Here is a 55,210-nt window from a genome sequence, read left to right as displayed (position 1 = left end):
ACGGGGCGGGCAGGTACTTCTGCGCGATGACGGTGCATTCGATGTGCCAGCCGGGCCGGCCCTCCCCCAGCCCGGCGCCGGGCCAGCTCGGCTCGCCCTCGCGGGCTACCCGCCAGAGCAGCGGGTCCAGCGCCTGGCGTTTGCCGGCCCGGCCGGGATCGCCGCCGCGTTCGGCAAAAAGCTCGAGCATCTCGGCGTCGGACAGTCCGGAGACGGCGCCGAGGGTCCAGGCGTCGGTGGCCTCCGCGGAGTGCTTCCCCGCCGCTTCGACGTCGTAATAGACGTCCCCGTCAGGCTCGCCGGCGCTGCCGGCCACCCGGTAGGCCAGACCCCGCTCCATCAGGCGCTCGATCGCGGGAACGATCAGCGGAATGGCCTCCACGGCACCCACATAGTGGTCCGGGGCCAGCACGTTGAGGGCTTCCATGTCGGTCTGGAAGAGCTCGATCTGGCTGGCCGCGAGATCGCGCCAGTCCACGCCGGTGGCGGTCGCGCGCTCCAGCAGCGGGTCGTCGACGTCGGTGACGTTCTGGACGTAGGAAACCTGCTGGCCGCCGTCACGCCAGGCGCGGTTGAGCAGGTCGAACGCGACGTAGCTGGCCGCGTGGCCCATGTGCGTGGCGTCATACGGGGTGATCCCGCAGACATACATCGACTGTTCGCCTGCTGCCCCGAGCGGAACGACGCCGCCCTTGGCGGTGTCGAAGAGGCGGAGGGCTGGCATGCGGCCCGGGAGCTGGGGAACGGGGCGGGAGATCCAAGACTTCACAGCCCAAGCCTAGTGCTAGGCGCTGATGACGTTGAAACCGAGCAGCAGGTACAGGGCCAGGCCCAGGAGGATCCGGTACCAGACGAAGAGCCGGTAGCCGTGGGTCGAGACGTACTTCAGGAACCAGCCGATGATGATGTAGCCCACCACAAAGGCGACGGCGGTGGCCAGCGCGGTTTCCGGGAGGCTGTAGGGGCCGGTGAGGCCTTCCTTGGAGACGACCTTGTAGAGCTGGTACAGGCCGCTGCCGAACACGGCCGGGATGGCCAGCAGGAAAGAATAGCGGGCCGCCGCTTCGCGGGTGTAGCCCATCAGCAGTCCGGCGGTGATCGTGCCGCCGGAGCGGGAGACCCCGGGGATCAGGGCCATGGCCTGGGCCAGGCCGTAGAGGATGCCGTGCTTATAGGTCAGCTGCGTCAGCTCGCGTTCCTGGCGTCCAACGGCGTCGGCGACGGCGAGGATCATGCCAAAGACAATCAGCATGGTGGCCACAAGCCAGAGGCTGCGGAGCACAGACTCGATCTGGTCCTGGAACAGCAGGCCAAGGACGATGATCGGCAGGCTGCCCAGGATCACCAGCCAGCCCATCCGGGCGTCAGGGTTCTGGCGCGAGACTTTCCCGGTCAGCGACCCGGCCCACGCCGTGATGATCCGCACAATGTCGCGCCAGAAGTAGACGATGACCGCGGTTTCCGTGCCCAGCTGGGTGATTGCCGTGAAGGCGGCCCCGGGATCGGCGGCGTTGGGGAGGAAGGAGCCAACGATCCGCAGATGGGCGCTTGAGGAAATCGGGAGGAATTCAGTCAGTCCCTGCACAAGGCCCAAAAAGGCCGCTTCAAACCAGTTCACGTAGATAGACCCTACGTCATGAGGGCGTGCGAACCCCCTAAGCTTGCAGACATGCAGCAGCGTTATGTCGGCAACAGTGGGTTGCGTGTGTCCGCCCTTTCCCTCGGCACCATGTCCTGGGCCCGGGAAACCGATGAGCAGGATGCCTCGGCCCTGCTCCGCACGTTTGTGGACGGCGGCGGAACCCTGATCGACACGGCCGCGTCCTACAGCGACGGCCAGGCCGAGGCGATGCTGGGCGGAATGCTGGGCGACGTTGTTGCCCGCTCCGAAGTGGTGATCTCCACGAAAGCCGGCCTGTCGACGTCGGACGGCCGCCGCAGCGTCGACACGTCCCGGAACGGGATGCTGTCCGGCCTGGACGCGAGCCTCGCCCGGCTGGGCACGGACTACGTGGACCTCTGGTTCGCCCAGGCCTGGGACCCCAACGTTCCGCTGGAGGAGACCCTGTCCGCGCTCGAGTTCGCTGTCCGCTCGGGCCGTGCCCGCTATGCGGGGGTCTCCAACTTCAACGGCTGGCAGACGGCCAAGGCCGCAGCCGTCGCGGGGTTCCCGCTGGTCGCGAACCAGTCGGAGTACTCCCTGCTGCACCGCTCCCCCGAAGCTGAACTCATTCCTGCCATCGAGGACGCCGGCCTGGGCCTGATGGCCTGGGGCCCGGTGGGGCGCGGGGTGCTGAGCGGCAAGTACCGCGGGCACATACCCGGGGATTCACGGGCAGCCCATGCGCGGCTCGCCGGCTATGTGGAGCCTTACCTTGAAGGGGCCTCGTCCAGCGTGGTGGAGGCCGTTGCGATGGCGGCGAAGGGCCTGGGCCGGACAGCCCTCGACGTCTCACTGAGCTGGCTGCTCTCGCAGCACGGTGTGGCGACGGCGATTGTGGGACCCCGCACGCCGGTGCAGCTCAAGGAGATCCTGGATTCAACGCTGGCACCGCTTCCGCCGCAGATCGCCCAGGCCCTGGAGGACGTGTCGAGTCCCGCCTGAGCGGCGTCCCGGCCTGACTCTCTCACTGGAGGATTTCGAGGTCTTCCTCGTCGTCGACGTCTTCTTCCTCGTCGTCGCCGTCGTCATCAAGGACCCCAAGTCCCGTCACTTCGCCGTACGCTTCATAGAGGGAGTCGTCGTAGACTTCAAAGGCATCAGCAACGGCAAAAAACGCTGCTTCGACCGCGGGGTCCCCGGGCGCCCGGCGTGCTGACGCAGCGGCGAGGTGTTCTTCCAGGGCAGCCGTGAGGGCTTCAAGCGCGACACGCGGATCGATGCTCATGACTTCACGTTAGCCGGAAATGGAAGAAAATGGAGAGCAATGAAGGAACATTTTCTCAGCAGTTCAGTCCAGCGGGAACGGGACTATGTGAGGCAGTACGAGTACCTCGTACTGACGGTAAGTCCTGAAGATTCCCTGCCGGAAGCGCGCCGCCGCCTGGTGGAACACTCCGAGTACGGCAAGTGGGAACTGGAGCGCAGCGTGCTGTATTTGGGTGGCGGCCGCCGCTTCTGGCTCCGCCGCCGGGTCACCCAGGTCCAGCGGACCGTTTAAGGTCCTGCAGTCCAGCGGACCGTTTAGGGCGACTCGAGCGGCCCGAGCCACGCGTTGGCCACCGTGTTGTGCGCCGATTCGTCGTCGGAGGGGTGGAACATTCCCGCCAGCACGTCCCGGTACAGCCGTTCCAGCTCGGAGCCACGGAAGTAGCTGGATCCCCCGGACACCCTGATGGCCAGGTCCACAACCGTGCGGGCCGTCTCCGTCGCACTGACTTTCAGCCCGACCAGTTTCGGGAACCACTGGCTGCCGTGGTCGGCCAGAGCGTCGACGTCCGCGGCGACGCTCGAGAGCTGGGGGTACAGCGCGTCCATCGCCATGGCCGCGTCCGCCACTTTCCAGCGGATGTCGGGATCCTGGGCGTAACTGCGCCCGCCGTTCTTGAAGGATGTCCGCCGCTTGACGGCCTCCACGCCCAGCGCGAGGGCCCGTTCGCCGATGCCCGTGTAGACCGCGGCCAGCAGCGTCTCGAAGCAGGCGAAGATGGCGAAGATCAGCGGGTCCGCGTTCGGGCCGGCCGGCAGCTTGCGGAAGATCCGCTCCGCCGGCACCACCGCGCCATCCAGGACCGTCGTGTTCGACTGGCTGGCCCGCATGCCCAGTGTGTCCCAGTCGGGCAGGATCTGGTACCCGGGGGTCTCCCGGGTGAGGAAGCCGTGGACCAGCTGCCCGGCGCCGTCCGCGGCCGAGGCGTCCTTGCCGAAGATCCCCAGCCGGGTCCACGCCGGCGAGAGGCTCGTGAAGATCTTGCGGCCGGTGAAGGCGTACCCGCCGCCGGCCTGCGGGACGGCCGTGGTGAGGGAGTCGAAGAGCACCGAGTCGTTGCCCGCCTCCGAGTTGCCGAAGGCGAAGATCTCACCCTGCCCGGCTTCCCGGAGGACAAAGTGGAGGGACGAGTCGCCCCGGGCGGCCAGGACGTGCGCGACGCCGGTCCAGACGAGGTGCATGTTGATCGCCAGCGCGGTGGCCGGCGCCGCCGTCGCCAGCCGCCGCTGCAGCTGCGCCGCAGCCAGGAGCCCGAGTCCCAGCCCGCCGTCGGACGCCGGAACGAAGATCTTCAGGTAGCCGGCCTCCGCCAGTTCCGCGAGGTCCTCGTGGAAAAAGGCATTGTCCCGGTCGTAGCCGGCGGCGCGCCCGCGTATCCGTTCCAGCAAGGCATCGGGCAGGACGTCGGACAGGACATCGGGCAGGGGATCCTCAGGGCTCATGGGCGGGGTCTTCCAGGCGTCAGTAATTGGTGAGCAGGGTATCCAGCACCCGGGCGCCGAATTTCAGGGACTCGGTGGGGACGCGTTCGTCCACGCCGTGGAACATCCCGGTGAAGTCCAGTTCGTCCGGGAGCTGCAGCGGCGCGAAGCCGTACCCGGTGATGCCCAGTCGGCTCAGGGACTTGTTGTCCGTGCCGCCGGACAGTGTGTAGGGCAGGACCTTGGCTCCAGGGTCCTCGGCGTGCAGCGCGTCGATCATGGAGTCCACGAGGTTCCCGGCGAACGGAACCTCCAGGGAGACGTCGTTATGGACGTAACTTACGTCCACGCCCTTGCCGGCGAGTTCGCGGACGATTTCGAGGACGTGCTCCTCCTGGCCGGGCAGGGTCCGGCAGTCGATGAGGGCCTCCGCCGATTCCGGGATCACATTGTGCTTGTAGCCGCCCTTGAGCAGCGTGGGGTTGGTGGTGTTCTGCAGGGTGGCGCCGACGAAGCGGGCCACGGTGCCGAGCTCCTTGAGAATTTTCTCCGGGTCGTCGGGATCGAACTCCACGCCCGTGAGTTCCGTCACGCCGTCAAGGAACTGCCGCGTGGTGGGCGTAAGTTCCACCGGCCAGCGGTATTCCCCGATCCGGGACACTGCACTGGCCAGCCGCGTGACGGCGTTGTCGGTGTTGATCTGGGAGCCGTGGCCGGCGCGGCCGTGGGCGACGAGGCGCAGCCACGACAGGCCCTTTTCGGCGGTTTGGAGAAGGTAGGTGCGCTGGCCGCCAATGGTGGCCGAGAAGCCGCCGACTTCGGAAATGGCCTCGGTGGCGCCGTCAAAGAGTTCGGGCCGCTTCTCGATCGCGTAGCGGGCGCCGTAGGTGCCGCCGGCTTCCTCATCGGCGAAGAATGCGAAGATCAGGTCCCGCTTGGGCTTGCGTCCGGTGCGGGCGAAATTCCGCAGGACGGAGAGGATCATGGCGTCCATGTCTTTCATGTCCACAGCGCCACGGCCCCAGATCATGCCGTCCTTGAGTTCCGCGCCGAAGGGATCCACCGACCACTGCTCACGGAGTGCGGGAACTACGTCCAGGTGCCCGTGGACCACCAGGGCGCTGGCGGAGGGGTCCTCCCCGGCCAGCCTCGTCACCACGCTGGCGCGGCCCGGGGCGGCCTCGAAGATTTCGGCGTCCAGCCCCACTTCGGTCATCAGTCCCGCGGTGTATTCGGCGGCCGCCCGCTCCCCCGGTCCGGAGCCGTCGCCGTAGTTGGAGGTGTCGATCCGGATCAGTTCCTGGCAGATTCTGACGACCTCGTCCTCGGGCCTGATATCAGTCATGGTTCACTCCTCGTGGCGGGGCTCTGTTGCTGGCTTCAGCCTACCCACATGCCCGTTCAGGCCCCGATTATTTGTTTCGGGAAAGTTCATGCTAGAGTCTTTCTCGCTGCTTCGGAGAAAACCGAAACGCTGAAAGGCGAAAAGGTACACCGAATACCACCTGCGCGGGTGGCGGAATGGCAGACGCGCTAGCTTGAGGTGCTAGTCCTCGAAAGGGGGTGGGGGTTCAAGTCCCCCTCCGCGCACAACAGGAAAAGGCCCTGGAATCCAACGGATTTCGGGGCCTTTTTGTGTCCCTTCAAAGAGCCGGCCCGGAACCGCCGACCCCGCACTTGCCGTTCGCCCCGGCCCAAGCTGGTAACACCACCCCGGACTGGGTCACGGCACCTGCCGTGGGGAAGCCTCACCGCGTCTCCTGGAAGGCCCTCCGTGCTGCCGGCCCTGGGGCGTGGACACGGGGTGCGGGCGATCCTATCCTTGTGCCCTGAGGGGGAATCTCACCGAGCCGCGTCGGAACCGGCAGCACCTGTGGTCTCACTAGTCACCTAGGAGTGCCCATGCAACGCCGCCCAGCCGCAGTGTCCGCACTGCTCGTCTCGCTCTTGCTTTTTACCTCGTGCAGTCCCTCACCCGGCGGCCAGGGGGCCGAATCGACGGCGGCCCCGGGCGGAAGTGCCTCCCCCGGCGGCCAGGCCAGCGCTACGCCCTCCCCCGTTCCGGTGACGACGGACGCCACCCTCGCACCCCGGCCGGCGCCCGCCGCGTTGGAGGCAGCCACACCCGTGCCCACCCAGGAACTCGACGCGAGTAGGGGCCGGCTCTACTGCCCCAAGGGGTCACAGGAAGGCTGCCACGGCCCTGCCGATATGCCGAGCTACCTCGGCCACGTGCTCGCGGTGACAGCGCCGATGTTCGACGAGAAGTACGGCGTGGCGAACCGGCCGGCGTCGTTCTTCTTTGTGGCGGCAGGCCTGACCGGCCCGACGGCGTGCGTCAAGGATGACGGCAGCCCGGAAGAGTACACCAGCGAGGATTACTCGTACTGCACGGAGGACAAGGCCGTCTACGCCGGCCAGGACGCCCTGTGGCAGCTGTACAGCGGGGTGGGGGGTGCGGCGCCCGCCGTCGGCTACGCCCACGAATGGGGGCACCACGTCCAGAACATGAAGGGCGTCCCGGCTCCGGAGACCGAAGAGCAGAACATGCTCCTCGAGAACCAGGCGGACTGCATTTCCGGTGCCTGGGTGGCCCACGCGGCACAGTCCGGCAACTTGGTCTATCCCGGCGACCTGGGCGACCTCAATGCCTTGCTGGCGGGCATTGCACCGCCGGGCGAGGGTGAAACGGGGAGCCCGATCGAGGACCGGGTGAACGCTTTTATGCAGGGCTACACGAACGGACTTCCGGGCTGCAATTCGTACTTCCCGGAGACGCCCATTTACGCAGGATGACCCGGGAGCACGGCGCAGTAAACAAACGTGTTGTGCATCTTCGGCTCCTACGCCTCCGGACGCGGGGCGGACCGGATGGTGCCGACGAGCGAGCGGAATCCGGAGTCGGCCTGCAGGGCATCCAGCAGCACGGGTCCGCGCGGACCGGCGAGCGGTATACGCCAGTTGGGGTACTGCGTGCTGGTCCCGGGCTGGTTTTGGGTCCGGGTCTCCCCCACCGCGTCAACCAGCGCGACGCCCAGCAGGGACGAGGGCGTCAGGGTAGTGAACGCGTAGAGCGCCTCGACGGTGCCCTGCACGTCCTGGTGCCCCTGCTCCGGCAGGAGACCGCGTTCGCGCAGGAGCCCGAGCACCGCCTCCTGCTCGGCGGCCGCCTCGGCGCGTTCCTCGTCCACGGGGCGCTGCAGCAGGCCCAGTGATTCGCGGAGGGTGACGTGTTCGCCGGCCAGGTAGCCGGCCGTCGGGGGCAGGTCGTGGGTGTTGACGCTGGTCAGGCACTGCTGGCGGTACCGTTCCGGCGGGATCGGGCCGTCGGCGTCGTGCTCGAACCAGAGGATCGACGTGCCAAAGATCCCGCGTTCCGCCAGGTAGTCCCGGACCCACGGCTCAAACACGCCCAGATCCTCGCCAATCACGATCGCTCCGGCCCGCTGGGCCTCGAGGGCGAGGATACCGATCAGCGCCTCATGGTCGTAGTAGACGTACGTGCCCTGCTCCGGCCCGGCCCCTGCCGGGATCCACCACAGCCGGAACAGGCCCAGGATGTGGTCCACCCGGATCCCGCCGGCATGGCGCAGCACGGTCCGGAGCATGTCCCGGTAGGCGGCGTAGCCCGATTCCGCGAGACGGCCGGGGTGCCAGGGCGGCTGGGTCCAGTTCTGCCCCTGCTGGTTGAACATGTCCGGTGGGGCACCGACCGTGACGTCCCGGGCCAGCACCCCGGCAAGCGACCAGTCGTCCGCGCCGCCGGGCTTCACCCCGACCGCGAGATCGTGGACGACGCCGATCTCCATGCCTGACAGCCGGGCCGAGCGCTGGGCGGCTTCCAGCTGCTGGTCGCAGAGCCACTGCAGCCAGCGGTGGAATTCGATCCGGCCGGCCAGCAGGGCCCGCTGCTCCTTGCAGTAGGCGGTGCCCGGCGATGAGGCTTCCGCCGCCCACTGGGGGGCGCCGGGGGCCAGCTTCTCGGCCAGCGCGCACCACAGGGCGAAGTCCTCGAGCCCCTGCCCCTCCCCGGCACAGAAGTCAGCGAACGCGATCGACCGGGCAGGGTCGCGCGGGACCCCGAAGAGCAGCTCCAGGGCTGCCAGTTTGGCCCCGTAGCTGGAGTTCCGGTCCAGCAGCCCGGTGGAGTGGTTCGCAGCGTGCTGTTGACCGGCCAGCCGCTCCACCTCGGCCCGGCCGGCCGGGTCCAGGTAGCCGTATTCGGGGATCTCCTCCACCCGGAGGTAGAGCGGGTTGAAGTAGCGCCGTGTCGTGGGCAGGTAGGGCGAGTCCTCGACGGGAGGCCGGGGCTCGGCGGCGTGCAGCGGGTTGACCAGCAGGAAGCCGGCGCCCTCCTGCCCCGACATGGCGGCGAGATCGGCGAGGTCGGTGAAGTCGCCGATGCCCCAGGACCGGGAGGACCGCACGGAGTAGAGCTGCGCGGTCAGACCCCAGTTCCGCCGCCCGGCGAGCGCCTCGGTGGTGCGGAGCTTCACCGGCGTGACGATGAGCGTGCATTGGGCCACCGTGCCCTCATTGTCCGCCAGCAGGGTGTGCCACCCGAGGGGCACCCGGCCCGGGACCGCGAAGGTCGCCCGGCCGGTGAGGACGCCGTCGACGTCGACCGGCGCGTCCCAGTTGTCCCGTTGCGTCGCCTCGTAACGGTGGCCGTCTTCGGTGACGATCCAGACGCTGACGGCGCTTCCGTGCGGCACATGGACGTTGACGTTGAGTTCCTGCCTTTCACGGGCGACGGCGACCGGCGGCAGCAGGCGCCGCCACGGTGCCCGGCGGGCCTCGGCCAGGGACCGCTCCATCTCGTCCGGGTCATCGGCCGGGACGCCCAGCGCCGCCAGGACGCCGCGCAGGGTGGTGTCCGCGACGGAGCGTTCGACGCCGTCCCAGCCCCGGTACGAGGTCCCCACCCCGTGGGCGGCCGCGAGTTCCCGCAGCAGCAGGGGTGCGCCGGTCACGTTGTCATGGTGCATGCCATCAGCCATGGGGCAACTCTAAACGCTGCCCCCGTGCCCCGTCCCGTGTTGGTGGACGTGGGTTTCGCCGACCAGTTCCTGCAGGCCCTCGACGGCGCGCGCCAGCGACAACTCCGGGGAGGCAACGATGAACGGCATCAGGAGCCGGTTCTCCTTGTCCAGGTGCAGGGCGAAGATGTTCCGGATGGAGCCGGCGGCCACGGCGGCGTCCACCCCGGTGGATCCCCGCAGGTCCTCCACCAGTCGGCGAGCGCATGCGGGACGAGCTCGGTCTCGCACCACTCCACCAGCACCTCATGGGCGTCGTGCTCCGCGACGGCGTCCCCCGTCCGGACAGCGCGGACCAGTGTCGCCGTCAGCGTGCTGAGGCGCTTGAGCATGCCCGCATGGTGCTGCTCCACCGCTGCGAGGGCCCCGGCGTCGTCGTCGGCGTTCTTATTGCCGGTGCTGGCCGCTGGCTGGTCCATGACGTCTCCTGGAACTGTTGAATAGGGTCATGCGGGCTCTCTCCCCCACTGTACGGCGGAGGCCCGCCGGGGCACCGGGCCTTTCGGCCCAGCCCGGTGAAGCCGGCCCGCCACGGATGTCGATGCCGGCTTTAGGCCCGGCCGCAGCGTCCGCGCTAGCCTTGCAGCCTATGGTCGACGTCGAACGGTTCCGGATCCTCCTCCAGGAGGAGCGCCGCCGGAAACTTGCCCTGCTCCCCGCGCTTCGCCGGGACATCACCTCGGTAAACGCCGCCCGGCAGGACTCCAATGTCGACGACGAACACGATCCCGAGGGTGCCACGATCGCGTTTGAGCTCTCCCAGGCCTCGGCCCTGCTGGAGCAGAGCCGTCAGGGTCTCGAACAGATCGAGGCGGCTCTGGCACGGATCGACGCCGGCACGTACGGCATCTGCGCCGTGTGCGGGGAACACATCGCGGAGGGCCGGCTCGAGGCCCGCCCCTGGACCCCGTACTGCATCCGGCACAGTGCCGGACCGGCAGGCACCGCGGGAACACCGGGCCGGACCTCAGCATGACCAATCCTGCCGAGACCTGGTGGAACCGGATAGTCGCCGGATTCACCCACTCCCCCGTCCCGCACGTCACCGGCACCGAACTGGCACTTGTCATCCTCCTGGCCGTCGCCCTGTCCCTGCCGCAGGCGACCTGGCGGTACTTCGGGCTGCTGGCCACCGTCACCCACGAACTCGGCCATGCGTTCGCCGCGCTGATGACCGGGCAGCGCCTCGGCGGCATCCACCTGCGCCTGGACCACTCGGGAACCACCACCACCTACAGCCGGAGGCCGCTGGCCGCCGTCTGGTCCACGTTCTGGGGATACCCGGTGCCGGCCGTGGTGGGCGCGGCGATGGTCTGGAGCGGCTTCAACGGCTGGGGTCCGGCGGCGATGTCAGTCGGGACCCTCATCCTGCTGGCCTCGTTCCTGTTCATCCGCAACGGCACCGGGCTGCTGATCACCGCTGCCGCGGTCCTGGCCGCCGCCCTGCTCGTGCTGTTCGTCCCGCCCGGATTCAACGGCCATGTCATGATCGTGCTGGGCCTGGCGCTCCTCGTCGCCGCCGTCCGGGACCTCGGCAAGCTCGCCAACGTGCACCTGCAACGCCGGGACCGGCTGGCGACGTCGGACGCATACCTCCTCTCGCGGGCCACCCGCATCCCCGCCGCCGTCTGGATCGTGCTGTTTGCCGCCGTCGTCGGCGCCGCCTGGTGGGTGGCCTGGCAGCCGATGTCGCAGGTGTTCTCTGCAGTGCCGCCGCTCACAGTGCCGGGACAGGGCGGCACCCCGGCATAGGCTGGGACCATGAGCACAACACACACGGACGACCCCGGATTCAGCACCAAGGGTGCCTACGTCACCGGAGGTGCGGAGTTCACCCGGGACACCAACTACATCGAGGACCGGATCACCCGCGACGGCGCCCCCGGCCGGAACGGCGAGCCCGGCTGGCCGGTGGAGCCGGGACGCTACCGGCTGATCGCGGCCCGCGCCTGCCCATGGGCCAACCGGACCGTGATCGTGCGCCGGCTGCTGGGCCTCGAGGACGTCATCTCCCTTGGCCAGCCCGGCCCCACCCACGATGCACGCTCCTGGACCTTTGACCTGGACCCGGATGGCAGGGACCCGGTCCTCGGCGTGGAACGGATCCAGGAGTCCTACTTCCGCCGGTTCCCGGACTACCCCCGGGGCATCACCGTGCCGGCCATCGTCGACGTCGCCAGCGGCCAGGTGGTGACCAACAACTTCCCGCAGATCACCCTCGACTTCGCGACCGAGTGGACCGCGTTCCACCGCCCCGGTGCCCCGGACCTGTACCCGGAGGCACTCCGTGAGGAGATCGACGCGGTCAACAAGAGGGTCTTCACCGAAGTGAACAACGGCGTGTACCGCTGCGGCTTCGCCGGTTCCCAGCCGGCCTATGATGCTGCCTACGACCGGCTCTGGACCGCCCTGGACTGGCTGGAGGAGCGCCTCACCGGCCAGCGGTACCTTGTGGGGGACACGATCACCGAGGCCGACGTCCGGCTCTTCACCACGCTGGTACGGTTCGACGCCGTCTACCACGGGCATTTCAAGTGCAACCGGCAGAAACTCAGCGAGATGCCGGCGCTGTGGGCCTACGCCCGCGACCTGTTCCAGACCCCGGGGTTCGGCGACACCGTCGACTTCGTGCAGATCAAGCAGCACTATTACATCGTCCACGAGGACATCAACCCCACCGGGATCGTTCCGGCCGGGCCTGAGCTCGGCAACTGGCTGACCGCCCACGGCCGGGAAGCACTCGGCGGCCGCCCCTTCGGCGGGGGAACGCCGCCGGGCCCGGTCCGGGCCGGGGAGGAAGTTGCACCGGGGCACGGCGCGGACTAAACCGGGGGCGCCGGAGGGGGTTCGTCCAGTTGTCGCAGCAACGTCCCCGCCCTAGGGTGAACCGGGTGACAACCACAGACGAGGCCACGCACACCGGCGGCCCCTCCCGGCCCCGGCGGCTCTGGCGGATCGCGGCCGGCAACGTCCGCTCGGCGCTGCTGTGGCCCCGGCTGCAGCTGGCCCTCAAGGCAGGACTGGCCGCGGGTATTGCCTTCGCAATCGCCCCGTTCATGCCCGGCTCCGCGGCCGACTACCCCTACTACGCTCCGCTGGGCGCCCTCGTGGCCATGTACGAGAACGTCGCCGGCTCCATGAAGCAGGGGGTGCAGGCGCTCGCGGGGCTGGCCATCGGGGTGGGGCTGGCCTTTGTGCTGTTCGTTCTCGGCAGCCCGACGCCGCTGACGGTCGGTGTTGTGATGGCTTTCGGCGTCGTCCTGGCCGGGCTCCCGAAGATCGGCGCGGGCCGGGACTGGATCCCGACGGCGGCGCTCCTGGTCCTGCTGGTCGGCGGCCACAACCCGGACCAGTTCTCCTTCGGCTACCTCCTGCAGATGGGCGCCGGCGTCACGGTGGGCATCCTCGTGAACCTGCTGGTGTTCCCGCCGCTGCACTTCCGCGCCGCCGAGCTCAGCATCGCCGAACTGCGCCTCGCGCTCGCCCAGCAGCTCTGGGACATGGCCAAGGCGCTGAAGGAGAGCTGGCCGCCGGAACACGAGGACTGGTCCAAGCGGTCCGGCGCCCTCGAGGCGTCCGCGCGCTCCGTCCGCCTGGCCGTGGAGAAGGCGGACGCCAGCCGGCAGGCCAACCCCCGGCGCCGGCTCCATCCGCGGGACATCGAGCTGGACTACCGCAACCTCCGGGACCTGGAACGGGTGACCTTCCACGTCCAGGACGTGACGCAGGTGCTCTCCGACGTCATCTGGGCCAAGGACACCCCCTTTGTGGTGCCGGATGAGTACGCTGCGCCTCTCGCCGACGCCATGGCCGCCGTCGGCGACGTCCTGGAGGCGGTCGAGACGGCGAGCCCGGACCGGCAGTCGGAGCTGAGCCAGGAAGCGGACGCCACCGTCAAGGCCCTGACCGCACGCGTGGGCGCGGAGGAAGCGGCTACCGACGCCCCCAGCGCCGTCGAATCGATCCTCTTGAGCCTGCACCGGATGCTGCGCGTGGTGAAGAACTCCGCGGATAACCAGGGCTAGAGCGCGGCCACCGATCCGCTGAAGTGCTTGCGTCCGGACCGCGAATTCCAGGCGACGTAGTCCGAGCGCCGCCACGCCCCGTCACTGTCCTGGCCGGTGCTGATGCCCAGCGCCACGCGGGCCGGCAGGAACACCGGCGCCTCGAAGGCCACATCCCAGCTGAACGCTTCGCCTTTGGCGGCCCCCACGTCCGCCAGGGCCCTCGACGCCAGATACATGCCATGCGCAATCGACCGCCGCAGGCCCAGCGCCTTGGCCGACAGGACGCTCAGGTGGATCGGATTGAAGTCGCCGGACACGGCGGCGTAGGCCCGCCCCGTGTCGACGCCCAGCTGCCACAGCGCGGTCGGATCCGGCGCCGCGAAATTCGCTGCGGGCGACGCGGCCGTGGGCTTGTCGATCCCGGGCAGGAAGACGCCTTTCGCCAGGTAACTGGAGACACCGCGCCAGCTCACGGCGCCCTCCCCCGCCCGGCGCACCTCCGCGACGACGTCCAGCTGGGTGCCGGCCCGGTGACCGCGCAGGTTCTCCGCCCAGGCCTGGACGTCCAGCGCCTCGGTGAACCGGAGCGGAGCGGACTGCACCACCCGGTTCTCCACATGGATCATGCCCAGCAGCGGCAGCGGAAAATCATCCCGGTTCAGCACGCTCATGGCCAGCGGGAACGCCAGCGCATGGATGAAGCCGGCCGGCAGGACATCGCTCGCGGTCTCACCGATCAGGTGCTGGTACGCCGTGAGGTTTTCCACCGCCGCCTTGACGCCGCGGACCTCATGCCGTGCCTCCGGGAGCCCGTCCCCGGCGTGGGTGCCCAGCACCCGGCGGCGGGCGGCGGTGGCTGCCGCGTTGACGTAGAGCTTGGACAGCGACGGCATCTCCCCCAGGATGACGGGCTGTGGTGGGGTCATGCCCCCACCAGGTTCTGCCCGCAGACGCGCAGCACCTCGCCGGAGATGCCCCCGGCGGCGTCGCTGGCCAGGAATGCGATGGCCTCGGCCACGTCTCCCGGCTGCCCGCCCTGCTGCAGGGAGTTCAGCCGGCGGGCGATCTCGCGGGTGGCGAACGGGATCTTCGCGGTCATCTCCGTCTCGATGAAGCCCGGGGCGACGGCGTTGATGGAGCCGCCGTGCGTGCCGATCAGCGGAGCCGTGGCCCGGACCATGCCCATGACGCCGCCCTTGGAGGCGGCATAGTTGGTCTGTCCGCGGTTGCCGGCGATGCCGCTGGTTGAAGCGACAGAGACGATCCGCGGGGAGCTCCGGAAATGCTCCGAGGCCAGCAGGGCCTCGTTGATCCGGAGCTGCGCGGCAATATTGACCGCGATCACCGAGTTCCAGCGGCCCTGGTCCATGTTGGCGAGCAGCTTGTCCCGGGTGATGCCGGCGTTGTGGATCACGATGTCCAGGCGCCCGTGACGTTCCACGGCGTGGTCGATGATCCGCTGCCCGGCGTCCTCGCGGCTGATGTCCAGCTGCAGGGCCGTGCCGTGCACCTCGTTGGCCACGGCGGCAAGGTGGTCGCCGGCGGCCGGGATGTCGACGACGACGAGCGTGGCACCGTCGCGGTAGAGGGTGCGCGCAATCGCGGCGCCGATTCCGCGCGCGGCGCCGGTCACGACGGCGACTTTCCCCGCCAGCGGCCTCCCGGCGTCGGCCGGCAGCTGCCCTTCGGCGGAGCTGACGGTGAGGAACTGCCCGTCGACGAACGCGGACCGGCCTGAGAGGAAGAAGCGAAGCGCTCCGAGGGTGCTGGGGCTGGTGGTGCCGGCGCCGTCGGCGAGCAGGATGCCGTTGGCGGTGGCGCCGGCGCGCAGCTCCTTGGCCAGCGAGCGGAGGAGCCCGTCCACTCCCTGGCGGGCGGCCGCGGCGGCCGGGTCCGCAGTGTCCGGATTTGCAGCGTCGGCCGCCGTGCGGGAGACGGTGATGACGCGGGCGTTGGCTGCCAGGTCCCGGAGGGACGTGGCGGCGGTGAGCACCGGCTTTTCGAGGTCCTCCGGACGGGCCAGTTCATCCAGTACGAGGATGATGGCGCCGAGCTTCTCCTTGGGCACCGCATGGCGGCGCACATCGAGGTTCCAGGACAGGAGCGTCGAGGCCAGCGCGTCGGCGCCGCTGCCGCCGCCCTGGACCAGGACGGGCCCGCTCACAAGCGGCTGTCCCGGCTGGTGGCGGCGCAGCACCGCCGGCTGCGGCAGCCCGAGTTTCCTGGCAATGTCCCGGCCCGGGCCGTGGCTCACGAATTGGGTGTATTTGTCGGTCATCGGATCCCCCTAGAGTGCTTCAAGAATAGCGACGACGCCCTGGCCGCCGGCCGCGCAGATGGAGATGAGCCCGCGGGCCGGTCGGCCGTCAACGTCGCCCCTGGCGTGCAGCATTTTCGCGAGGGACGCCACAATCCGGCCGCCGGTGGCCGCGAAGGGGTGGCCCGCCGCGAGGGAGGACCCGTTGACGTTGAGCCTGGTCCGGTCGATGCTGCCGAAGGCCCCGTCCAGGCCGAGCCGTGTACGGCCGAACTCCTCGTCCTCCCACGCGGCCAGGGTGCTCAGCACGGTACCGGCGAAGGCCTCATGGATCTCGAAGAAATCAATGTCATCCAGGCTGAGCCCGTTGCGGGCCAGCAGCCGCGGCACGGCGAACGCCGGAGCCATCAGCAGGCCGTCCTTGCCGTGAACGAAGTCGACCGCGGCCGCCTCCCCGTCAACGACGGTGGCCAGCTTGGGCAGGTCATGGGCATCCGCCCACTCCTCGGCCGCGAGCAGCACGGTGGAGGCGCCGTCAGTGAGCGGGGTGGAGTTCCCTGCCGTCATGGTGGCCGCGGATCCCAGGTTCTTGCCGAAGACGGGCTTGAGGGTGGCGAGCTTCTCGAGGCTCGTGTCGGCCCGCAGGTTGGAGTCGCGGGTGAGGCCGCGGTAGGGCGTGAGCAGATCATCGAAGAAGCCGGCGTCGTAGGCAGCGGCGAGGTTGCGGTGGCTGTTGAAGGCCAGTTCGTCCTGCGCCTCCCGGGTGATCTTCCACTGCGCCGTCGTGAGCGCCTGGTGTTCCCCCATGGACAGGCCGGTGCGCGGTTCGCCCGTGTTGGGCGCGTCCGGGGCGAGGTCCTTGGGCCGGAGACGGCTGAGGACCTGCAGCCGCTGCGGCAGCGTCTTGGCCCGGTTCAGGTCCAGGAGCACTTCGCGCAGGCCCTCGCTCACGGCGATGGGGGCGTCCGAGGCGGAGTCGACGCCGCCGGCGATCGCCGAGTCGATCTGGCCGAGTTTGATCTTGTTGGCGAGGCCGAGGACCGTTTCCAGCCCGGTGGCGCAGGCCTGCTGCAGGTCGTAGGCGGGGGTCTCGGCCGACAGTGCGGAGCCGAGCACGGCTTCCCGCGTCAGGTTGAAGTCACGGGAGTGCTTGAGCACCGCGCCGGCGGCAACCTCGCCGATGCGTTCGTCCTGCAGCCCGAACCGGGCGATGAGACCGTCCAGGGCCGCGGTCAGCATGTCCTGGTTGGAGGATTTGGTGTAGGCGCCCCCGGTGCGGGCAAAGGGAATGCGGTTGCCGCCAACGATGACCGCCTTGCGCAGCTGCGGCGCCGTTGCTGCGGAGCGTCCTGCGGGGCTTGCCGCGGAAATGGAAGCTGCTGCTGTGGCGGCGGCTGCCGTGGCCGCGCCGGCCGTTTCCGGGGTGGTTGATTCCTTTGGTCCGGGTGCGGACTGTCCGTGGACGGACATGGGCTGTCTCCTTTGATCAAAGCGGTTACCGATACCCAGCGTACCTGATACGCTGGGTATCGTGAACATCCCCCAGAGTGACCTTCCCGGCGGCAGCGTGGACGGCCGCGCTTCGCGCTGGCAGTCGCACCGTGAAGAGCGCCGCCGGGAACTGATCAAGTCAGCCCGCAAGGCCGTGCACAGACTGGGCAGTGATGCGTCCATGGAGGACATTGCTGCCGCGGCGGGGACCTCCAAGTCCGTGTTCTACCGGTACTTCGGGGACAAGGCCGGGCTCCAGCAGGCCGTGGGCGAAGTCGTGCTGAGCCAGATGCAGCGCCGCATCCAGGAAGCAGCCCAGAGCGCCCAGACGCCCCGCGAGGGGCTGCTGGCGATGGTGTCTGCGTACCTGCAGATGGCGGAAACCAGCCCCAATGTGTACGCCTTTGTCACGCGCTACGCCCCCGGCGACGCCACGAGCGGAACCATCGCCACCGCAGGCGCCCTGGGCCATTTCTTCGCGGCGATCAGCGACATGATCGCCCGGCCGATGCGCAGCCACCTTGGCGACTCGGCCGGGCGCGAGGCCGTGATCGGGTACTGGCCGAACGCGGCCATCGGACTTGTCCGGAACGCCGGCGAACAGTGGCTGGCCAGTCCGGCGTCCCCCGCCAAACCCGACCAGGAGGCCATGGCGCGCCAGATCACCGACTGGCTCTGCCTCGGCATTGCACCCGAACTGCGCACCGCGGCACCGGCTTCACCACCCACTTCACCACCCGCTTCAGCACCGACCTTGTCAGAACCAACGAAGGAATCGACATGACCGAACTAGCCGACCGCTCCGCGGGCTCCCCCGCAACCGTCCCGGCCGCGGTGCCGGGCTCCCCCCGCCCGGCTGCCACGCCCGGCGCGCATGCTGCGGCGGCTCCCGTCGTCGACGTTGCCGCGCTGGGCGAGCTGCTGTTGGGGAAGTGGGCCGACACACGCCGCACCGCGCGGATACTCGCAGGCCAGCCGGAACTGCACAAGACGGAGGGCCTCACCCACACCGAGCACCGCCGCCGCGCCTTCGGCCAGCTCAAGGTCCTGGTGGACAACGGTGCCGTGCACCGGGCCTTCCCCGCGTCCGTCGGAGGCGCCGATGAACACGGCGGCAACGTGGCCGGGTTCCAGGAACTCGTCATCGCCGACCCTTCGCTGCAGATCAAGGCCGGAGTCCAGTGGGGGCTGTTCGGCTCCGCCGTGAACCACCTCGGCACCGGGGAGCACCACCGGAAGTGGCTGCCCGGCATCATGAACCTGGACATTCCGGGCTGTTTCGCCATGACGGAGACCGGGCACGGTTCTGACGTCGCCAGCATCGCCACCACCGCCACCTACGACCCGGCCACCGAGGAATTCGTGGTGCATACGCCGTTCCGGGCAGCGTGGAAGGACTACATCGGCAACGCCGCCGTGGACGGCGTCGCCGCCGTCGTCTTCGCCCAGCTGGTGACGCAGGGCGTGAACCACGGCGTCCACGCCTTCTACATGGACCTCCGCGACCCCGACACGAAGGAGTTCCTGCCCGGCATCGGCGGCGAGGACGACGGCGTCAAGGGCGGACTGAACGGCATCGACAACGGCCGGCTGCACTTCACGCAGGTCAGGATTCCGCGCACCCACCTGCTCAACCGCTACGGCAACGTCGACGCCGACGGAAGCTACAGCTCCCCCATCGCGAGCCCGGGCCGCCGCTTCTTCACCATGCTCGGCACCCTCGTCCAGGGCCGCGTCTCGCTCGACGGCGCCGCAGTCACCGCGTCGAAGCTCGCCCTGAAAACGGCAATCCAGTACGCCACGGAACGGCGCCAGTTCAACGCCTCCTCGCAGACTGACGAGGAAGTGCTGCTGGACTACCAGCGGCACCAGCGCCGGCTCTTCACCCGCCTGGCCACCACGTACGCCGCCGGTTTCGCCAGTGAACAGCTGCTGCAGAAATTCGACGACGTTTTCTCCGGCCGTGCTGACACGGACGAGGACCGCCAGGACCTGGAAACCCTCGCGGCCGCGCTCAAACCGCTCAGCACCTGGCACGCGCTCGACACCCTGCAGGAATGCCGCGAAGCCTGCGGCGGCGCCGGCTTCCTGATCGAGAACCGCTTCGCCTCGCTGCGCGCCGACCTCGACGTCTACGCCACCTTCGAAGGTGACAACACGGTCCTGCTGCAGCTGGTCGCCAAACGGCTGCTGGCCGATTACGCCAAGGAATTCCGCACGGTGAACTTCGGCGTGCTGGCCCGCTACGTGGTCGGCCAGGCCACCGGCGCCGCCATCCACCGGACCGGCCTGCGCGGTGTCGCGCAGTTCATGGCGGATTCCGGTTCGGTGCAGAAGGCCGCCATCGCGATCAAGGACGAGGCAAGCCAGCGCGCACTGCTGACCGACCGGGTGCAGACCATGGTCGCCGACGTCGGCTCCGCCCTCAAGGGCGCGAACAAGCTGCCGCAGCAGCAGGGCGCGGCCTTGTTCAACAGCCACCAGAACGAGCTCATCGAGGCCGCCCAGGCGCACGCCGAGCTGCTGCAGTGGGAGGCCTTCACCGAAGCGCTGGGCACGGTCACGGACCCGGGCACCAGGAAGGTCCTGACCTGGCTGCGCGACCTCTTCGGGCTGTCCCTGATCGAGGACAACCTGGCCTGGTACCTGATGAACGGCCGGCTCTCCATGCACCGCGCCCGGACCGTGGGCGACTACATCAACCGCCTGCTCGTGAAGATCCGCCCGCACGCCCTGGACTTGGTCGACGCCTTCGGGTTCGGCCCCGAACACCTCCGCGCCGAGATTGCCACGGGCGCAGAGAAGCTCCGCCAGGACGAGGCGCGCGGGTACTTCCGCACCCAGCGTGCCAGCGGCGACGCCCCGGTGGACGAGAAGATCCTGCTGGCCCGAAAGAGCCACGGGACGAGGGCGCCCGGCGCCTGACCCGGCCGTCATTCAACGACGGCGTCTACGACGACGGCGCCGCCCCCTGAGCCGGGGCGGCGCCGTCGTCGTCTGTTCTTCCGGGCAGAGGGTCAGGAACCCGCGGGGAGCACCGAACGGTAGACCTCGAGGGTGGTTTCCGTGATGGATTCCCAGGAGAAGTGCTCCTCGGCCCGGCGCCGGCCGGCCTGGCCCATGGCCCGGGCCCGCGCGGGATCGGACACAACCTCGGTCAGTGCGGCGGCGAACTCGGTGACGAACTTCTCCGGATCCAGCGGAGTGCCGGTCCCGTCCGTCACCTGCTCGATGTCCACCAGCAGCCCGGTCTCGCCATGCTGGACAACCTCCGGGATCCCGCCGGTGGCACTGGCCACGACGGCGGCGCCGCAGGCCATGGCCTCCAGGTTGACGATGCCCAGCGGCTCGTAGATGGACGGGCACGCGAACGCTGTGGCGTGGCTGAGGACCTGGATGAGTTCGTTGCGCGGCAGCATCCGCTCCACCAGGATGACACCGCTGCGCTGGGCCTGCAGCTGCTCGATCAGGCGGGCAGTTTCGGCCGCCAGCTCCGGGGTGTCGGCCGCACCGAGGCACAGTACCAGCTGGACGTCGGCGGGCAGCTTGGCGGCAGCGCGCAGCAGGTAGGGCACGCCCTTCTGCCGGGTGTTGCGGCCCACGAAGACCACGCTCGGCCGGGACGGGTCAATCCCGAGGGCGCGCACGACGTCCTCGCCCTCGTCCCGGTTCCACAGGCTCACGTCGATGCCGTTGTGCACCACCTTGACCTTCGCCGGATCCACCTCGGGGTAGCTGCGGAGAATGTCCTGGCGCATGCCCTCAGACACGGCGATGATGGCTGCCGCGGCCTCGTAGGCGGTTTTTTCCACCCAGGAGGACAGGGCGTAACCGCCGCCGAGCTGCTCGGCCTTCCACGGGCGCAGCGGCTCCAGGCTGTGGGCGCTGAGCACATGCGGGATGCCGTGCAGCAGCGAAGCGATGTGTCCGGCCATGTTGGCGTACCAGGTGTGCGAATGCACCACGTCGGCGCCGGCGATGTCCGGAACGATCCGCAGATCCACCCCGAGGGTCTGCAGTGCGGCGTTCGCCCCGCCGAGATCCTCGGGCACGGCGTAGGACGTCACCGTCGCGCCGTGATACCCGGGTTCACGGGGCGCGCCGAAGGCGCGCACCTGCAAATCCACGTGCTGGGCAAGCACCCTGCTGAGTTCGGCCACGTGGACCCCGGCGCCGCCATAGATTTCGGGCGGGAATTCTTTGGTCACAATGTCTATACGCACAAACCCCAAGGTAGTCGTTACGGTGGAACTGATCTAGTGTGAAGACGTTCGGGCGTGCCGGACTGTTTTGGGGAAGTACAAAGGCGTTCAGGAGCGATCACCATGCCGAATAAGAAAGTTTTGGCCATTGTCCTCGCAGGTGGCGAGGGAAACCGGCTCATGCCGCTGACGGCGGACCGGGCTAAACCCGGCGTCCCGTTTGCTGGAAGTTACCGGCTCATTGACTTTGCGTTATCGAACCTGGTCAATTCCCGCTATTTGCAGATCGTTGTCCTGACGCAGTACAAATCGCACAGCCTGGACCGCCACATTTCCGAAACGTGGCGGATGTCTACGCAACTGGGCAATTACATCGCGTCGGTCCCCGCGCAGCAGCGTGTGGGCAAGAGTTGGTTCCTCGGCAGCGCCAACGCCATCTACCAGTCCCTGAACCTCATCCATGACGCCAACCCGGACATCGTCGTCGTCGTGGGCGCGGACCACGTCTACCGGATGGACTTCGCCCAAATGGTTGACCAGCACGTCGCCAGCGGCGCCAAGGCCACTGTCGCGGCAGTCCGCCAGCCGCTGCACATGGCGGACCAGTTCGGTGTGATCGAAGTGGACCAGGACAACCCGGAGAGGATCGCCGCCTTCGTCGAGAAGCCGTCCTCCACCCCGGGGCTGGCCGCGGACCCCACCCAGTTCCTCGCGTCCATGGGCAACTACGTCTTCGACGCAGACGCCCTGGTCGAGGCCCTGCATGTCGACGCCGAGCGCCTGGACACCAAGCACGACATGGGCGGGGATATCATTCCCTACTTCGTCGACAAGGGCGAGGCCGGGGTCTACGATTTCACGCTGAACCAGATCCCCGGCTCCACCGAACGCGACCGCACCTACTGGCGCGACGTCGGGACCATCGACTCGTTCTACGACGCGCACATGGACCTCATCTCGCCCGTGCCGGTCTTCAACCTCTACAACTCGGAATGGCCGATCTACACGCGCCAGAGCATCTCCCCGCCGGCCAAGTTCGTCCGCGGCCAGAAAAACACGGTCGGCACGGCCCTGGATTCGATCGTGGCCAGCGGCACCGTGATCTCCGGCGGCATTGTGGAGGGCTCCGTGCTGTCCAACGACGTCTACGTCGGCACGTCCAGCCGGGTGCTCGACTCCGTCCTGATGGACAAGGTCAACATCGGCGAAGGCGCCGTCGTCAAGCGGGCCATCATCGATAAGAACGTCAAGGTCCCGGCGGGCGCCGCGATCGGACTCGACCCCGAACTGGACCGGGCCCGCGGCTTCAAGGTCACCGACTCGGGCATCACCGTCCTGTCCAAGGGACAGCTCGTCCCGGAGCCCGGCGAGGAGGAGCGCGCCCTGTCGGCCGCCAACCTGATCCTGGTGCCGGACGCGGTCAAGGCCGCCACGGAGCACTGGCCCGCCCTGCGGGAATCAGTGGACAAGGTGGCGGAAGTCCAGGCTGCCGCCGTCGGCGTCTCGGCTCCGCGGTCAAGCAACGCCCCCTGAGCCTGAACAGCTGCAGCGGGAGCCCGGACCCGGCGTCGGGCCGGGCTCCCCGCAGGCTGTAAAATTGGGGCAATGAGCTCCCCCGATCTGCCCTCCGATCTGACCCCCGAGGAAATCCAGGCCTGCCTGAAGGTCCTGAACAGCATCCACGCCTACGACGAGGAGCACCCGGACTACGTTTCGGTGCGCCGTGCCACCGGCAAGATGTTCAAGGCCGTCAAGCGCCACCGCCGGGTCAGCAAGCGGGATCTGATCGCCGAAGCCGACCGCGCCGTGATCGCCCAGACGGCGACGGCGGCCCCGGACCGGATAGACGACGAAACCCGCGGCAACAAGCTCGCCCCCTCCACGACAGGGAGCATCGCCGGGCACCTGATCAAGTCCAGGCCCTGCTACATCTGCAAGCAGCACTTCACCCAGGTGGATGCCTTCTACCACCAGCTGTGCCCGGAATGCGCCGCGTTCAGCCACAGCAAGCGGGACGCCCGGACGGACCTGAGCGGACGCCGCGCCCTCCTGACCGGCGGCCGGGCCAAGATCGGCATGTACATCGCGCTGCGGCTGCTCCGCGACGGCGCCCACACCACCATCACCACCCGCTTCCCCAAGGACGCCGCGCGGCGCTTCGCCGCGATGGAAGACAGCGGCGAGTGGCTGCACCGGCTGCGGATCGTCGGCATTGACCTGCGGGATCCCTCGCAGGTGATGGCGCTGACCGACTCGCTCAACGCCGCCGGCCCGCTCGACATCATCATCAACAACGCCGCCCAGACCGTGCGCCGCTCCGGCAACGCCTACAAGCCGCTGGTCGACGCCGAGGACGAGCCCCTCCCCGCGGCCCTCCAGGCGGCCAACGGCGGCCCGGAACTCGTGACCTTCGGCCACGCCCACGACAAGCACCCGCTGGCCCTGGCCAGCACCGTCCTGGAGCACCCGGTGCTGGCCGGGGACGCGATCACCTCGCTGGCGCTGTCCACCGGTTCCGCCTCGCTGGAGCGCATCGCCTCCGGCACTGCCATCGACGCCGGCGGCCTGGTTCCCGACCTGGCCAGCATCAACAGCTGGACCCAGGTGGTGGACGAGGTGGATCCCCTCGAAATGCTCGAAGTCCAGCTGTGCAACGTCACCGCACCGTTCCTGCTCGTCAGCCGGCTCCGCGGGGCGATGAAGCGCTCCGACGCCCGGCGTAAGTACATCGTGAACGTCAGCGCCATGGAGGGCCAGTTCTCCCGCGCCTACAAGGGTCCCGGCCACCCGCACACGAACATGGCCAAAGCGGCGCTGAACATGATGACCCGGACCAGCGCCCAGGAGATGCTGGACGAGGACGGCATCCTGATGACCGCCGTGGACACCGGCTGGATAACGGACGAGCGCCCGCACTACACCAAGGTCCGGCTCATGGAGGAGGGCTTCCACGCTCCCCTGGACCTCGTCGACGGGGCCGCCCGGGTCTACGACCCGATCGTTATGGGCGAGTCGGGCGAGGACCAGTTCGGCGTCTTCCTGAAGGACTACAAGCCGAGCCCCTGGTAGGCCGCCGCCTTTATCAGGGCCGGCCGGTGGGGGCTACGGGCCTAATGGCCCTAATGGGGGCCCGGCACAGTACGTAACGTGGGTCCACATGAACACAGAGACGACGCCTGCGCCCGATTTCGGAATCTCCATGGACCAGTGCTGGGTGCTGCTGGACACCGAGGTCGTGGGGCGGATCGCCCTCATTGTGGACGGCCATCCGGAGATCTTCCCGGTGAACTTCGCGCTTGAACGCCGCTCGATTGTGTTCCGCACCGCCGGGGGCACCAAACTGTGGGCGGCGATGACGGCCAAGCCCATCGCCTTCGAAATCGACGGTTACGACTCCCACGAACAGCAGGCCTGGAGCGTGGTTGCCCGCGGCGAGGCAGAACTGATTGAAAACCAGCAGGAGAAGGAAGCCGTCGACGCCCTGATGCTGGAACCGTGGCAGCCCGGCGACAAGGACTATTACATCCGGCTCTCCCCGAAGGCCCTGACCGGGCGCCGGTTCAAGGTCAACCGTCCGGACCTGTGGAGCACGCGGCTCTCCGATCCACGCCGGACCTCGTTCGAATAGGGCCCCCGTCGATCGGCAAAGCCCCAGCCGGCCAGCCCTGATCGACTCGAGGTGGCCCCGCCCGGCCCTACTTGGCGGCCTTCACCTCGGGCGAATGGACGACAAGGACGGGGCAATGGGCGTGGGCCACGAGGGCGGAGCTCACGGAACCGATCAGCATGCCGCCGAACCCACCGTGCCCGCGGCGTCCCACCACCACCAGGTCGGCGTCCCGGCTGGCCTCAATCAGGGTGTGCCGGGGGTGACCTTGCACGAGGCGGGTCTCGACGTTGGCCGGCGTGTCCGCCCCAAAGGCCTTCTCCACCGTCTCCTGCAGGATTTCCCCGGCACGGACGTCGAAGTCATCAATTCCCATCGCGACGTAACCGTCGTATACCGGAGGGACGTCCCAGCTGGCCAGCGCCACCAGCGTCGCCGAGAGCGGCACGGCGAGGCTTTGGGCCTGGCGAAGCGCCTCCACCGACGCATCGGAACCATCAACCCCCACCACAATGGTCCGGATGTCCCTGGCTTCGGTCATGGCAGATCCCTTCGTCATACGGCTGTCGCATCCAGCCTATAGTGCGTGCTGGCCGTGGAAGCAGGTAGGGCCGAAAGTCATCGTGGACAGCCCGCCGGCCCGGTCCGGCAGGACCAAGGACCCTTGCCGGGGCCCGCTGCCCGGAGAAGAATTGCAGTCGCCGGGAACATAACAGGCTCCCGGAGTGGACAATGTAACAACGGGGACCACGCGGCAATAGCAGCGGCGACGGCGCCGGTGGCGCCCCGCTCAGCGACAATGGATTGAACAGGCACGACCCGCAGGCCCCATCTGCGGAAAACAGGCTGGGGAGCACCTCACCACTCATGGCAGCGCAAGCCGCCGGACAGGAGAATCATGATTGCCTGGGCAGACGCAGGTCTCGCTGCACCCGACGGAGCACCGGCCGTCATCCGGGTTTTCATCCTGGATGACCACGAACTCGTCAGGCGCGGACTTCAGGAACTCCTCGAGGGTGAGGGCTTCCAGGTCGTCGGCAGTTCGGGTTCCGCCGTCGAGGCGACCCGCCGCATTCCCGCCCTCCATCCGGATGTCAGTGTTCTCGATGCCCGGCTGCCGGACGGGACCGGTATTGAGGTCTGCCGGGACGTGCGCTCGGTCGACCCGTCGCTGAACTGCATTATCCTGACCAGCTTCGATGACGAGCAGGCCCTGCGCGGCGCCGTGCTGGCCGGCGCAAGCGGCTACGTGCTCAAGGAAATCGGCGGCACCGACCTGATCGGGGCACTGCGCCGGGCGGCCGCCGGCGAATCGCTCTTTGCGGAAGGGGTCGCCGCCGGCATCGTTGACAGCCTGGTCGAGGCCGAAGAGGTGGACCCCAGGACGTCCTCCCTCACGCCGCAGGAGCGCCGGGTCCTGGAACTGGTGGGCGGCGGTCTGACGAACCGCCAGATAGCCGCGGAAATGTTCCTGGCGGAGAAGACGGTCAAGAACTACGTTTCGTCCCTGCTGGCCAAACTGGGTTTTGAACGCCGGACCCAGGCCGCCGTTTTCATCGCCGGGCCCTCCTCACCGGTACCGCCCGCAAGCCATGCCGAAGCCAACCGCCCGCACAGTGTCCGCTAGCTGACCTCGTGACAGCCGCTCCAGCCGCCGGCGGCTAGAGCGGCACGGACCACTCAAGGCTCGTGCCGGCGTCGGGCTCGCTCGTGATGGTGCATTCGCCGTCCAGCATGCGGGCGCGGTCTTCCAGGTTGGCGAGTCCCCTCCGTCTTTGTGGTTCGGCGAAGCCGGCTCCGTTGTCCGTGATGACCACCGTCACCCGGCCCTTGACCACGCCCACCGAAACAGAAATGGTGTCCGCGCCGGAATGCCTGATGGCGTTGCTGAGCCCCTCCGAGACCACGGCCACAACATTGTCCGCCTTGTCCGGCGTCACGGCGTCCACCGGGCCCGTGATGATCAGGCGCGGCGTGAACGGCATGGACTTCGCCGAACTGCGTGTTACCCGCCGGATCCGCCCGCTGAGCAGTTCCGTCCCGCCGCTGCTGCTCTTGAGCGAGTAGATGGTGTCCCGCAGGCTTCGGATCGCCTCGTCCAGCTCGCCGGTGATATTGCGGATCCGCTCGGTGGCAAGCTCATCCTTGGTAAAACGGGTCAGGCTCTGGACGCTGAGGCCGGCCGCGAACAGCCGCTGGATCACGAGGTCGTGGAGGTCGCGGGCGATCCGGTCCCGGTCGGTGAAGACCAGCAGCTCCTCGCGGAGGCGGTGGACACGGGCGAGTTCCAGGGCGAGTGCGACGTGGGAACCGAAGACAGCCCCCATCTCGATGTCCGTGCGGGCGTAGCGCAAAGAGTGCGGGTCCCGTATCAGCAGCAGGAGCCCGTGGTGCGCTCCCTGCGTGCTCAGCGCCACCGCCAGCAGCGGGCCGGTGATGCCGCCGTCGATCTCGCCGAAGAGGGCGGAGGCGTCGTCAAGCACCACGGGCTCGCCACCGTCCAGGACACTCTCCAGCAACGGCGAATCGAGGCTCAGCGAACGGCCGGAGAACTGCGGACTGCGCTTTCCGGCGGCTCCGGCGACGGTGTGGCCGCGGCCGTCGGTGGCGGGCGCCACCAGAAGGGCCAACTGCGACCCGGACTCCTGCAGGGCCCGGCTTGCAATGGGGTCCAGCCCGCCGGAGGTGTAGTCCCGGTCGTTGCTGAGCATCAGCCCCGAGACGTCCATGCAGGCCTCCAGCCAGCGGGCCCGGCGCCGGGCGTCGTCGTAGAGACGGGCATTTTCAATGGCCACCCCAGCGGCGGCCGCCAAGGCCACGGCCAGGCCCTCGTCCTCGGCCGTGAAGTCGCTGCCATCTTCCTTTTCCGTCAGATAAAGGTTCCCGAAGACCACGTCCCGGACCCGTACCGGGACGCCGAGGAAGGACTTCATGGGCGGATGGTTCGCCGGGAAGCCGTAGGATTCCGGATGCTCGCGCAAGTCGTGAAGCCGCAGCGGACGGGGTTCGGAAATCAGGAGCCCCAGGACTCCGTGGCCGGTGGGCAGCGGCCCGATCCGGTGGGCCATCTCCTGGTCGATGCCGACCGTGATGAAGTGGCTGAGTGCCTGGTCGTCTCCGATGACGCCCAGGGCGCCATAGCGGGCGTGGAGCAGGCGGCAGGCGGACTGCACAACGCGTTCCAGCACAGCATCGAGGCTGAGGTCCTCGGCGACGGCGACGACTGCCTCCAGCAGCCCGGCCATCCGTTCCTGGGACTGGAGCAGTTCCTCAGCCCTGGAAACGAAGCCCTTGAGGACACCGTCAATCATGGGCTGTGGCTCAGTGGCGGCCTGGTCCGGTAGTTCCCCCATTGAATACATACTCATGGCCCCAATTCGATACAACACACAACGATCGTCCGCGCTGACGATAGTGATGCCAGAATACCCCGACACGGGGTCAAAGACCCCAGAAGGCGGACGATATTGCTTCGGATTGTGACCTTATCCCCTACCCCGTAGCCGTGTGCCTGGCGTAGGCTCGCCGCCATGAGTACTGATCCGAAGCCGGGAAAAAACCAGCAGGCACACGAAGTTGAGAACCTCGACCACCACGAATGCTGGCGTCTGTTACGCGGCGTCTCCGTGGGCCGGCTCGCGGTCTGGGTGGACGACCATCCCGACATTTTTCCGATCAACTACAAGGTGGACCACGGCACCCTGGTGTTCCGCACGGCGGACGGCACCAAGCTCCAGGCGGCCACGAGCGACACCCCGGTGGCTGTGGAGGCCGACGGCGTCGACGCCGACAGCGGCATCGCCTGGAGTGTTGTGATCAAGGGGCAGGCCGCGCCGGTGCAGAACCAGCAGGAGGTCATGGACACCGTGGGGCTGCTGCTGTTCCCGTGGCAGGCCGGCAAGAAGGAACACTTCGTCAGGATCACCCCGGACACCGTGACGGGACGCCGGTTCAAGGTGGTACCGCCGCTGACGTGGTGGACACCGCTGGATGACGCCACCCGCTCCGGGCTCGAATAACCCCCGCGTATCACCGTTGCGCTATCACTTTTGGCTGTTCTGGGACCCCAGAACAGCCAAAAGTGGTAGCGCAACACCGGGGGGTGCGGGGATTCAGGCCAGGCGGGTGATCTCCACGCTCACGCTGAGGGCGGAGCCGCCGCCGCCGGACAGGATGCCCTTGAGCGGGGGCACATCGCGGTAGTCACGGCCCCGCGCCACAGTCACGTGGAAGTCGCCGGCCGGCTTGTGGTTGGTGGGGTCCCAGCTGCGCCATTCGCCGTCCCACCATTCCAGCCAGGCATGGGACTGCCCGGCGACCGTCTCGCCGAGTTCCGCCGTCGACCGCGGGTGCAGGTAGCCGGACACATAGCGGGCGGGGATGCCCCGGCTGCGCAGGGCGCCGATGGCCAGGTGCGCGAGGTCCTGGCAGACGCCCTGGCGCTGGTTCCAGGCCTCCTCGGCGTTCGTGGTGACGCCGGTGGAGCCCTTCATGTAGGTCATTTCGCCGCGCATCCACTCGAAGACCGCCATGGCGGCCTCGTGCGGATTGCGCCCGTCAACGACGCCGGGAATGATCCCGAGCACTTCGGCGCCCGGCCCGGTGAGCTGCGACTGCGGGATCCAGTCGCTGAACTTGTTGAGGGTCTCCGGGGCGTCGAGGACGTCCCAGCCGACGATGTCGGCCTCCGCCGGGATCCTTTCCGCGCGGTGCACCTCGACGGTGGTGGTGGACAGGACCTCGAGGTGCTCGTGCGGCATCTGCATGTCGAAGGCCGTGACGCGGGTGCCCCAGTAGTCGCGGTAGCTGCTCAGGGCGGCCTGGGACGGCGAGACCTTCAGCGAGGACTCCAGCACCACCTGCTGGGGATCCGTCAGCGGGGTCATGCGGGCCTCGTTGTAGGAGAGCGTGACGCGTTTGTTGTACTTGTACGCCGTCTTGTGGATGATGCTCAGCCGGGTCATGAAACTTCTCCCACCCAGGCCAGTTCGTCTGCCTGATTGAAGTACTTACGGGAAATGGCGTCCGAGGCCTGCGAGACGGCCTTCTGCACGCGCTCCATGTGCTCCGGCAGTTCCGACATGAGGTCATCGGTGCGGTGGAACTCGAGGAACGTGCGGGCCTGCCCCACGATCCGGCGCGCGTCGTTGATGAAGCCGACGCGCTGGGCCGAGGGGTCCAGCTTGGCCAGGCACTCGTCGGCGTCGCGCAGCGCATACACGATGGACCGCGGGAACAACCGGTCCAGCAGCAGGAACTCGGCCGCGTGCTGGTCGCCGAAGGCCGCGCGGCGGGTCCGCAGGAACGACTCGTACGCGCCCGCGCAGCGGAGCATGTTCACCCACGACATGCCCGCGGAGAGGACGTCCCGGGTGGAGAGCATCCGCGCGGTCATGTCGGCGCGTTCGAGCGAGCGGCCCAGCACGAGGAACTGCCAGCTCTCGTCGTGGCTCACCGTGGTGTCCGCGAGGCCGCTGACCATGGCCGTGCGTTCCAGCACCCAGTTGCAGAAACGGTAGGTGCCGACGACGTCCTTGCGGTGCTGGTTGAGCCCGTAGTAGGTGGTGTTCAGGCTCTCCCACAGCCCGGATGACACGGTTTCCCGGGCGCGCCGGGCGTTTTCCCGGGCCGCGCCCAGGGAACCGGCAATGGACGTGGCGCTCTGCTTGTCGTAGGCCAGCGCGTTCAGGAGTTCGGGGAGGCCGAACTCCTCGCTTTGCGCACGGGCGCCCATGACGGCGAGGAGTTCCTGCGCCACGCTGCGCTGTTCCTCCATCGGCAGGTGGTTGAGCCGCTCGAGGTGGACGTCGAGGATCCGGGCAGTGCCGTCAGCCCGTTCCACATAGCGGCCGATCCAAAACAGTGACTCGGCGATACGGCTAAGCATTCGCGGTTACCTCCAGCGCATCGGAAATCTGAAAAGAAGAATTCGGCGGAACGACGATCGACACGGCGCCGCGGCTCACTGCTGCTGCTCCTTCTGGCTGTCGCGCCAGTTGCTCTCGACCGGCCAGACCGAGACCCGTTCGCGGACCGTGATGGCCGGGCGGGGCAGGGTCTCCACCGGAACCTCCGGAGAGTCCGCCAGCACCCAGGTGTCCTTGGAACCGCCGCCCTGGCTGGAGTTGACGATCAGGGAGCCTTCCTTGAGCGCCACCCGGGTCAGCCCGCCGGGCAGGACCCAGACGTCGTCGCCGTCGTTGACTGCGAAGGGGCGCAGGTCCACGTGCCGCGGGCCGAACTTGTCGCCGCTGAGCGTGGGAACCGTGGACAGCTGCAGGACCGGCTGCGCGATCCAGCCGCGGGGGTCCGCGATGACGCGCTTGCGCAGCGCCTCCAGCTCCTCCTTGGTCGCGTCCGGGCCGATCACCAGGCCCTTGCCGCCGGACCCGTCCACGGGCTTGACCACGAGTTCGTCAAGACGGTCCAGGACCTCTTCCCGGGCTGCTTTTTCTTCCAGCCGGAACGTGTCCACGTTGGCGATCACGGGTTCTTCATTGAGGTAGTAGCGGATCAGGTCCGGGACGTAGCTGTAGACCAGCTTGTCATCGGCGACGCCGTTGCCCACGGCGTTGGCGATGGTGACGCCGCCGGCGCGGGCCGCGTTGACCAGGCCCGGGCAGCCGAGCATGGAATCGGCGCGGAACTGCAGCGGGTCCAGGAACTCGTCGTCGATGCGCTTGTAGATCACGTCCACGCGCTGCTCACCGGCGGTGGTGCGCATGTAGACGCGGTTGCCGCGGCAGATGAGGTCGCGTCCTTCGACGAGTTCCACACCCATCAGGCCGGCGAGCAGGGTGTGCTCGAAGTAGGCGCTGTTGAAGACGCCGGGGGTCAGGACCACCACGGTGGGGTCGTCGACGCCGGACGGTGCCGTCTTGCGGAGGGCGGACAGCAGCCGGCGGGGATACTCTTCGACCGGCCGGATGAGCTGCTGGCCAAAAGCCTCGGGCAGGCCCTTGGCCATCGCGCGGCGGTTCTCCAGGACGTAGCTGACACCGGAGGGGACGCGGACATTGTCCTCGAGGACCCGGAACGTCCCGGCGGCGTCGCGGACAACGTCGATGCCGGAGATATGGACGCGGACGCCGCCGGCGGGCTCGAAGCCGTGCACCTGGCGGTGGAAGTGGGCGCTCGTCGTGACGAGCTGGCGCGGGATGACGCCGTCGGCCACCACGGCCATCTTGTCGTAGACGTCGTTGAGGAATGCCTCGAGCGCGCGGACGCGCTGCGCCACGCCCTTCTCCAGCACGGTCCACTCGTCCGCCGGGATGACCCGGGGCACGATGTCGAGCGGGAAGGGCCGCTCCTCCCCCGCGAAGTCGAACGTGACACCGCGGTCCAGGAAGGTCCGGGCCATGGAATCGGCCCGGGCGGTGACGTCGGCCAGCGAAAGTTCCTGCAGGGCTCCGGCAACCTGCCCGTAGGACTGCCGGGGCTGTTGCTCGGGGGTAAACATCTCGTCGTAGGCGCCGGAGCGTTCGGCGGCCACCGAGTAATCCTGGAATAGGTCAGACATGTCACTAGACAATCACCTTTTTGTTGCGAAATCATTTCGGCGCCCGCTGGAGCGTGGCGCCGGGGCGCGGGAAACCGCCGGGTGTCGCGCCGTCCGCGTGCCGCCGGCCCGGGCGCTCCCGGCCGGCGGCCGCCGTGGCGTTTACGGCTTTTCCCGGCGCTTGCGTCAAGGTAGACACGTGCCACCGTTTACGCTCAAACCGCTGACCCGGGCCGACCCGTTGCCGGGCCTGCTGCCGGGCCTGCTGTCCGCCGCCGCCGCCGTCGTGCTGGCCCTCGCCGTCCACAGCATGGTCCCGGTGCTCCCGGCCATGACGCTGGCCGTGGCGTTCGGGCTCCTCGCCGCGAATTTCCCGGGGCTGTCCGGCTGGACCGCAGGCCAGGGCCGGCCGGGCCTGGATTTCGCCGGCAAGCACCTGATGCGCGCCGGGATCGTGGTCCTGGGCCTGAAGGTCAGCCTCGTCGATGTGCTTGGACTCGGCTGGGCCGCGCTGCTGCTGATCACGGGCGTGGTCCTGGCCGCGTTCGCCGGAACGTACGGCATCAGCCGGCTGTTCCGGCTGCCGCCACCGGTGTCGCTGCTGATCGCCACCGGCTTTTCCATCTGCGGGGCCTCGGCGATCGGGGCGATGGCAGCGGCACGCCGGATCCGGCAGCACGACACCGTGCTCCCGGTGGCCCTCGTGACCCTGTGCGGCACCCTCGCCATCGGTGTGCTGCCGCTGCTCATCGGGCCGCTGGGGCTCAGCCCCGCCGTCTTCGGCGCCTGGGCCGGGGCGTCGGTGCACGACGTCGGCCAGGTGGTGGCCACCGCGCAGACGGCCGGGGCGTCGGCGCTGGCCGTCGCCGTCGTCGTCAAACTCACCCGGGTGATCCTCCTGGCGCCCATGGTCGCCGCCGCCGGGCTGCACCACCGCAGCAGCGCCGACGCCGGCGACGGCTTGAAGCGGCCGCCCATCGTCCCGTTGTTCGTGCTCGGCTTCGTCGCCCTGGCGGCCCTGCGCACCACGGGCTGGCTCTCCCCCGGGGTCCTTGACGCCGCCGCGGTCCTCCAGGACGTGCTGCTGGGGATGGCGCTCTTCGGCCTCGGCTCGGCGGTGCGGGTGGGCGAGTTGCTGCACACCGGGGCCCGGGCCCTGCTGGCCGCGCTGGCGTCGTGGCTGCTGATCGCCGGGCTGGGGCTGGGCGCCGCGTTCCTCATGATTAGATAGCGGGGTGTCGAACCAGAACCTGCGCCGCGATGAAGCCGCAACCCGCTCCGCCCTGATCACCACCCACAGCTACGACGTCTCCCTGGACGTCCGGCAGGCTGCGGATCCGGACGTCGCCGGCTACACGAGCCGGAGCGTGATCACCTTCTCCGCGGGCAAGCCCGGGGCCTCGACGTTCCTGGACTTCATCGGCAGCGAGGTGCACAGCGTCTTCCTCAACGGCAAGGGACTGGCGGTCGCCGACGTCGTGGACGGCTCCCGGATCCGGCTCGACAACCTCCAGGCGGAGAACCAGGTCACCGTCACCGGCACCGCGCTGTACAGCACCTCCGGCGAGGGCATGCACCGCTTCTTCGACCCGGCCGACGGCCAGTGCTACCTCTACACCCAGTACGAGCCCGCCGACGCCCGCCGGGTCTTCGCCAACTTCGAACAGCCTGACCTCAAGGCGGAATTCACCTTCCACGTCATGGCACCCTCCGCCTGGCAGGTGTCCTCGAACGGCATCGAAACGCAGCGCACGCTCCTCACCAGCGATCCGGACACGAGCCGCTGGGACTTCGCCCCCACCAAGGCGATGTCCACGTACATCACGACGGTGCTGGCCGGCCCGTACTTCAAGGCCGAGGACTCCTGGAGCAGGACGCTCGACAACGGCACCAGCCTGGAGGTGCCGCTGGCACTCTACTGCCGCGCCTCGATGGCGCCGTCGTTCGACCCCGAGGCCCTCTTCGCCCTCACCAGGAACGGCCTGGACTTCTTCAACGAGCTCTTCGACTTCCCGTACCCGTGGGGGAAATACGACCAGGCCTTCGTCCCCGAATACAACCTCGGCGCCATGGAGAACCCCGGCCTGGTGACCTTCACGGAAAGCTACGTCTTCACCTCCCGGGCCGCCGATTCGCAGTACCAGGCGCGCGCCAACACCCTTCTGCACGAGATGGCGCACATGTGGTTCGGCGATCTCGTCACGATGCAGTGGTGGGACGACCTGTGGCTTAAGGAGTCCTTCGCGGACTACATGGGCACCCTCGGCGTGGACCGCACCACGGACTGGGCCACGGCCTGGGTGAATTTCGCGAACAACCGCAAGGCCTGGGCCTACGTGCAGGACCAGCTGCCGACCACGCACCCGATCGTCGCGGATATCCCCGACCTCGAGGCTGCCAAACAGAACTTCGACGGCATCACCTACGCCAAGGGCGCCTCGGTCCTCAAGCAGCTGGTGGCCTACGTGGGCTTCGAGGCCTTCGTGGCCGGCTCGCGCCAGTACTTCAAGGACCACGCCTACTCCAACACCACCCTGGCGGACCTGCTGGCCGCGCTCAGCGCCGCCTCCGGCCGGGACCTCGCGGACTGGGCCGGCCAGTGGTTGCAGACTTCCGGGATCTCCACCCTCACCAGCGAGATCGAGGAGCACGGCGGCGTCCTCGGCACGGTCACCATCATCCAGGACGCCGTGGACCCGACGACGGGCCGGCAGGAGCCGCGGCCGCACCGGCTGCGGATCGGCCTCTACGGGATGGACGACGACGGCGCCCTGGTCCGCACCGACAGCATCGAGACCGACGTCAGCGGGGCCCGGACCGAGGTGACGGCCCTGTCCGGGAAAGCCCGGCCGGCCCTGCTGCTGGTCAACGACGAGGACCTCAGCTACGCCAAGGTCCGGCTGGACCCGCGCTCCGAAGCCACCGTACGGGCCTCCCTGGGCGCGCTCAGCGATCCGATGGCCCGGGCCCTGTGCTGGACCGCCCTCTGGGACTCGGCCCGTGACGCCGTCACGCCGTCGTCCCTCTACGTCGACGCCGTCACGCGCTTCGGGCCCGCGGAAACCGGCATCGGCGTGCTGCTCAACGTCCTGGGCAACGCGGCCACCGCGATCGAGCGCTACGTCCCCGTGGGCGCGCGGGCCGCTGTCCGCCACGGTTTCCTGTCCCTCGCGGCAGACGAGTTCCAGCGGGCCGCGCCGGGTTCGGACCACCAGTTGGCGTGGGCGCGCACGGTCGCCGCCGCCAGCCGCTTCGACGGCAGCCGGCTGGACCTGCTCCGCGGCGTCCTGTCCGGCAGCACGGTCATTGAGGGCCTGGCCGTGGATGCGGAGCTGCGCTGGAACTTCTGGCACGCGCTGGCCGCCAACGGGCAGGCCACCGTGGCGCAACTCGACGAGGAGCTGGCCCGGGACAACACCGCCGCCGGCCGATCCGGACACGCCACCGCCCTCGCGGCCCGCCCCGAGGCCGCCGTCAAGGAGGCAGCCTGGGCGGCGGCGGTGCACGGCACCTCGCTCTCCAACCAGCTGCTCAGCGCGACCATCGCCGGGTTCAACACCGGCCCGGCACCGCTGCTGATTGGATTCATGGACCGGTACTTCGAGTGCCTGGAAGACGTATGGGCCGGCCGCAGCATCGAAATCGCCAGCGGGATTGTCCGCGGGCTCTACCCGTCCGGCCAGGACCTGGACGGCGGCACTGCGGACACGCACGCGGTCATCGCCCGGACGGACAGCTGGCTGGCCGAACACCCGGACGCCCCGCGGGCGCTGCGCCGGATCATCACCGAACAGCGCAGCCACCTGCACCGTTCCCTCACGGCGCAGGCCCTGACCGCGAACGCACTAACGGCTGCTCCGTAACCGCCCTTTTGGGGGCTCAAAACGGCAGTTACGGAGCAATCGACGGGATTTATGGGGCTCTTAGGGGACGCGGTGCAGCCACTCCGGAGTGCCGAATTTGGCGTCGACCCGGTGCTGCGCTGCGGCGAGCTCGGCGTCGGTGAGCTCCGAGGGTGTCGCGGCGTACCGTTCAGCGAAGACCTCCATCATGGCCGCGACGATCTCGGTGCGGGCCAGGCCGGTCTGGCGCCGGAGCGGGTCCACGCGCTTTTTGGCGCTCCGGGTGCCCTTGTCGGAGAGCTTCTCCTTGCCGATCCGCAGGACCTCGACCATCTTGTCCGCGTCGATGTCATAGCTCATGGTGACGTGGTGCAGCATGCCGCCGTTGGCGAGCCGTTTCTGCGCGGCGCCGCCGATCTTGCCGTGCTCGGTGGCGATGTCATTGAGGGGCACATAGAAGGCGCTGATCCCCATCTTTTCGAGGGCTGCCATCACCCACGCGTCCAGGAAGCCGTAGGAGTCGGCGAAGCTGATGCCGTCCACCAGGGTCTGCGGCAGGTACAGCGAGTACGTGATGCAGTTGCCGGCCTCCATGAACATCGCTCCCCCGCCGCTGATCCGGCGGACCACGCTGACGCCGTGGCGTTCGACGCCGGCGGGGTCCAGTTCGTTGCGGACAGACTGGAAGCTGCCGATCACCACGGACGGTTCCTCCCAGTCCCAGAAGCGCAGCGTCGGGTTGCGGCGCCCGGCGCCGACCTCTTCGGCCAGGACCTCGTCCAGCGCGACGTTAACGTGGGTGGGCAGCACGGACGGCGCGATGATGTTCCAGTGGTGGTCCGCCCAGCCGGTGGCCTTCGCGAGGGCACGGCGGACGGTGACGGCCACGGCGTCGGCGGAAAAGCCGAAGAGCACGGCTTCTGCCGGCAGTGCCGCTGTTACCGCGGCGGAGATGTCCGCCGCCGCGGCATCCGCCGGGAGGCCGGTGAGCGCCCCGTTGATCTCCAGCAGCGCCTCGTCCGGCTCCAGGAAGAAGTCACCGCTGAGCGAGACGTTGGCGAGGGCGCCGTCGACGACGTCGAAATCGGCCACGACGAGCTTGCCGCCGGGAACCTTGTACTCCCCGTGGCGGCCGGGGCCGCCGTCGTCAGTACTGCCGGAACCGGGGACCGGGTGTTGGGTTGTCATGGCGTTAATCCTGCCACGTCGCGGCCTTCTGCAGGCACGATGGTGACGGACGCAAAAAGCCCGCACCGTCACCGGTGCGGGCTTTTTCAAAAGACCTTGGGGGAAGAAGTTACTTCTTGCCGCCGAAGCCCTTGAAGCGAGCGTTGAAGCGCTCGACGCGGCCTGCAGAGTCCATGATGCGCTGCTTGCCCGTGTAGAACGGGTGGGACTCGGAGGAGATTTCGACGTCGATAACCGGGTAGGTGTTTCCGTCTTCCCACTCGATGGTCTTCTTGGAAGATACGGTGGACTTGGTCAGGAACTTGACGCCGGAAGCCAGGTCGTTGAAAACAACAGCTTCGTACTTCGGGTGGGTATTGGACTTCATAATTGGACCTTTGTTCGCACAACTGGATTTTGCCAGTTGCCAGGTATGAATGGGATGGCCGGCGGAATGCACCGGACGGCCAGCTATCCATCATAGCGGAAAGTCGGCGCCGTCGCCGCCTGACCAGCGGCGCTGTCCCGTGCAGCGAATAGTGCAGCGGTTCAGTCCCGGGGGCGCAGCTCCCAGAAGGCGACGGCGGACGCCGCCGCGACGTTGAGCGAGTCAACGCCTGCGCGCATGGGGATCTTCACGGCGAGGTCGACGGCGGCGAGGGTGTCCGCGCTCATCCCGGCACCCTCGGTGCCCAGCACCAGGGCGAGTTTCTCCGGCCGGCGCGCGGCCAGCGCGTCGAGGTCCACGGCGTCGTCCGTGAGCTCCATGGCGGCCACGGTGAAGCCCTGGCCGCGGAGCACTTGCAGGTCCCCCGGCCAGTCCCCCAGCCGGGCCCAGGGCACCTGGAACACAGTACCCATGCTGACCCGGACGCTGCGGCGGTACAGCGGGTCCCCGCAGCGCGGCGAGACGAGGACGGCGTCGATGCCCAGGGCCGCGGCGGAGCGGAAGATCGCGCCGACGTTGGTGTGGTCCACGATGTCCTCCAGCACGGCGACCCTGCGGGCCCCGGCGAGAAGCTCGGGCAGCGGCACGGGCTCCGGGCGCTGCATGGCCGCCATCGCGCCGCGGTGCAGGTGAAAGCCGGTGATCTCCTCGAGGAGGGCGGCGGAACCGATGTAGACAGGGACGTCCGGGTACTGCGCGAAGATGTCCGCGAGGTCCTCGAGCCATTTCTCGGCGAGGAAAAAGGAGCGGGGCCTGTGTCCCGCTGCGAGGGCCCGCCGGAGCACCCGTGAGGACTCGGCGATGTACATGCCCTCGGCGGGTTCCCGGAGCTTGCGCAGGTGCACGTCCGTCAGCTGCGTGTAGTCGGAGACCCGGGGGTCATCGGCGGATTCAAGGCGGTGGAAGGTCACAGTCGGGTCATTTCAGCGGGAGATTGCGCGGTCACGGGGTCGGGTCACTTGAACAGGTTGGCGATCATGAACCCCAGCGCGACGAGGCCCAGGACGAAGATGACACCGCGCAGCACCACCGGGGACAGCCTGCGGCCCACCTTGGAGCCGATCACGCCGCCGATCAGTGAGCTCACGGCGATCAGCCCGACGACGGCCCAGTCGATCCGGCCGAAGGCGAACAGCAGATAGGAGGCCGCAGCCACAACGTTGACGGCCAGGACCAGGATGTTCTTCATGGCGTTGGCGTTCTGGATGGTCCCGGTCATGAAGATGCCCAGGATGCCGACCAGCAGGATGCCCTGCGCCGCAACGAAGTAGCCGCCGTACACGCCTGCGAGGTACACGAGGACCACGAGGATGATGCCGTGGCGGCGGTCCCGGATGGCGTGTTCGGGGTTTTGCTCGCGGTCCCGGACCCACTGCTGCAGCCGGGGCTGGAAGGCCACCATCAACAGCGCGAGCACAATCAGGACGGGCGCGGCGTAATGGAAGACCTTCTCGGGCAGGTGCAGCAGCAGGTAGGCGCCGGAGACGCCGCCCAGCAGCGAGGCGGGCAGCAGCCTGAGGAGCTGCTTCCCGCGTCCCTTCAGTTCCTTGCGGTAGCCCCAGGCGCCGGCGGCGTTTCCTGCCACCAGGCCCATCGCGTTGCTGATGGACGCCGTGACCGGCGCGTAGCCGAGGGCGATCAGCACCGGGAAGGTCACCAGGGTGCCGGAACCGACCACACTGTTGATGGTGCCGGCCCAGAGCCCGGCGAAGAAAATGAAGACACTATTGAGGAACTCCACGCGCGGTCAGCGGCCCGGTCAGCGGCGCGCGGTGGCCGTGTACCGGCCGGCGGTGACGCTGACATCCAGGGGAAGCCCGAAAGTCTGGCTCAAGTTCCCGGCCGTGAGGACGCCCTCGATCGGGCCCTGGGCCACCACACCGCCGTCGCGCAGCAGCATGGCGTGGGTGAAGCCCGGCGGGACCTCTTCGAGGTGGTGCGTGACCAGGACGATGGCCGGGGAGGCGTCGTCGCGGGCGAGTTCACTGAGCCGGTGCACGAGGTCCTCGCGGCCGGCCAGGTCGAGTCCGGCAGCGGGTTCGTCGAGGAGCAGGAGCTCGGGATCCGTCATCAAGGCCCGGGCGATCTGGACGCGCTTGCGCTCCCCCTCGGACAGCGAGGCGAACGGCCGGTTGAGCAGCGGCCCCATGCCCCACTCGTTGAGCAGGGCGAAGGCGCGGCGTTCGTCGTCCTTCTCGTAGCCCTCGCGCCACCGTCCGGTGACACCGTAGGCGGCAGTCACGACGACGTTGAGGACCTTCTCGTGCTCGGGGATCTGGTTGGCCAGCGCAGCCGAGGACAGGCCGATCCGGGGCCGGAGTTCAAAGACGTCGACGGCGCCAAGGATCTCCTCCAGGATGCCCGCCATGCCGCTGGTGGGGTGGATCCGCGCGGCCGCGAGCTGAAGCAGAGTGGTCTTGCCGGCGCCGTTGGGGCCCAGAATCACCCAACGCTCGCCTTCCTTGACCTGCCAGTCGACCTTGTCCAGCAGGGTCTTTGCCCCACGTACAACGCTGACGGCGGCCATTTCAAGAACATCACTCATAGGAGTAGACACTAGGACAAAACAGCGGACGACTGATAACCGGTACGCCGGGACGGCGTCGGGCCCGCGCAGCGTGCCGGCCGCCCGGCTGCCGCGGCGTCACCGGAGCGCCACGGATTCGGGTCTGCAATGGCCTGATCGCTAGGATTGCAGCCATGAACCTGTTCGTGACTGCCGTGAGCTATGCCCCGAAACTGACCCTTCCGGAGGTGCAGCGGCTCCGGTCGCTGCTCACGGCCGCGGGGGTGACGCTGGACGCGGAAACCCGCACCGGAGACGACCGCTTCGAGGTCTACGCGGCGGACGGGAGCATTGAGCTGGCCGCCGGCCCGGACCACGGCGTCACGGCGCTGGCGGAACTGCGCCGCGCAGCGGCAGAGAACGGCCCCGCGGGTGTGGACACGGCGATCGTCCCCGCCGCCCTCCGGAACGCGCAGCGGAAATTCCTCATCATGGACGTGGATTCCACCCTGATCCAGCAGGAAGTGATTGAACTCCTGGCCGCCTACGCCGGCAAACGCGAGGAGGTCACGGCGGTCACCGAGGCCGCCATGCGCGGCGAACTCGACTTCGCCCAGAGCCTGCACGCGCGGGTGGCGGTGCTCGCCGGCCTGCCCGCCGACGTCGTCGATGCCGTCCGCGCCGAAGTGAAACTGAGCCTCGGTGCGGCGGAGCTCGTGGCCGCCTTCCACGCCGCCGGGCATGTGGTGGCGGTGGTCTCCGGCGGGTTCAACCAGATCCTGCAGCCGATCGCGGAGGGCCTGGGGCTGGATTACTGGGTTGCCAACGAACTTGAAATCGTCGACGGCGCGCTGACCGGAAAGGTCATCGGTGAGGTGATCGACCGGGCGGCCAAGGAGAAGTACCTGCGTGAATGGGCTGCCACCGAAGGCATCCCGATGGAGCACACGATTGCCGTGGGCGACGGTGCCAACGACCTGGACATGCTGGGCGCCGCGGGGATCGGCGTGGCGTTTAACGCCAAACCCGCCGTCCGTGCGGTCGCGGATGCCGCCGTGAACCTGCCCTACCTCAACGCCGTGCGGCACATCGCCGGCGTCTGAGACTTTTCCTGCCGGACCCAGCAGCGAAGGCCGGGGCGGTTGCCCCGGCCTTCGCTGCGTTCTTACCGGCTCCCGCGGGTGGCGCGGATACTTAGTTGCTGCTCTTGTCGAAGTAGTCGGATCCGCCGACGTACTCGGTGTGGCCGGACTCGACGTCGGCGGTGACCATCTTGGCGACCTCGGCGGCGAACTCCGTGACCGAATACAGCTTCCCGGCCTCGGCGCGGCGGGCCTCGATGGCGCCCGGGTTGGAGCGGTCCAGCAGGGTGGCCGTGACGGTGCCCTCGATCATGTCGCCGGAGACGACGACGAGGGAGATGCCCTTCTCGGCCAGGTTCGGGACGAGTTCGCGCAGCGCGTCCTCGCCGGCGCGCTTGCTGCGTGCCACGGGCTCGTAGTTCTCCATGGTGGGCACGGTGTTGATGAAGTGGGCCTGGTGGCTCGTCACGAACACCACCCGGGACCCCTCGGGCATCAGCGGCACGGCAGCGTTGAGCATGTTCACCTGCGCGTCACGGTTGAGCTTGAGCGCGTAGCCCTCCTCCATGCCGGATTCCATCCCGCCCGAGGCGTTGAGGACCAGGACGTCCAGCGAGCCGAAGTTCTCCATCGCGGCGCTGGCCAGGGCCTGGACGCCTTCCTGGGTGGTGAGGTCGGCGCCGACGGCGGCGGCACGGCCACCGGCAGCCTCGATCTCCGCCACAACCTTGTTGGCGCGGGGCGCCTTCTGGCGGTAGTTCACGACGACGGCGGCACCCTCGGCGGCGAGGATCTTGGCGACTTCAGCGCCGATGCCCCGCGACGAACCGGTCACGATTGCGGTCTTGTTGTCCAGCAGTCCCATATGAGCTCCTTTGTTCCAAACATCCAAAAACGGTGGGTCTGCAGTCCATCATGCCAGCGGTGCAGGCGTTTTCCGTTGTCCGGGTTCCACAAAGAAGCCGCAGCAGGCTAGTTTCGGCCCGGCCCGCGGGCGTACGATCGCGGGCATGGAACGTCCGCGCGGGAGCGCCGGAGGGCAGGACACAGGAGGCTGGTCACAGGGCTGGACATCAGGCTGGACACAGGGGGCCCGGTGCCGCGGGGCGTGAGTGAGGAGTCCACACCGGAGCAGGTCTTCAGCGGCTCCCCGCGGGGTCTGGAGCTGTTCCACGCCGTGGAGAGGTTGCTGGCGGCGCCCACCCCGCCGGCGGTCCTGGCAACGAAAAGCCAGGTGGCCTTCCGGGAGAAGCGCGGCTTTGCGTACGTCTGGTGGCCGGGGCGCAACGTTAATTCCGGGGTCCCTGCCGTGCTGTCGATCGCGCTCCCCCGGCGCATTGACTCCGCCAGGTTCAAGGAGATCGTGAACCCGGCGCCCGGGGTGTGGATGCATCACCTGGAGCTGCAGAACGAACAGGAGCTCGACGCCGAGGTCGCGGGCTGGCTGCACGAGGCCCGTGCGGCGGCGGGCTGAGGCCCGGGACAGACTGCCGGCGGTAAAACGGACGGGCGGACCGACATGGTCCGCCCGTCCGTCCGCGTCGCGTGCTACGGGTGGTCGATCCTGATCTTCCTGGCGGTCGCGTCCGGGGCAGTGACGGGGGCAGGCGCACGCACCTCGAGGACGCCGTCCTTGTAGGTGGCGGTGATGTCCTCTTCCCTGGCGCCCGGCGGCAGCGCAACACTGCGCGAGAAGGAGCCGTAGCGGAACTCCGAGCGGTAGCCGTCCTTGCTCTTGTGCTCGGTTTCCTCTTCCCGCTCCGCCCGGATGTGCAGCATGCCTTCGCTCACGGAGACGTCAACGTCCTTGTCCGGATCAATCCCCGGAACCTCCGCGCGCACCACCAAAGTGGTGCCGTCCACAAACTGTTCGACCTTGATGGACGGTGTCATGGTCAGGTCCCCGTCAAGGAAACGCTTGATCGGCTCCAGCACGTCCGACGGGACCCACTTGTTCAGTTCAGCCACGATTGTCCTCCTGATTCCATGCCCCTGCCATGGTGTGGTCAGGGGCTGTAGCCCCATTACACACCCCGGCAGCACCCGCGCTAAGGGCAAAAAGTCCTGTCGTGGCTGCCCGGCGCGCCCCGCAGGGTGCGCGTACAGCGCCGGCGGCTCCCGCCGTCGTCGTCAGCTTTGGTTTCCTCCCTAGTGGCCCATGCCAAGGCCGCCGTCGACCGGGATCACGGCGCCGGAGATGTAGGCGGCCTCGTCGCTGGCGATCCAGCGGACCACGTTGGCGACCTCGGAGGCCTCGGCGAAGCGGCCGGCGGGAACCTTCGAGAGGTAGTCCTTCTGGGTTGCTTCGGCCAGTTCCGCGGTCATGTCCGTGTTGATGAAGCCCGGCGCCACGACGTTGGCGGTGATGCCGCGGGCGCCCAGCTCGCGGGTCAGCGAGCGGGCGATGCCGACGAGGCCGGCCTTCGACGCCGAGTAGTTGATCTGGCCGGGCGCGCCGTAGAGGCCCGAAACCGAGGAGATGAGGACAACGCGGCCCTTGCGTGCCCGGATCATGCCCTTGGAGGCGCGCTTGATGACGCGGAAGGCACCGGTGAGGTTGGTGTCGATGACCGACGTGAAATCGTCCTCGCTCATGCGCATCAGCAGGGTGTCCTTGGTGATGCCGGCGTTGGCCACCAGCACCTCGACGGGGCCATGGGCGGCCTCCACTTCCGTGAACGCGGCGTCCACGGAGGCCTCGTCCGTGACGTCGGCCTTGACACCGAGGATGCCGGCCGGGAGCGAGGATTCGCTGCGGTAGGTGACGGCCACCTTGTCGCCGTTGGCGAGGAAGGCTTCGGCGATGGCGAGGCCGATTCCGCGGTTTCCACCGGTGATCAGGACACTGCGGCCGGTGGTTGCTGTTTCAGACATGGTGGGGCTCCGGAATTCTGCGGCGGGGCGGTGCCGCGGTGGGGGCGGGATTTTCCTGCCTCCGATCTTAGCGCCCGGTGCCGCCCGCGTTTGGGCGGCTCTCCCGTTGGTGAGAGAATTGCAGTAAGCCTTGGGAGCGTGATCTGACAGCCGTGACACTCAAAAACCGACCCGGTGTACCTGTGCCCGGGAGCCCGGACGTACCGTCCGGTGATTCCGAGGTTCACAGCATCACGGACGCCGCCGCCGCGCACTCCGAAGAGATGCGCCAGCGGATGATCAAGTACGCCGTGGCGATGGGTATCCGCATGGTGTGCCTGATCCTGATTTTTGTCGTGGACGGCTGGTTGAAGATCCTCCCGGTCATCGGGGCCGTGTTCCTGCCCTGGTTTGCCGTCATCATCGCCAACGGAAGCGACAAGGCGGAAGTCCATGCCGACTCGCTGCTTGACTACGCGCCGCTGGCCCAACTCGATGCGCCGGCCGCCGGGCCGGCCGGCCACGGAGGCGCGGTGCCGGGCGACCCGTCGATGACGCTGCTGCAGGGCGAACTCGTCGATGACGATGACACAGCGACGGACGGCCGCGGCGGTTCCGGCGGCCCGGGCCGTTCCGGCGGCCCAGCCGACGGCCATGGCGTTCCCGGCGGGCACGCCGATGACGACGGCGGCCGCGGACGGGCGGCGTCATGAACCTTTTTGACCTCACCGGGAACGGCGGGGCAGCCGGTCCGGTCGACGCTGTCTGCTCCCGCAAAGCGTGCCGGAGCGGCGCCGAGTGGCAGCTGCTCTGGAACAACCCCAAGATCCATACCCCCGAACGGCGCAAGATCTGGCTGGCCTGCGGAGAGCACCGGGCCTGGCTCGAGGGCTATCTGCAGACCCGCGGGCTCTGGAAGGACACCGTGGCATTGAACCCGGCAGGCAGGGCAAGCTGAATGTACCGTTTTCTCTTCTCCAGCAAGTGGCTGGGGTATCTGTTGCTGGCCGCGATTTTTGCCGCGGCGTGCGTCGGACTTGGCCGCTGGCAGATGGACCGCCGCGCCGAGACACTGGCCGAGATCAACCGGGTCACCTCGAACTATTCCGCCACGCCCGTGCCGTTCGCTGAGGTCAAAGACCAGTTCGGCTCACTGGCGGCGGACCGCGAGTGGACCCAGGTGGAACTGCAGGGCAACTACGACGTCGCCGGGCAGCGGATCGTCCGCAACCGCCCGCTCAACGGCCAGCCGGGCTACGAAGTCGTTGTTCCCTTCAAGGTGGTCACCGGCGAGACCGTCGTGATTGACCGCGGCTGGCTGCCGATCGGCAACAACAACCCGGGCAGCCCCGACACGGTTCCGGCACCCCCGCAGGGGACCGTGACCGTCGTCGCCCGGCTCAGACCTGCCGAGCCCGAGCTCCAGCGCGGCGCCCCTGAAGGGCAGCTTGCCTCCATCGATCTCGCCGCCTACTCCGCGGAGCTGGGCTACCCCCTGATGACCGGCGCGTATGGCCAGCTGGCGTCGGAGAGCCCGGCGGTGGCGGACATGCCCTTCCCGTTCCCCAAGCCGTCCACCGAAGAGGGCACCCACCTGTCCTACTCGCTGCAGTGGTTCGCGTTCGGCGTGCTGATGTTCATCGGATTCGGCTACGCGGCCCGTCAGCAGGCCCGAAACGCCGCCATCGATGCCGAGGACGCCGAAGCCCAGGCGGGAGACGGAGACTCTGCCGGCGTCTTTATGCACTCCAGCGGCCCGGTGGCCCGCCGCCGTCCTGTCCCCCGCAAGCGGAAGAACGCAACCGCGGAGGAAGAGGAAGACGCGATCCTCGACGCCCAGGGGTTCTGAGGAGTGGCCGTCCCGTTCCCGGAGCCCGTGGCCCGGGTGAGGCACGCGCTGAACGTCCTCGGCGCCGAGGACACGGTCACGGTGTTCGATTCCACAGTCCCGACGGCGGCGGCCGCGGCCGCGGCGCTCGGCTGCGAGGTCGCGGCCATCACCAACAGCCTCGTGTTCGACCTTGAGGGAGCCCCGCTGCTGATCCTGGCCAGCGGCGCCGCAAAAGTCGACGTCCGGAAGGTCGCCGCGCAGCTGGGCACCGGAAGAATCCGCAGGGCCTCGCCCGAATTCGTGCTGGAACACACCGGCCAGGAAGTGGGCGGAGTGGCCCCGGTCGGGCATCCGGAGAAGATCAAGACGCTGCTGGACGAGTCCCTGGCCGCCCACGTCGTGCTCTGGGCCGGCGCAGGAGACCACCACTCGATGTTCTCGATCAGCTACGCCGAGCTCCGCAGGATCACGGAGGCCAAGGAAATGCCCGTCCGGTAGAAACTGGCCGAACGGAGTGGTGACAAATGCACGAGCGCAGCGGCGCGGCTGATTTGTGTAGCGTGCGTCTAAGCGAGGAACGAGCGAGCACGCGGCAAATCGGGCGCGGCGCGAAGCGGAAGGCGAGCCTGGGACCGGCCTACGCCAGCGTAATCAGGTCCAGGTAGTCTTCGTTCCAGTGGTCCTCGATGCCGTCGGGCAGCAGCACGACGCGCTCCGGATTCAGCGCCTCGACGGCACCTTCATCGTGGCTGACCAGCACCACGGCGCCGGTGTAGTTGCTCAGGGCGCCGAGGATTTCGGCGCGGCTGGCGGGGTCCAGGTTGTTGGTGGGCTCGTCGAGCAGCAGCACGTTCGCACTGGAGGCGACGATGGTGGCCAGGGCCAGGCGGGTCTTCTCGCCGCCGGACAGCACACCGGCGGGCTTGTCGACGTCGTCGCCGGAGAACAGGAACGAGCCCAGGATGTTGCGCACTTCCGCATCGTTCATGTCCGGGGCGGAGGACCGCATGTTCTGCAGCACGGTCCGGTCCACGTCGAGCGTCTCGTGCTCCTGGGCGTAGTAGCCCACCTTCAGGCCGTGGCCCGCGACGACTTCGCCGGTGTCCGGCTTGTCGACGCCGGCGAGCATGCGCAGCAGGGTGGTCTTGCCGGCGCCGTTGAGGCCCAGGATGACCACCTTGGAGCCGCGGTCGATCGCGAGGTCGACGTCGGTGAAGATCTCCAGCGAGCCAAAGGACTTGCTGAGGCCGTCCGCGGTGAGCGGGGTCTTGCCGCAGGGCGACGGATCCGGGAAGCGCAGGGCTGCCACGCGGTCGGTCGCGCGGACGGCTTCGAGGCCGCCCAGCAGGCGCTCGGCACGCTTGGCCATGTTCTGTGCGGCGACGGCCTTGGTGGCCTTGGCGCGCATCTTGTTGGCCTGGTCGAAGAGGACCTGGGCCTTCTTCTCCGCGTTGGCGCGCTCCCGCTTGCGGGCACGTTCGTCGGTTTCGCGCTGCTGGAGGTAGCGCTTCCAGTCCATGTTGTAGAAGTCGATCTGCGCACGGTTGGGGTCCAGCAGGAAGACCTTGTTCACGGTGGCCTCGAGCAGTTCCGTGTCGTGGCTGATCACGATCAGGCCGCCCTGGTGGTTCTTCAGGAACTCGCGCAGCCAGGTGATGGAGTCGGCGTCGAGGTGGTTCGTGGGCTCATCCAGGAGCATCGTCTCGGCGTCCGAATACAGGATGCGGGCAAGCTCCACGCGGCGCCGCTGGCCGCCGGAAAGGGTCTTGAGCGGCTGGTTCAGCAGCCGGTCCGGGAGGGCGAGGTTGGAGCAAATCGCTGCGGCCTCGGCCTCGGCAGCGTAGCCGCCGGCGGCCAGGAACTCGGATTCGAGCCGGTCGTAGCGGTTCATCGCCTTGCGCTGGACCTCGGCGTCGTCGCTGGCCATGTCCTCGTGGGTCTGGCGGAGTTTGCCGACGGCGATGTCCAGGCCGCGGGCGGACAGGATCCGGTCGCGGGCAAGCTGCTCCATGTCCGGGGTCCGGGGGTCCTGCGGCAGGTAGCCGATCTCGCCGCTGCGGGTGACCTTTCCGCCGGCGGGCAGGCCTTCGCCCGCGAGCACCCGGGTCAGCGTGGTCTTGCCTGCACCGTTACGGCCCACAAGGCCGATCTTGTCTCCCTTGTCGATCCGGAAGCTCACCTGGTCCATAAGGAGGCGGGCGCCGGCGCGCAGTTCGAGATCCTGGACGGTAATCAATGCAGCTAAGGCCTTTCACAACAGGGAACGCCGCGGCACAACGGTGGAATCTGGAGGGGGCCGGGGCAGTGTGGCCGAGAGAACGGCCTCTATCAGTCTACCGGCCCAGCTTCCGCCCGTTGACAAGTGCCCCGCCGGCTGCCCGAATCCCCCGATGGCGGCGGTGCCTGCCGTGTGCCGCCGTCCATCACCGGCGGCCATTGGTGCGGCCCTCCAGCAACGGGGCACCCGGTTAGTGGAGCACCTACAAAAAACCGGGCCCGGCATGCTCGTAAAGTCAGAATCAGCAGCAGAACCGAATTACTCGCGATAGGAACTCCCCATGACGCAGACCGCCGGCAGCACGGCCGCCACCCCCGCCCGGCAGCGGCACCGCTGGAACGCCACTGACCTCGGACTGATCGCGGTCTTCGCCGCGCTCGTGGCCGGCTCCGCCCTGATTGCCGCCATTCCGGTGGGCGGGATGGGCGTTCCCATCACGGTGCAGACGCTCGCTGTTATGCTCACCGGCCTTGCCCTGGGCCCCGGCAGGGCGTTCGCCGCCGTCGGGCTGTATGTTCTCCTTGGACTCGCCGGGCTGCCAATCTTCAGCGGCGGGCGCAGCGGTCTCGGGGTCCTTGCCGGCCCCTCGGCTGGCTACATCATCGGCTTTGTCTTCGCCGCGACGGCGGTGGGCTGGCTGACCGTCGTCGTGCTGCGCCGGACGGCGGGCCGTCCCGGCAGGCTGCGCGCGTTCCTGCTTTTCGCTGCCGCGATGGTGAGCAGCATCATCTTCGTCCATGGCCTCGGCATCCTCGGCATGATGGTCAACGCGAAGCTCGACTTCTCCAAGGCGTTCCTCGCGGACCTGGTCTTCTACCCGGGAGATGTGATCAAGAACGTCCTGGCCGTGACCATCGCCCTGGCCCTGCACAAGGCATTTCCGGACCTGCTGATCCGCCGCATCCGGACGGGCGGGGCCGCGGCCCCGGCCGGCGCACCCGCTCCCCACCCCGCGGTGGATCACCGGCCGTGAGCACTATTGCGCTGGACCGGGTTGCGGTGCGGGTGGCAGTTGACGGCCGCCCCGCACCGAAGACCCTGCTGGCGGAACTGAACCTGCGGCTCACCGAGCGGCGGATCGGTATCATCGGCGCCAACGGCTCCGGCAAGTCCACGCTGCTGCGGCTCCTCAACGGACTCGTGGTGCCGAGCAGCGGGACCGTCACGGTGGACAAGTGGGACACGGTCCGCTCGGTACGGGAGGTGCGCCGGCGCGTCGGCTTCGTCTTCACTGACCCGCTGTCCCAGCTGGTCATGCCGACCGGGAGGGAGGACGTGGAACTGTCGCTCCGCCGCTCGGTCCGGGACGGCCGCGAACGCAGCCGCCAGGCGGAAGCAACCCTGGACCGCTTCGGGCTGTTGCCCCTGGCCGACCAGAGCATTTACGAACTCTCCGGCGGGGAGCGCCAGCTCCTGGCCCTCGCCGCGGTCCTCGCCGTGGACCCGGAGGTGCTGGTCCTGGATGAGCCGTCCACCCTGCTGGACCTGCGCAACCGGGAGCTGCTGCGCCGGACCCTGGCCGGGCTCAGCCAGCAGGTCATCCTCTCGACACACGATCTTGAGCTCGCGCTGGACCTCGACCGGGTTCTCGTGGTCGACGCCGGCGCGGTGGTGTTCGACGGCGGGCCGGCCGCCGCCGTCGCGCATTACCGGGCGCTGTGCGCGGCGGGGCTCCCCGCTGCCGGCGCAGCGGCGGATGCGGCGCTGCCGCAGCTGGAGAATCCGCACTTGGCTAATCCGCACCTGGCTAATCCGCACCTGGCGCAGCGGCTTCCGGGGCAGTCGTGAGCGGCCACGGATTCCTGCTGGCCAATTACGTGCCGGGCAACTCGCTGCTGCACCGTGCGCCGCTGTGGCTGAAGTTCCTGCTGGTGGTCGGCTGCGGCATGGCGTCCTTCCTGATTGTGGACTGGGCCGTGGCGGCCGCCGTCCTGGCCGTGATGTGCGCCCTGTTCCTGCTCAGCGGGGCAGGTGCGGCGCGGCTGTACCGTGCGGTCCGGCCCGTGCTGCCGGTCCTGGCGGCGATCGGGCTGTTCCAGTGGTGGCAGCTCGGCGGCCCGACCGCGGCGCGGATTGTGCTCAACGTGCTGGTCTGTATTGTGGCGGCGTCCATCCTCACGGCCACCACCCCGGTGCAGCGGCTGCTGGACGGGGTGGCCTCGCTGGCGAAGCCGTTCCGGCGTTTCGGCGCGGATCCGGAGCGTTTCGCGCTGACCATCGCCATCATGCTGCGCAGCATCCCGTTCATCGCCGGCGCCTACAGCGACGTCCGCGATTCCGCCCGGGCCCGAGGGCTGGAGCGCAACCCCCGGGCTCTGATTCTCCCGGTCTTCATCACCACAGTGGCGTTCGCCCGGCAGACCGGCGAGGCCCTCGCCGCCCGCGGCCTGGGTGAGCATGACACCGGGGAGCATGCCCCGCCTGCCACGCCCCCCGCGGGACATGCCCTCCCCTGATCCCCCGGGACCACTGGACATGTCCTCCTCTGCGCGCGGCCACTGGACATAAGCCCACTATGCTCACTGGCCGGGCCCAGGAATGGGCATGTCCCCCGGTGCGGTGGTGCGGGTCTGGGGCTCGGACACCTCGGGACCACTGGACATGTCCTCCTCTGCGCGCGGCCACTGGACCTAAGCCCACTATGCTCACTGGCCAGGCCCAGGAATGGGCATGTCCCCCGGTGCGGTGGTGCGGGTCTGGGTCTGGGGCTCGGACACCTCGGGACCACTGGACATGTCCTCCTCTGCGCGCGGCCACGGGACATAAGCCCACTATGCCCATTGGCCGGGGCCAGGACTGGGCATGTCCCCCCGGAACCAGGACCGAGCTAGGAGAAGCTCCGGTACTCCAGCAGCGCGGCGGTTCCCATTCCCCCGGCGATGCTGATCAGTGCCAGTGCCAGCTGCCCCCCGGCCGGGTTGCGGCGTGCCTGGGCCAGCAGCCGCGTGACCAGCGCGGCGCCGGACGCCCCGTAGGCGTGGCCCAAAGCCAGGGCGCCGCCGTCGGCGTTGGCGTGTTCCGTGGGGATGCCGAGCCGGTCCAGGCACGCGATGGTCTGGGACGCGAACGCCTCGTTGAACTCGACCAGCCCCAGCTCCGCGGCGGCGACGCCACACCGTTCCAGCAGGCGTTCCGCGGCCGCGGCCGCCCCGATGCCCAACAGTTGCGGGTCCACGCCCGCCGTGTCCGTGCCGCGCACCACGAGTCCGTCGGCGGCCCCCAGTTCGCGGGCGCGTTCCACCGAAGTGATCACGACGGCGGCGGCGCCGTCCGCGTCGAAGCAGGAATTCCCGGCAGTGACGGTGCCGCCGGCGGCGAACACCGGAGGGAACCGGGCCAGCACGGCGGCGGTCAGCCCGCGGCGCGGCCCGTCGTCGGCACCGACCGTGCGGGATCCGTCCGGTCCGGACACCCCCGGCAGCGGCACGATCTCGGCGTCGAAGAAGCCCGCCGCGGCGGACGCCAGGGCGCGCCGGTGGCTGCGCAGCGCCAGCTCGTCCTGCCGTTCCCGGCTGACGCCGAAGCGTGCGGCCACATTTTCGGCCGCCACCCCCATGTCCGGATCGCCAAGGCCCAGGGGGGCGAACTGCGCCCGTGCGAAGAACTCCGGCGCCCCGCCGCTGTCCCGGCGGGCCCGGAGCGGTGCCGTGCTGATGCTCTCCACCCCGCCGGCCAGGTACAGGCCGCCGCCGCCGGCGGCCACGAGCCGGGAGGCGAGGGCAATCGCGTCCAGTCCGGAGCCGCACTGCCGGTCCACCGTGACGCCGGGTACGCTGACGGGCAGGCCGGCCTCGAGGGCCGCGAGCCGGGCCACGTTCCCTCCGCCGCCCACGGCGTTGCCGATCACCACATCAGCCACCGACACCGGGTCCGCTCCGGCGTCGGACAGCAGGCTTCGGAGCACGGGGGCCAGCAGCTCGTGGGCGTGCAGGGCCTTCAGGGCGCCGTTGGCGCGGCAGATCGGGGTGCGCCGGGCGCTGATGATGACCGGCTGGCGGTCGTCGGGAAGCAGCGGCTGGGTCTCAGCCAAGGCGCCTGATCCGCGGGTCGTTGCGGGCAATCCAGTCGAGCAGCAACTCCCGGCTGAGCTTGCCGCGGTCCGTCAGCGGAAGTTCGGCCAGGGCGAAGTATTCCAGCGGCCGCTTGCTGCGGGACAGCACGTCCTCGACGCCCGCCTTCAGCTGGGTGGCGGTCACGCCGCCGTGCGAGGGAACAATGCCGGCGACGACCTTCTGGCCGCGCAGGTCGTCCGCGAGGCCCGCGGCCACGGCGGCGGCCACGCCGGGAACCGACGCCAGCGCCAGCTCGACCTCATGCGGGTAGACGTTCGTGCCGGCCGTGATGATCATGTCGGAGCGGCGGCCCAGCATGTGCAGGGTCCCGCCGTCGAGGTAGCCCTGGTCCCCCACGGTGTGCCAGCCGTCGAAGCTCTGCAGGGCCTGGCCGTCGTCGCCCCAGAGGTAGCCGTCACTGACCATGCCGCTGCGGACGCAGATGTTGCCGTCGGCCCCGTCCGGCAGCTGGACCCCGCCGTCGTCGAGGATGCGGATCTCGACGCCGGGAAACGGCTTGCCGATTCCGGTGCCGCGCTGTTCCTGCTGCTGCCCGGGCGGGAGTCCGGCGCCGGAGACGAAGCTGAGCTCCGAGGCGCCGTAGTACTCGAAGATGGTCGCGTTGGGTGCCCAGCGGCGGGCTGCTTCCAGGGTCCTGGCGTCCAGTTTTGAGCCGGCGCAGATGATGCTCCGGATGCCTGAGGCGTCGACGCCGCCGCTCAGTCCCCGTTCGCTGAGGATCCGCAGCATCGTGGGGACGAGGACCAGCCGCGTGATGCCGTCATGGCTGACGGCGGCATGGGCGTCGCCGACGTCGAAGCGGGCGAGGGTGTGGAACTCCGAACCGGCGTACAAGCACTCGGCCAGGGCATAGAGGTTCAGGCTGGCCGCGAGGGGCCCGGGCGCCAGGGTCTTGTCGTCCGCGTGCAGGCCAAAGAATTCTACCGACGCGTCGAAGGACAACTGCCAGGACCGGCGCGAGCGGCTGAAGGCCTTGGGAACGGATGTGGTGCCGGAGGTCAATCCGATCAGGAACGGCGTGTCCGGAGGCCCGTCGGCGAGGTCCGGCACGGAGGCGGCCTCCGCCGCGGGCGCGACGGTCCCGCGGATCCGGTCCCTGATGCTGTCCTGCAGGGGCAGCGGCCACGTCGGGTCCAGCGCGGCGCATTGCCGATCCCCCGCCACGGCGGCCGCGAACGCCACGGCGAAGTGCAGCGAGTTCTCCTCGGACAGCACGGTCACGGCCGGCGTGCCCGGCACCAGGCCCGCGGCGGTGTCCCGCAGCTCTTCCCAGCTCAGGCGCTGCCCGGCCACGACGACGGCGGTCCCGTCGGGGCGGTCATCGGCCCAGCGCTGGAGTCTGTCGAGAAAAGGCATCAGACCAACTTTACCGGCCCGGAGCCGGCCGAAAGCAGGGACGCGATATTGTGACAGCATGAGTTTCAATGACAACGTCCAACTGGACCCCTCGCAGGTCCAGGACCGGCGCGGCATGGGCCGCGGCGGAAAAGTCGGCATAGGCCTCGGCGGCGGCATCATCCTGCTGATCGCCTCCCTGCTCGGCATCAATCCGGGCCTGCTGGAGGGCCTGGCCGGCGGCACGCAGGATCCCGGGTCGCAGAGCCAGGGCACCGCCCCGGCCTGCACCACCGGCGCCGACGCCGACGCCCGGCTCGACTGCCGCATCACCGGCACGGTAAACAGCCTGAACGCCTTCTGGCCCGCCTACCTGGCCCAGTACGACAGGCAGTACCCGCAGCCCGGCACGGTGATCTTCGAAGGGGGCACCAGCACCGGCTGCGGCGCCGCGACCTCGGACGTGGGTCCGTTCTACTGCCCGGCCGACTCCACCGCGTACTTCGACCCGGGCTTCTTCCAGGAGCTCGTGGACCGCTTCGGTTCCTCCGGCGGTCCGCTGGCGCAGGAGTACGTGGTGGCCCACGAATTCGGCCACCACATCCAGAACGTGCTCGGCAACCTGGACCGGGCCCAGCAGGACCCGCAGGGACCGGAATCCGGTGCCGTCCGTGTGGAACTGCAGGCTGACTGCTACGCCGGACTGTGGGTCCGCTACGCCACGACCCAGGAGGACCCCCAGACCGGGCTGCCCTTCCTGGATCCGCTGACGGAACAGGACCTGCAGGATGCCCTCTCCGCCGCCTCGGCCGTCGGTGATGACCGGATCCAGCAGGCCGCGACGGGCCGGGTTTCCCCGGAGGCCTGGACCCACGGCTCCAGCGCCCAGCGCCAGAAGTGGTTCTACCAGGGATACAAGACCGGCGACATCAACCAGTGCGACACGTTCGGCGTCGCCACCCCGTAACCCCGATCCGCTGCTCCGTAACGGCCGTTATGGGCCGTTGTCATGTCTCAGTACCTCGTGGACAGTTGATGTCTCAGCACTTCGTGGACGTTTCCTGTCTCAGCACTTCGTGGACGTTTGGTTGGCCATGAAGCCTCGGGGCTTGTTGTTCCCGACGTAGTTTGTGCCTATGGGCGGGCGCGGGTGGGTGATGATTTCCGTTCCGCGCCCGTCGAAGAACATGATCGTGGCCTCGTCGTAGAGGACATGGACGGTCGCGCCGACGTGGTCTTTACCCATGGCGAAATGCATGCCGATGACGGCAACGGAACCGTTTTTCCCGACCCGTCGCTGGACGCTGCGCCTGGTGGCGGGCACGGTGATTTCAGGGTTGGGC

54 protein-coding genes, 1 tRNA gene and 1 pseudogene (1 of these 56 cut by a window edge) are annotated in these 55,210 nt (G+C 68.7%); 28 read left to right on the top strand and 28 right to left on the bottom strand.

From position 1 onward, the window contains the following. On the bottom strand, positions 1–769 hold the 5' portion of the coding sequence (gene mshC / locus ABIC21_RS09860) for a cysteine--1-D-myo-inosityl 2-amino-2-deoxy-alpha-D-glucopyranoside ligase (protein WP_354350221.1). It extends 512 nt beyond the left edge of the window; 769 of the gene's 1,281 nt are visible here — the first part of the coding sequence; the start codon lies at positions 767–769; the stop codon falls past the left edge of the window. A 15-nt stretch (positions 770–784) separates the two neighbouring features. Next, positions 785–1,618 (bottom strand): undecaprenyl-diphosphate phosphatase, encoded by an 834-nt coding sequence (locus tag ABIC21_RS09855; RefSeq protein WP_354350220.1) that lies wholly within the window; start codon positions 1,616–1,618, stop codon positions 785–787. 51 nt (positions 1,619–1,669) lie between these two features. Between ABIC21_RS09855 and ABIC21_RS09850 the strand changes: the two genes are divergently transcribed. Next, positions 1,670–2,605, top strand: coding sequence for an aldo/keto reductase (locus tag ABIC21_RS09850; RefSeq protein ID WP_354350219.1), 936 nt, complete (start codon positions 1,670–1,672; stop codon positions 2,603–2,605). A 22-nt stretch (positions 2,606–2,627) separates the two neighbouring features. On the opposite strand, the gene ABIC21_RS09845 is transcribed toward ABIC21_RS09850, so the two are convergent. Beyond that, positions 2,628–2,888 carry a hypothetical protein gene (locus tag ABIC21_RS09845; protein ID WP_354350218.1) on the bottom strand — a complete coding sequence of 87 codons (261 nt, stop codon included), beginning with the start codon at positions 2,886–2,888 and terminating at the stop codon, positions 2,628–2,630. Positions 2,889–2,927: 39 nt separating this feature from the next. On the opposite strand from ABIC21_RS09845, the gene ABIC21_RS09840 reads away from it, so the two are divergent. Continuing rightward, entirely contained in the window at positions 2,928–3,161 is a 234-nt protein-coding gene (locus ABIC21_RS09840) for a DUF5703 family protein (protein WP_354350217.1), read from the top strand. Positions 3,162–3,184: 23 nt separating this feature from the next. Here the strand turns inward: ABIC21_RS09840 and ABIC21_RS09835 are convergent, their stop codons facing one another. Then, the gene (locus ABIC21_RS09835; RefSeq protein ID WP_354350216.1) at positions 3,185–4,372 is read right to left on the bottom strand and encodes an acyl-CoA dehydrogenase family protein; all 1,188 of its coding nucleotides are present in this window, start codon (positions 4,370–4,372) and stop codon (positions 3,185–3,187) included. A 19-nt stretch (positions 4,373–4,391) separates the two neighbouring features. Beyond that, a complete protein-coding gene (locus ABIC21_RS09830) occupies positions 4,392–5,696 on the bottom strand; it encodes a M20/M25/M40 family metallo-hydrolase (RefSeq protein WP_354350215.1) in 1,305 nt (434 codons plus the stop codon). 162 nt (positions 5,697–5,858) lie between these two features. On the opposite strand from ABIC21_RS09830, the gene ABIC21_RS09825 reads away from it, so the two are divergent. Both ABIC21_RS09825 and ABIC21_RS09820 read left to right on the top strand, forming a co-directional pair. Then, positions 5,859–5,941 (top strand) — tRNA-Leu (locus tag ABIC21_RS09825). A 312-nt stretch (positions 5,942–6,253) separates the two neighbouring features. Beyond that, positions 6,254–7,147 (top strand): neutral zinc metallopeptidase, encoded by an 894-nt coding sequence (locus ABIC21_RS09820; RefSeq protein ID WP_354350214.1) that lies wholly within the window; start codon positions 6,254–6,256, stop codon positions 7,145–7,147. A 47-nt stretch (positions 7,148–7,194) separates the two neighbouring features. Here ABIC21_RS09820 and malQ read toward each other — a convergent pair whose 3' ends face one another. After that, positions 7,195–9,351, bottom strand: coding sequence for a 4-alpha-glucanotransferase (gene malQ, locus ABIC21_RS09815; protein WP_354350213.1), 2,157 nt, complete (start codon positions 9,349–9,351; stop codon positions 7,195–7,197). A 9-nt stretch (positions 9,352–9,360) separates the two neighbouring features. Next, positions 9,361–9,582 carry a hypothetical protein gene (locus ABIC21_RS09810; protein WP_354350212.1) on the bottom strand — a complete coding sequence of 74 codons (222 nt, stop codon included), beginning with the start codon at positions 9,580–9,582 and terminating at the stop codon, positions 9,361–9,363. A 14-nt stretch (positions 9,583–9,596) separates the two neighbouring features. Here ABIC21_RS09810 and ABIC21_RS09805 point away from each other — a divergent pair, with 14 nt between their 5' ends. The 5 genes from ABIC21_RS09805 (at position 9,597) to ABIC21_RS09785 (ending at position 13,415) form a co-directional block, all read left to right on the top strand. After that, positions 9,597–9,830 (top strand): hypothetical protein, encoded by a 234-nt coding sequence (locus ABIC21_RS09805; protein ID WP_354350211.1) that lies wholly within the window; start codon positions 9,597–9,599, stop codon positions 9,828–9,830. Positions 9,831–9,979: 149 nt separating this feature from the next. Next, positions 9,980–10,366: a TraR/DksA family transcriptional regulator gene (locus ABIC21_RS09800; protein WP_354350210.1), complete on the top strand. Its 387-nt coding sequence runs from the start codon at positions 9,980–9,982 to the stop codon at positions 10,364–10,366. Continuing rightward, positions 10,363–11,142: a M50 family metallopeptidase gene (locus tag ABIC21_RS09795; RefSeq protein ID WP_354350209.1), complete on the top strand. Its 780-nt coding sequence runs from the start codon at positions 10,363–10,365 to the stop codon at positions 11,140–11,142. The genes ABIC21_RS09800 and ABIC21_RS09795 overlap by 4 nt, the downstream gene beginning before the upstream one ends. Positions 11,143–11,151: 9 nt before the next feature. Continuing rightward, positions 11,152–12,216: a glutathione S-transferase family protein gene (locus ABIC21_RS09790; RefSeq protein WP_354350208.1), complete on the top strand. Its 1,065-nt coding sequence runs from the start codon at positions 11,152–11,154 to the stop codon at positions 12,214–12,216. Positions 12,217–12,374: 158 nt separating this feature from the next. Continuing rightward, positions 12,375–13,415, top strand: coding sequence for an FUSC family protein (locus ABIC21_RS09785; RefSeq protein WP_354350389.1), 1,041 nt, complete (start codon positions 12,375–12,377; stop codon positions 13,413–13,415). On the opposite strand, the gene ABIC21_RS09780 is transcribed toward ABIC21_RS09785, so the two are convergent. The 3 genes from ABIC21_RS09780 to ABIC21_RS09770 are packed head-to-tail and all read right to left on the bottom strand — an operon-like array spanning position 13,412 to position 17,124. Further along, the gene (locus ABIC21_RS09780; protein ID WP_354350207.1) at positions 13,412–14,323 is read right to left on the bottom strand and encodes a MaoC family dehydratase; all 912 of its coding nucleotides are present in this window, start codon (positions 14,321–14,323) and stop codon (positions 13,412–13,414) included. The genes ABIC21_RS09785 and ABIC21_RS09780 overlap by 4 nt on opposite strands. After that, entirely contained in the window at positions 14,320–15,675 is a 1,356-nt protein-coding gene (locus tag ABIC21_RS09775) for a 3-oxoacyl-ACP reductase (RefSeq protein ID WP_354350206.1), read from the bottom strand. The genes ABIC21_RS09780 and ABIC21_RS09775 overlap by 4 nt, the downstream gene beginning before the upstream one ends. A gap of 9 nt (positions 15,676–15,684) precedes the next feature. Continuing rightward, positions 15,685–17,124 carry an acetyl-CoA C-acetyltransferase gene (locus ABIC21_RS09770; RefSeq protein WP_354350205.1) on the bottom strand — a complete coding sequence of 480 codons (1,440 nt, stop codon included), beginning with the start codon at positions 17,122–17,124 and terminating at the stop codon, positions 15,685–15,687. 61 nt (positions 17,125–17,185) lie between these two features. Here ABIC21_RS09770 and ABIC21_RS09765 point away from each other — a divergent pair, with 61 nt between their 5' ends. Continuing rightward, positions 17,186–17,929: a TetR/AcrR family transcriptional regulator gene (locus ABIC21_RS09765; RefSeq protein ID WP_354350204.1), complete on the top strand. Its 744-nt coding sequence runs from the start codon at positions 17,186–17,188 to the stop codon at positions 17,927–17,929. Then, positions 17,926–20,070, top strand: a complete 2,145-nt coding sequence (locus ABIC21_RS09760) for an acyl-CoA dehydrogenase family protein (RefSeq protein WP_354350203.1) — start codon at positions 17,926–17,928, stop codon at positions 20,068–20,070. Before ABIC21_RS09765 ends, ABIC21_RS09760 begins: the two co-directional genes overlap by 4 nt. Before the next feature lie 92 nt (positions 20,071–20,162). On the opposite strand, the gene glgA is transcribed toward ABIC21_RS09760, so the two are convergent. Then, complete coding sequence (gene glgA, locus ABIC21_RS09755; protein WP_354350202.1) at positions 20,163–21,368, bottom strand: glycogen synthase; 1,206 nt, start codon at positions 21,366–21,368, stop codon at positions 20,163–20,165. Positions 21,369–21,464: 96 nt separating this feature from the next. Here glgA and glgC point away from each other — a divergent pair, with 96 nt between their 5' ends. The 3 genes from glgC (at position 21,465) to ABIC21_RS09740 (ending at position 24,975) form a co-directional block, all read left to right on the top strand. Further along, positions 21,465–22,880 carry a glucose-1-phosphate adenylyltransferase gene (gene glgC / locus ABIC21_RS09750; protein WP_354350388.1) on the top strand — a complete coding sequence of 472 codons (1,416 nt, stop codon included), beginning with the start codon at positions 21,465–21,467 and terminating at the stop codon, positions 22,878–22,880. Between the two features lie 72 nt (positions 22,881–22,952). Then, positions 22,953–24,416 (top strand): SDR family NAD(P)-dependent oxidoreductase, encoded by a 1,464-nt coding sequence (locus ABIC21_RS09745; protein ID WP_354350201.1) that lies wholly within the window; start codon positions 22,953–22,955, stop codon positions 24,414–24,416. Positions 24,417–24,504: 88 nt separating this feature from the next. Beyond that, entirely contained in the window at positions 24,505–24,975 is a 471-nt protein-coding gene (locus ABIC21_RS09740) for a pyridoxamine 5'-phosphate oxidase family protein (protein WP_354350200.1), read from the top strand. Between the two features lie 67 nt (positions 24,976–25,042). Here the strand turns inward: ABIC21_RS09740 and ABIC21_RS09735 are convergent, their stop codons facing one another. After that, positions 25,043–25,495, bottom strand: a complete 453-nt coding sequence (locus tag ABIC21_RS09735) for a universal stress protein (RefSeq protein WP_354350199.1) — start codon at positions 25,493–25,495, stop codon at positions 25,043–25,045. Between the two features lie 357 nt (positions 25,496–25,852). Here ABIC21_RS09735 and ABIC21_RS09730 point away from each other — a divergent pair, with 357 nt between their 5' ends. After that, complete coding sequence (locus ABIC21_RS09730) at positions 25,853–26,581, top strand: response regulator (protein ID WP_354350198.1); 729 nt, start codon at positions 25,853–25,855, stop codon at positions 26,579–26,581. A 34-nt stretch (positions 26,582–26,615) separates the two neighbouring features. On the opposite strand, the gene ABIC21_RS09725 is transcribed toward ABIC21_RS09730, so the two are convergent. Next, positions 26,616–28,316 carry a sensor histidine kinase gene (locus ABIC21_RS09725; protein WP_354350387.1) on the bottom strand — a complete coding sequence of 567 codons (1,701 nt, stop codon included), beginning with the start codon at positions 28,314–28,316 and terminating at the stop codon, positions 26,616–26,618. A 168-nt stretch (positions 28,317–28,484) separates the two neighbouring features. Here ABIC21_RS09725 and ABIC21_RS09720 point away from each other — a divergent pair, with 168 nt between their 5' ends. Then, positions 28,485–28,973 carry a pyridoxamine 5'-phosphate oxidase family protein gene (locus ABIC21_RS09720; RefSeq protein ID WP_354350197.1) on the top strand — a complete coding sequence of 163 codons (489 nt, stop codon included), beginning with the start codon at positions 28,485–28,487 and terminating at the stop codon, positions 28,971–28,973. A 93-nt stretch (positions 28,974–29,066) separates the two neighbouring features. Here ABIC21_RS09720 and ABIC21_RS09715 read toward each other — a convergent pair whose 3' ends face one another. The 3 genes from ABIC21_RS09715 to ABIC21_RS09705 all read right to left on the bottom strand — a co-directional run bounded on the left by ABIC21_RS09715 (position 29,067) and on the right by ABIC21_RS09705 (position 32,473). Further along, the gene (locus tag ABIC21_RS09715) at positions 29,067–29,918 is read right to left on the bottom strand and encodes a transglutaminase family protein (RefSeq protein WP_354350196.1); all 852 of its coding nucleotides are present in this window, start codon (positions 29,916–29,918) and stop codon (positions 29,067–29,069) included. Continuing rightward, positions 29,915–30,841, bottom strand: a complete 927-nt coding sequence (locus tag ABIC21_RS09710; protein ID WP_354350195.1) for an alpha-E domain-containing protein — start codon at positions 30,839–30,841, stop codon at positions 29,915–29,917. The genes ABIC21_RS09715 and ABIC21_RS09710 overlap by 4 nt, the downstream gene beginning before the upstream one ends. Positions 30,842–30,916: 75 nt before the next feature. Next, positions 30,917–32,473 (bottom strand): circularly permuted type 2 ATP-grasp protein, encoded by a 1,557-nt coding sequence (locus tag ABIC21_RS09705; RefSeq protein WP_354350194.1) that lies wholly within the window; start codon positions 32,471–32,473, stop codon positions 30,917–30,919. A 178-nt stretch (positions 32,474–32,651) separates the two neighbouring features. On the opposite strand from ABIC21_RS09705, the gene ABIC21_RS09700 reads away from it, so the two are divergent. Further along, on the top strand, positions 32,652–33,683 hold the full coding sequence (locus ABIC21_RS09700) for a YeiH family protein (RefSeq protein ID WP_354350193.1): 1,032 nt from the start codon (positions 32,652–32,654) through the stop codon (positions 33,681–33,683). 4 nt (positions 33,684–33,687) lie between these two features. Continuing rightward, positions 33,688–36,315, top strand: coding sequence for an aminopeptidase N (gene pepN, locus ABIC21_RS09695; protein WP_354350192.1), 2,628 nt, complete (start codon positions 33,688–33,690; stop codon positions 36,313–36,315). 60 nt (positions 36,316–36,375) lie between these two features. Here the strand turns inward: pepN and lplAB are convergent, their stop codons facing one another. From lplAB to ABIC21_RS09670, 5 genes are all read right to left on the bottom strand, one after another. Beyond that, entirely contained in the window at positions 36,376–37,482 is a 1,107-nt protein-coding gene (gene lplAB / locus ABIC21_RS09690; protein WP_354350191.1) for a lipoate-protein ligase LplAB, read from the bottom strand. 109 nt (positions 37,483–37,591) lie between these two features. Continuing rightward, a complete protein-coding gene (locus ABIC21_RS09685; protein ID WP_011691973.1) occupies positions 37,592–37,849 on the bottom strand; it encodes a type B 50S ribosomal protein L31 in 258 nt (85 codons plus the stop codon). 161 nt (positions 37,850–38,010) lie between these two features. Continuing rightward, entirely contained in the window at positions 38,011–38,820 is an 810-nt protein-coding gene (locus ABIC21_RS09680) for a TrmH family RNA methyltransferase (RefSeq protein ID WP_354350190.1), read from the bottom strand. Positions 38,821–38,864: 44 nt separating this feature from the next. Then, the gene (locus ABIC21_RS09675; RefSeq protein WP_354350189.1) at positions 38,865–39,650 is read right to left on the bottom strand and encodes a sulfite exporter TauE/SafE family protein; all 786 of its coding nucleotides are present in this window, start codon (positions 39,648–39,650) and stop codon (positions 38,865–38,867) included. A gap of 18 nt (positions 39,651–39,668) precedes the next feature. Further along, entirely contained in the window at positions 39,669–40,454 is a 786-nt protein-coding gene (locus ABIC21_RS09670; protein ID WP_354350188.1) for an ABC transporter ATP-binding protein, read from the bottom strand. A gap of 155 nt (positions 40,455–40,609) precedes the next feature. On the opposite strand from ABIC21_RS09670, the gene serB reads away from it, so the two are divergent. Beyond that, on the top strand, positions 40,610–41,518 hold the full coding sequence (gene serB / locus ABIC21_RS09665) for a phosphoserine phosphatase SerB (protein ID WP_354350187.1): 909 nt from the start codon (positions 40,610–40,612) through the stop codon (positions 41,516–41,518). A gap of 91 nt (positions 41,519–41,609) precedes the next feature. Here serB and ABIC21_RS09660 read toward each other — a convergent pair whose 3' ends face one another. Next, a complete protein-coding gene (locus ABIC21_RS09660; RefSeq protein WP_354350186.1) occupies positions 41,610–42,362 on the bottom strand; it encodes an SDR family oxidoreductase in 753 nt (250 codons plus the stop codon). Positions 42,363–42,605: 243 nt separating this feature from the next. On the opposite strand from ABIC21_RS09660, the gene ABIC21_RS09655 reads away from it, so the two are divergent. Continuing rightward, positions 42,606–42,971: a DUF5655 domain-containing protein gene (locus ABIC21_RS09655; RefSeq protein WP_354350185.1), complete on the top strand. Its 366-nt coding sequence runs from the start codon at positions 42,606–42,608 to the stop codon at positions 42,969–42,971. Between the two features lie 74 nt (positions 42,972–43,045). On the opposite strand, the gene ABIC21_RS09650 is transcribed toward ABIC21_RS09655, so the two are convergent. Both ABIC21_RS09650 and fabG read right to left on the bottom strand, forming a co-directional pair. Continuing rightward, a complete protein-coding gene (locus ABIC21_RS09650) occupies positions 43,046–43,465 on the bottom strand; it encodes an Hsp20/alpha crystallin family protein (RefSeq protein ID WP_354350184.1) in 420 nt (139 codons plus the stop codon). 180 nt (positions 43,466–43,645) lie between these two features. Next, a complete protein-coding gene (gene fabG, locus ABIC21_RS09645) occupies positions 43,646–44,371 on the bottom strand; it encodes a 3-oxoacyl-ACP reductase FabG (protein ID WP_354350183.1) in 726 nt (241 codons plus the stop codon). Between the two features lie 152 nt (positions 44,372–44,523). Between fabG and ABIC21_RS09640 the strand changes: the two genes are divergently transcribed. Genes ABIC21_RS09640 through ABIC21_RS09625 form a run of 4 tightly spaced genes read left to right on the top strand, consistent with a single transcriptional unit; the run spans position 44,524 to position 46,679 of the window. Beyond that, a complete protein-coding gene (locus tag ABIC21_RS09640; protein WP_354350182.1) occupies positions 44,524–45,063 on the top strand; it encodes a DUF3099 domain-containing protein in 540 nt (179 codons plus the stop codon). Beyond that, positions 45,060–45,308, top strand: coding sequence for a hypothetical protein (locus tag ABIC21_RS09635; RefSeq protein WP_354350181.1), 249 nt, complete (start codon positions 45,060–45,062; stop codon positions 45,306–45,308). Before ABIC21_RS09640 ends, ABIC21_RS09635 begins: the two co-directional genes overlap by 4 nt. Next, on the top strand, positions 45,309–46,199 hold the full coding sequence (locus ABIC21_RS09630; RefSeq protein ID WP_354350180.1) for an SURF1 family cytochrome oxidase biogenesis protein: 891 nt from the start codon (positions 45,309–45,311) through the stop codon (positions 46,197–46,199). Between the two features lie 3 nt (positions 46,200–46,202). Next, positions 46,203–46,679, top strand: a complete 477-nt coding sequence (locus ABIC21_RS09625) for a YbaK/EbsC family protein (protein ID WP_354350179.1) — start codon at positions 46,203–46,205, stop codon at positions 46,677–46,679. 139 nt (positions 46,680–46,818) lie between these two features. Here ABIC21_RS09625 and ABIC21_RS09620 read toward each other — a convergent pair whose 3' ends face one another. Then, positions 46,819–48,417 (bottom strand): ABC-F family ATP-binding cassette domain-containing protein, encoded by a 1,599-nt coding sequence (locus tag ABIC21_RS09620; RefSeq protein WP_310049265.1) that lies wholly within the window; start codon positions 48,415–48,417, stop codon positions 46,819–46,821. Between the two features lie 322 nt (positions 48,418–48,739). Between ABIC21_RS09620 and ABIC21_RS09615 the strand changes: the two genes are divergently transcribed. Genes ABIC21_RS09615 through ABIC21_RS09605 form a run of 3 tightly spaced genes read left to right on the top strand, consistent with a single transcriptional unit; the run spans position 48,740 to position 50,915 of the window. Next, positions 48,740–49,432 (top strand): biotin transporter BioY, encoded by a 693-nt coding sequence (locus tag ABIC21_RS09615; RefSeq protein WP_354350178.1) that lies wholly within the window; start codon positions 48,740–48,742, stop codon positions 49,430–49,432. Then, entirely contained in the window at positions 49,429–50,247 is an 819-nt protein-coding gene (locus tag ABIC21_RS09610; protein WP_354350177.1) for an energy-coupling factor ABC transporter ATP-binding protein, read from the top strand. Before ABIC21_RS09615 ends, ABIC21_RS09610 begins: the two co-directional genes overlap by 4 nt. Beyond that, the gene (locus tag ABIC21_RS09605; protein WP_354350176.1) at positions 50,244–50,915 is read left to right on the top strand and encodes an energy-coupling factor transporter transmembrane component T family protein; all 672 of its coding nucleotides are present in this window, start codon (positions 50,244–50,246) and stop codon (positions 50,913–50,915) included. Before ABIC21_RS09610 ends, ABIC21_RS09605 begins: the two co-directional genes overlap by 4 nt. A 371-nt stretch (positions 50,916–51,286) precedes the next feature. On the opposite strand, the gene ABIC21_RS09600 is transcribed toward ABIC21_RS09605, so the two are convergent. Both ABIC21_RS09600 and ABIC21_RS09595 read right to left on the bottom strand, forming a co-directional pair. Continuing rightward, positions 51,287–52,489: a thiolase family protein gene (locus ABIC21_RS09600; protein ID WP_354350175.1), complete on the bottom strand. Its 1,203-nt coding sequence runs from the start codon at positions 52,487–52,489 to the stop codon at positions 51,287–51,289. Next, positions 52,482–53,888: an AMP-binding protein gene (locus ABIC21_RS09595; RefSeq protein ID WP_354350174.1), complete on the bottom strand. Its 1,407-nt coding sequence runs from the start codon at positions 53,886–53,888 to the stop codon at positions 52,482–52,484. The genes ABIC21_RS09600 and ABIC21_RS09595 overlap by 8 nt, the downstream gene beginning before the upstream one ends. Before the next feature lie 58 nt (positions 53,889–53,946). On the opposite strand from ABIC21_RS09595, the gene ypfJ reads away from it, so the two are divergent. After that, entirely contained in the window at positions 53,947–54,834 is an 888-nt protein-coding gene (gene ypfJ / locus ABIC21_RS09590) for a KPN_02809 family neutral zinc metallopeptidase (RefSeq protein WP_354350173.1), read from the top strand. A gap of 99 nt (positions 54,835–54,933) precedes the next feature. Here ypfJ and ABIC21_RS09585 read toward each other — a convergent pair. Continuing rightward, positions 54,934–55,210 (bottom strand): annotated as a pseudogene (locus tag ABIC21_RS09585) (hypothetical protein); the annotation flags it as partial.

The sequence above is a fragment of the Pseudarthrobacter sp. PvP090 genome (assembly GCF_040547365.1).
Taxonomy (GTDB): Bacteria; Actinomycetota; Actinomycetes; order Actinomycetales; family Micrococcaceae; genus Arthrobacter.
Note: the sequence above shows the minus strand (reverse complement) of the source record. Positions and strands in the feature narration are given on the sequence as shown.

Bases quoted from the DNA above. Each gene is read 5' to 3' on its own strand.
- ABIC21_RS09850 (WP_354350219.1), top strand. From the start codon at position 1,670: ATGCAGCAGCGTTATGTCGGCAACAGTGGGTTGCGTGTGTCCGCCCTT.
- ABIC21_RS09845 (WP_354350218.1), bottom strand. From the start codon at position 2,888: ATGAGCATCGATCCGCGTGTCGCGCTTGAAGCCCTCACGGCTGCCCTG.
- ABIC21_RS09840 (WP_354350217.1), top strand. From the start codon at position 2,928: ATGAAGGAACATTTTCTCAGCAGTTCAGTCCAGCGGGAACGGGACTAT.
- ABIC21_RS09835 (WP_354350216.1), bottom strand. From the start codon at position 4,372: ATGAGCCCTGAGGATCCCCTGCCCGATGTCCTGTCCGACGTCCTGCCC.
- ABIC21_RS09830 (WP_354350215.1), bottom strand. From the start codon at position 5,696: ATGACTGATATCAGGCCCGAGGACGAGGTCGTCAGAATCTGCCAGGAA.
- ABIC21_RS09820 (WP_354350214.1), top strand. From the start codon at position 6,254: ATGCAACGCCGCCCAGCCGCAGTGTCCGCACTGCTCGTCTCGCTCTTG.
- malQ (WP_354350213.1), bottom strand. From the start codon at position 9,351: ATGGCTGATGGCATGCACCATGACAACGTGACCGGCGCACCCCTGCTG.
- ABIC21_RS09805 (WP_354350211.1), top strand. From the start codon at position 9,597: ATGCGGGACGAGCTCGGTCTCGCACCACTCCACCAGCACCTCATGGGC.
- ABIC21_RS09800 (WP_354350210.1), top strand. From the start codon at position 9,980: ATGGTCGACGTCGAACGGTTCCGGATCCTCCTCCAGGAGGAGCGCCGC.
- ABIC21_RS09795 (WP_354350209.1), top strand. From the start codon at position 10,363: ATGACCAATCCTGCCGAGACCTGGTGGAACCGGATAGTCGCCGGATTC.
- ABIC21_RS09790 (WP_354350208.1), top strand. From the start codon at position 11,152: ATGAGCACAACACACACGGACGACCCCGGATTCAGCACCAAGGGTGCC.
- ABIC21_RS09780 (WP_354350207.1), bottom strand. From the start codon at position 14,323: ATGACCCCACCACAGCCCGTCATCCTGGGGGAGATGCCGTCGCTGTCC.
- ABIC21_RS09775 (WP_354350206.1), bottom strand. From the start codon at position 15,675: ATGACCGACAAATACACCCAATTCGTGAGCCACGGCCCGGGCCGGGAC.
- ABIC21_RS09770 (WP_354350205.1), bottom strand. From the start codon at position 17,124: ATGTCCGTCCACGGACAGTCCGCACCCGGACCAAAGGAATCAACCACC.
- ABIC21_RS09760 (WP_354350203.1), top strand. From the start codon at position 17,926: ATGACCGAACTAGCCGACCGCTCCGCGGGCTCCCCCGCAACCGTCCCG.
- ABIC21_RS09745 (WP_354350201.1), top strand. From the start codon at position 22,953: ATGAGCTCCCCCGATCTGCCCTCCGATCTGACCCCCGAGGAAATCCAG.
- ABIC21_RS09740 (WP_354350200.1), top strand. From the start codon at position 24,505: ATGAACACAGAGACGACGCCTGCGCCCGATTTCGGAATCTCCATGGAC.
- ABIC21_RS09735 (WP_354350199.1), bottom strand. From the start codon at position 25,495: ATGACCGAAGCCAGGGACATCCGGACCATTGTGGTGGGGGTTGATGGT.
- ABIC21_RS09730 (WP_354350198.1), top strand. From the start codon at position 25,853: ATGATTGCCTGGGCAGACGCAGGTCTCGCTGCACCCGACGGAGCACCG.
- ABIC21_RS09725 (WP_354350387.1), bottom strand. From the start codon at position 28,316: ATGTATTCAATGGGGGAACTACCGGACCAGGCCGCCACTGAGCCACAG.
- ABIC21_RS09720 (WP_354350197.1), top strand. From the start codon at position 28,485: ATGAGTACTGATCCGAAGCCGGGAAAAAACCAGCAGGCACACGAAGTT.
- ABIC21_RS09715 (WP_354350196.1), bottom strand. From the start codon at position 29,918: ATGACCCGGCTGAGCATCATCCACAAGACGGCGTACAAGTACAACAAA.
- ABIC21_RS09710 (WP_354350195.1), bottom strand. From the start codon at position 30,841: ATGCTTAGCCGTATCGCCGAGTCACTGTTTTGGATCGGCCGCTATGTG.
- ABIC21_RS09705 (WP_354350194.1), bottom strand. From the start codon at position 32,473: ATGTCTGACCTATTCCAGGATTACTCGGTGGCCGCCGAACGCTCCGGC.
- lplAB (WP_354350191.1), bottom strand. From the start codon at position 37,482: ATGACAACCCAACACCCGGTCCCCGGTTCCGGCAGTACTGACGACGGC.
- ABIC21_RS09685 (WP_011691973.1), bottom strand. From the start codon at position 37,849: ATGAAGTCCAATACCCACCCGAAGTACGAAGCTGTTGTTTTCAACGAC.
- ABIC21_RS09670 (WP_354350188.1), bottom strand. From the start codon at position 40,454: ATGAGTGATGTTCTTGAAATGGCCGCCGTCAGCGTTGTACGTGGGGCA.
- serB (WP_354350187.1), top strand. From the start codon at position 40,610: ATGAACCTGTTCGTGACTGCCGTGAGCTATGCCCCGAAACTGACCCTT.
- ABIC21_RS09660 (WP_354350186.1), bottom strand. From the start codon at position 42,362: ATGGGACTGCTGGACAACAAGACCGCAATCGTGACCGGTTCGTCGCGG.
- fabG (WP_354350183.1), bottom strand. From the start codon at position 44,371: ATGTCTGAAACAGCAACCACCGGCCGCAGTGTCCTGATCACCGGTGGA.
- ABIC21_RS09635 (WP_354350181.1), top strand. From the start codon at position 45,060: ATGAACCTTTTTGACCTCACCGGGAACGGCGGGGCAGCCGGTCCGGTC.
- ABIC21_RS09630 (WP_354350180.1), top strand. From the start codon at position 45,309: ATGTACCGTTTTCTCTTCTCCAGCAAGTGGCTGGGGTATCTGTTGCTG.
- ABIC21_RS09615 (WP_354350178.1), top strand. From the start codon at position 48,740: ATGACGCAGACCGCCGGCAGCACGGCCGCCACCCCCGCCCGGCAGCGG.
- ABIC21_RS09595 (WP_354350174.1), bottom strand. From the start codon at position 53,888: ATGCCTTTTCTCGACAGACTCCAGCGCTGGGCCGATGACCGCCCCGAC.
- ypfJ (WP_354350173.1), top strand. From the start codon at position 53,947: ATGAGTTTCAATGACAACGTCCAACTGGACCCCTCGCAGGTCCAGGAC.